The sequence below is a fragment of the Gammaproteobacteria bacterium genome (assembly GCA_016705365.1).
Classification (GTDB): domain Bacteria; phylum Pseudomonadota; class Gammaproteobacteria; order Pseudomonadales; family UBA5518; genus UBA5518.
Genome location: JADIYI010000002.1, coordinates 171790 through 229238, shown reverse-complemented (window position 1 = coordinate 229238; position 57449 = coordinate 171790). Strand labels below are relative to the sequence as shown.

Below are 57449 nucleotides of genomic sequence, written 5' to 3'. Positions count from 1 at the left end.
CCGATCCGCAAGCGATATTTTACCTGAGGCCAGTGTTCAGTTCCGAGGCCAGCCGCTCGGCGACGCTCAGCTGGAGCGTGCCGACCACCCGCGCCAACGGTTCGGCGCTGGCCTTCGGTGAGCTGGCCGGCTACGAGATATACATCACCACCGAAAAGTCCGGTACCAGCAAGGTGATCGAGATCAAGAACCCGCAGAAGATCAGCCACAAGGTCAGCGATCTCTCACCCGATACCTATCATTTTGCGGTCAGCGCTCTCGATACCAATGGTTTGGTCAGCGAGCTATCCGCGGTCGTCACCAAGACCATTCGCTGAGGCGCTCGTGTCGCGGCGCTTCAAGCGCTCGACAGCCCGCCCCTCATCCGCGCAAAGACCTCTGGACCGTTCAGCAAGTCTGTTCCTCGTCGTGATCGCGGCCGTCACCGACCGCGATCCAAAGAGCTTCGAAAGCAGGTATCATCTTCACATCCGAGTCGAATCGGCAGCCAAATCAACACGGATCCATCCGGAGAACCATCGATGAAACTCATTACAGGCCTTCTTGTATGCGCCCTGGCGTTTGCTTTCAACACGGCCAGCGCCGAGGACGCGCCGACCGCCCTGGCGGAACATAATCTGCAGATGCTCGGCAACAAGATCCGGGTGGACAAAAAGATGCTCGTCGCCGGCAATATGAAGCTCACGGATACCGAAGCGGCGGGGTTCTGGCCGCTCTACGATGTCTATCAGCAGGAGCTCAACCTGCTGAACAAGCGCACCCTGGCCGTCATCAAGACCTATGCAGGGCAATATGATGCAGGGGCCCTGGACGATGCGACTGCCGAGAAACTCGTGCGCGAAATGATCGCCATCGATGAGGACACCCTGAAACTGAACAAATCCTACCTTCCGAAATTATTGAAGGTCATGCCGGGAATGAAAGTCGTGCGCTATATGCAGATCGAACACAAGATTCGCGCGGTCGTGGATTACGAACTGTCTGACGCGGTACCGTTGGTACCCTAGCAGGAACACGTCGCGGAACAAAGGTTGGTGCTCGCAATCGGACAGTTTTCGGATCAGACGAAGGGGAGGCGCGGATGACAGACTGCCTTGCAGAGGTGGAGCGGATCAAACGGCTGAAGTACCGCTATTTCCGCCATGTGGATTGCAAGCAGTTCGGACCCTTGCTGGAGTTGTTCGTCGACGGGGCGAGCACCTCGTATGACAATGGCCGGCATGCCTGCCGGGGCAAGGATGCGATCCTGGATTTCTTCGAGAAGGGATTGGGCAATCCCAAAATACTCAGCCAGCACCACGGGCACCATCCGGAGATCGATATCCTGGACGGCGATTCGGCCACCGGCATCTGGTACATGGAAGACACGGTTTACGTGCTCGAGCACAACCTCAAGATCCGCGGCAACGGTATCTACTGGGACCGCTACCTGAAGCGCGACGGCGAGTGGAAGATCCTTCACACCGGTTACGAACGCATCTGGGAGTACACCGAGCAATTGCCGCCAGGGTGCGGACGCACGTTCCGGAGCATGTTCGAGGGCAAGGAGCGCCAGCGCAGCCGCGAGCGTGACTGGCAGGACGGCGAGCCGGATCTGTTTGTGTCGCCGTCGGCGCAGGACTGAGCGATTCCGGCACGCTTTGCCTGCGTGGTGCAGGATCGCGCTACGGCCGCGCACCTCCATCGATGCAAAGCAGGGTGCCGGTCGTGTAGCTGGATGCCGCGGAGGCGAAGTAGATACAGGCACCGACCACTTCCCGAGGCTCACCGACGCGCTTCATCGCAATGGGTTCTATCACCTGGGGCAGGGTGCTCTCGTTGCGCACGAAGCCCGCCGTCGAATCGGTATCGAATGTGCCGCAGACGATCCCATTGACCCGTACGTTGTGCGACGCGTACTCCTGGGCGCTGGCAACCGTAAGTGCATTGAGGCCGGCCTTGGCCGCGCTGTAGACCGTGGTGAGCGGAGAAGGCTTGAGGGCGGCAAGCGAGCTGATATTGATGATCGAGCCGCCACCGGATTGCGCCATGCGGGCTGCAGCCAGAGCGGTCAGTCGCAGCGGTCCCTTGAGGTTGACTCCGATGATCTTGTCGAACAGAAGTTCGCTGGTTTCGAGCAAGGAAGGTGCGAGCGGTGACATGCCGGCGTTGTTGATCAACACATCGATTCTGCCGAAGTGCTTGCATACCGTGTCGATCAGGCCGCTCAGCGAGTCCCAGTCACCGACATGGCATGCCAGGGGCAGGGCAGCGGCGCCGAGATCCCGGGCCTGGCGCGCGACCTTCTCGCATTCCGCGAGCTTGCGGCTGACGATGGCGAGCCGCGCGCCACGGCGTGCGAACTCCAGGCACATGGCCTTGCCCAGGCCGCGACTGCCGCCGGTGATCAACACGACCTTGCCGCTCACATCAAACAGATCGGTCATCGATTCCTCCTTACACGGCAAAACGTCGGGCACGCAGCATCAGCTGATCGGCCATGAAGCCAAAGAATTCATGCTTGGGGTTGCCGGATTCGCCGCGCAGGTGCTTGGCGTAGGAGCCTTCGAGCACGATACCCAGTTTCCACGCCGCGAATGCCTGGTACCAGTCGAACTCATCGAGCGAGCGACCCGTGGCCTGCGCGTATCGCTGTTGCAACTGCCGCGGCGTCTGACAGTATCCGGGGTCCATCCCGCCCGGCTCGTGAAATCCGGCAATGGCCAGCCGGTTATCCTGCTCGGGCCAGAAAATCATGGCCCAGGCAAGGTCGATGATCGGGTCGCCAATGGTGCTCATTTCGAAATCCAGCAGTGACAGCAGCTGCGGCGGCAACTCCGTGCTGAAGATGGCGTTGTCCAACTTGTAGTCACCGTGCATCAGGGTGATCGAGCCATGCCGTGGCCGGTTCTGATCCAGCCAACCCGCAAGCTGATCAACACCCTCGATGTTGCGGCAACGGTAGCTCTCGAGCTGGCTCATCCAGCGACCGACCTGCCGGCCAAGGAAGTTTTCCGGCTGCCCCAGATTCCTGAGTAGCGTCTGCTGCCAATCAACCGCGTGGAGTTGCACCAGCGCATCGATGAGTTCCGCACCGATACAGGGCTGGGTCGCGGGTGATCGCCGATAGCAATCGGGAAGCTTGCGCCGGATGACCTCGCCATCGATGAATTCCATCAGGTAGAACGGTGCGTTGGCCACGCCGGGATCTTCACAGGCACCGACAATGGTTGGCACGCGCACGTCCTGATCCTGCAACGCGGCAATGATGGTGTGTTCGCGAATCACGTTGTGGGCGGTGGCCGAGGAAGCGTTCGCCGGCGCACGGCGCATGACCCAATGGGCATCGCCGCGTCTGATCTCGAACAGGTCGCAGGAGCCGCCACCGCGCATGCGACTGATCACGGTATGAGCGGAATCACCGCGCAATGCATCCAGCCAGTCGCACAGCGCGCTGCTGTCAAAATCCAGATCCAGCATGGAAACCTCTCGACCCTGCCTCTGTAGATCCGTTGAACGCTTGCACGCCGGAAGATACTCGCCCGGTCAGCGCGCTGCGCAAGCTTAATGCTTCAATGCATCGTGCGGTGCACGGTCAGGCATGATGCATCGCGATAATTGTCATATTTAACATAATATACATTATGCGCACTTTAAGATGAGTCGGAGTTGCGCGGACCGATCTGGCCCCCCCGCATTCAAAAATGCAGCCTTTGCGTACAATTCAGGTGGCGGACCACAGACTTATTCATGCGATAAACGTCATCAGGATTGATCGTTAACGGCATGATTTATAGTGTTTTAGATATCGCGCTTTTGCGATAGATGGCATTCTGCATATCGCTATCGGGTGCCGTCCACGTCGGTTGATGAGCGAAATTCATCCAAGGTCCAGACCACGGCACCAACTCCGGCTCGAGCGTTTCAAGCCGTTGAGGACCTGCCCGGAGCAGCTCCGTTCAGCTCACCACATCGAAGGCGATCGGCATCTCCTTGATGCCGTGGATAAAATTTGAACGCAGCCAGCTGATTTCGCCGTTCAGACGCGGATTGCGCAGCCGAGCGCACAACTCCTCGAATACGATCTTCAGTTGCAGGCGCGCCAGGTGGCTGCCCAGGCAGAAGTGCTCGCCGATGCCGAATGCGCGATGCTGATTCCTGACATCCTCGCGCCGCGGACGGGTGATATCGAAGACATCAGGGTTTGCGAAATTTGCCTCGTCGCGGCTGGCGGACTGGTAAAACATCACCACCTTGTCACCGAGTTCGAGCGACTGTCCCGCCACCTCGACGGGCTCCGTTACGGTGCGCCTGAAATTGATCACCGCCGGATTGAATCGCAGGATCTCTTCCACCGCATCCGGTACCAGCGAAGGATCATCGACCAGCATCCGGAACTGCTCGGGGTGCTCCATCAACAGGCGCATTCCCTGGCTGGTCATGGTGCGCGTGGTCTCGTTCCCCGCGACGATCAGCAACAGGATGAAGCTGCGGAACTCGTCCTCGTTGAGATGCTCGCCGGCAACGGTCCCGCGCAGCAAGGCGCCCACGATGTCGTCACGCGGATTCTCGCGGTGCAGGGCCATGATCCTGTCGGCGTACATATAGAGTTCCGCCGCCGCCATCTGGCCATCGAACTCGCTGGTGTTCACATCTGGATCATCGGCGCCGATCATGGTATTGGTCCAGTCGAAGAACTTGCCCCGATCCTCGAGCGGCACGCCGAGAATTTCGCAGATCGCCGCCAGCGGCAGAATGCAGGCAATGTCCGTCACGAACTCGCACTCGCCGCGTGCGGCGATCGCATCCACTGCATCGCGCACCACTTTGCGGAAGCCGGGCTCGCAGGAGTCGACTTTCGACGGGGTAAACGCATTGCGCACGATACGTCGGTACTTTATGTGATCCGGCGGGTCCATGTTCAGGATCATGGTGCGCATCAGCGGCAGTTGTTCTTCGGCCACATCGTTCATGAAGGAACTCTTCAGTGCCGAGGAAAATTGCGCGGGGTGCTTTGAGATGCGATCGACATCCTCCTGGCGGAAGAATCCCCAGAAGCCCTCCCCGCCTCGCTCGGGGTTCTCCTGGCGCACAACGCGCGCCGCGCGCAACTCACGATAGAGTTTTGCCGGCACACCACCGCGGTGAACATCGGGACTGGTGAGATCGGCGAATGGGCAGCCGGACATGCGCGCTCCTTGATTGCTAACTGGTGTTAGTCTCGAATGCAGTTTCGGTGTACTCCGCAAAGCTGTCAATCCGGCGCGCCCGCTCGTGCACCGGCGGATGCGGGTCGCTACACTTCAGCCCTCAACCTCATTTTCGGGAGTCCTGAATGCATTATCTGCACACCATGGTTCGCGTCAGCGACCTCGAACGATCGCTCGATTTCTACTGCCGCAAACTGGGGCTGATTGAGGAGCGTCGTTTCGACAGCGAACAGGGACGGTTCACGCTGGTTTATCTGGCGGCGCCGGGCGACGCGGTTGTGGCAGCGGCCGCAGGCGCGCCGCAGCTCGAACTGACCTGGAACTGGGATCCCGAACAGTATTCCGGTGGCCGCAATTTCGGGCACGTGGCATTTTCGGTCGCGGACATATATGAACTGTGCCGGAAGTTGCTGGACCTGGGGGTCACGATCAATCGCCCGCCGCGTGACGGGCGCATGGCGTTCGTGCGCTCGCCCGATGGCATCTCGATCGAACTGCTGCAGGAAGGCGCCGCACTCGAACCCCGCGAGCCGTGGCTGTCGATGCCCAATACCGGCAGCTGGTGAGGGTTTCAGTACAACAGGAACTTCAGTACAAAGAAAATCACTATCGCGAGTAACGCGCCAGCGGGCAGCGTCACGATCCAGCTCAGCAGGATATTTCCGATCACCCTGAGGTCGAGCGCGCCGATACCACGCGCGAGCCCCACGCCGAGCACCGCGCCGACCAGCGTGTGGGTGGTCGAGATCGGCAATCCGGCGCCGGAGGCTATCACCACGGTGGTGGCGGCCCCGAGTTCCGCGGCGAAACCGCGGCTTGGCGTGAGCTCGGTGATCTTCTCGCCGATCGTGGCAATGACCTTGTAGCCGTAGGTCGCCAGACCGGCCACGATCCCGACCGCGCCCAGCAGCAGAATCCAGGACGGCAGCGCCGAGGTCTGCTCGATCAATCCGCCGGATGCAACCACCGATACCACGGCTGCCAGCGGCCCCACCGCGTTCGCCACATCGTTCGAGCCATGCGCAAACGCCATCGAACAGGCGGTGAAGACCATCAGGATGGCAAACACTCGCTCCACGTTGGCAAAACGAAAACCACTGCGCTGTTCGAGCGAGGTATCCTGCTTTACCCGCCGCAGCATCAGCATCCCGATCCCCATCACCACCCCACCGACGATCACCGATACGCCAAGGGACTGCACGAAGCCCAGATGGACACCGACATGCGTCAAACCCTTGGTCAGGGTGACCATCGAGATCATGGCACCGACATAGAACATGTAGACGGGCACGTAGCGCTTGGCCGCCGCAAACGGATCGGCTCGACCGAGAATCAGCTTCTGCACGCTGATGAACAGCCAATAGGAAACGAATCCGGCAAGGAACGGCGAGATCACCCAACTTGCGACTATCGACAACACCTTGTCCCACTGCACGGCGTCCACCGATACCCCGACCGCGGTGAACCCGACGATCGCCCCGACGATGGAATGCGTGGTCGAGACAGGCCATCCATGGTGGGTCGCGAAAAACAGCCAGATGCCGGCGGCCAGCAGCGAGGCCAGCATCCCGAGCACCAGCATATCCGCATGCGCGGCAAAGACCTCGGTATCGATGATGCCGTTGCGTATGGTGGCCGTTACCTCACCGCCGGCAAGCCAGGCGCCGCTGAACTCGAAAACAGCCGCGATCAGCACCGCCTGGCGAATGGTGATCGCCCTCGATCCGACCGATGTTCCCATGGCGTTGGAGACATCATTCGCGCCGACGCCCCAGGCCATGAAAAATCCGAACACGCAGGCAAGCAGGATGAGCAACTGGCCATTGGCCGCAATGAATTCCATGGGTTCAGCCCGCCATCATCAATTCGAGCCGACTGCCGACGCGCTGTGCAAGATCGGCGAGTTCTCCGGTCCAGTCGATCACCTTGTACAGAAACATCACGTTGACCGGCGGCAACTCCGCTTCGAGCGCGAACAGGTCCGCACGGATCTTCACCTCGATTTCGTCGGCCAGCATCTCGAGTTCGTCGAGCCTGGCGACCATGTCATGTATCAGGTTCGCCTCGCGCCCGATGAAGCCCGCCTCGAGCAACTCGTCGAGTTCCTCGATCGCGTTCAGCGCCTGGGCCGAGGTGTCTACCGCGGCGTACACGAATTCGCGCATCCGTGCCGCCATGCTCGGAGGAATCACCATGCGCCGCCCGATCATCAGTCCGGCGATATCGCGGGTGCGGTTCGGGATCTTGTCCTGCATCCGCAGAAGTTCCAGCACATCGGAGCGCTTGACGGGAATCAGCAGACCTCCCGGGAGGTTTGAGCGGATTTCCTTCTTGGTGACATCGGCGTGCTCCTCGAGCTGCTGGATGCGTTTCTGGATCACGAGGGCCGCATCCCAGTCCTCCGCGAGCACCGCATCGATAAACGGGATCACCTCCGCGGCACACTCGTGCGCTTTCTCCATATGCTGTTGCAGCGCCGCGAACGGCGAACGACCGAACAGCTTTCCGAGTGGATTCATGATCATGGCAGGCCATCCTTGAAAAACTGCGCGCAGGGTACAGGAGCGCCTGGCATGCCGCCACAATCCGCATCGATAAAACACTGGCGCATGGGTCCGTCTCGCAGGTTACACTTGGGCCTCGCAGGGTATGGGAGCGCATGGGCGATGACACCGGAATACTGGCACTGGCTGGCACTCGGCATGCTGCTGATGGGCCTGGAGATCTTCCTGCCGACCTTCGTCACGCTGTGGTTTGGCGTGGGGGCGCTGATCGTGGGCGTGCTGATGATGGTGTTCCCCGGGATGACGCTTGCCTGGCAGATGCTTGTCTGGAGCATTGGCTCCGCGGCGTTCACCTGGGCATGGTTTGGTTATTTCAAACGCCGCTCGCCCGATCGCACCCTGGCCGGCCTTTCGCGCGAAGCGATCCTCGGCGAGACCGGACACGTGATCTCCGCGCCGTTCGGTGACAAGCGTGGCGTCCTGCGTTTCGCGACGCCAAAGCTCGGTTCCGAGGAATGGCAGTTCATCTGCCAGCAGCCGGTAGTCGTCGGTGACCGCGTGGCGGTTGACGACGTGTCGGGAAATACCCTGATCGTCAGCAAGCGCTGAGATCCGCTGATTTCACTCGTTTGGGAGCGTTTGCCATGGATAGTCTGTTTCCGGTCTTCATCTTCTTCGCGCTGGTCGCGGTAACCATCGCCAAGGGCGCACGCATGGTCCCGCAGGGCAGCAAGTGGGTGGTCCAGCGCCTCGGCAAGTACCATTGCACGCTCAATCCGGGGCTCAACGTCATCATTCCGTACGTCGACAGCGTCGCTTACAAGGTGACCACCAAGGACATCGTCCTCGACATTCCCTCGCAGGAAGTGATCACCCGTGACAACGCGGTGATCATCGTGAACGCGGTCGCCTACATCAATATCGTACAGCCGGAAAAATCCGTGTATGGCATCGAGGATTTCCGCATGGCCATCCAGAACCTGGTGCAGACCTCGCTGCGCTCGATCACCGGCGAGATGGATCTCGACGATGCCTTGTGTTCACGCGACCAGATCAAGGCGCGCCTGAAGCAGGCAATCTCGGACGATATTTCCGATTGGGGCATCACCCTGAAGACCGTCGAGATCCAGGACATCCGCCCCTCCCCCGGCATGCAGGCAGCGATGGAGGAACAGGCGGCCGCGGAACGCCAGCGTCGCGCGACCGTGACGCGCGCCGAAGGCAGCAAAACGGCCGCCATACTCGAGGCCGACGGACGCCTGGAGGCCTCGCGTCGTGACGCCGAAGCACAGGTGGTGCTGGCGCAAGCCAGCCAGCGCTCGATCGAGATGGTCACGGCGGCGATCGTCGACAAGGAAATGCCGGTAATGTACCTGCTGGGCGAGCGCTACATAGACGCCGTCAAGCAAATGGCCTTGTCCGAGAACAGCAAGCTGGTGCTGATTCCGGCCGACCTGCCCGCTTCGATCCGCGGCATGCTGGGCAAGTAGTACTGTAAAAGCCCCCGGCCGGACCGCGGCTGGCCGATCGCTGTCCTGACGCGCGGACCGGGATTTCAGCGCAGCAGGTGATTGTCCCCGCGGCGCACACTCTCGGTTCGTGCCAGCAGGGCACGGGATCCGCTGTCGTCCGGGTGCTCCACGACATGCCAGCGCGCTTCCACCACATCGCGGCGCACGTCCAGGGTCATGAAGCCGCGGCTCTCCAAGTCCGAATAGCGCAGATGTGGCTGATTGGAGATGCCGTCGATGACTTTTTTCAGGCGTTGCGGATCCCGCTGGCGCAGGTATGCACCAAGCGGTTCCGAGCTGACTCCGGAGGTCACGAATTCCACTGCCAGCGCACCTTCGCCCGTGCTTCCGTCGTAGGCCTCGGGATCATAGGGATCGGGCACCACATCGAGCGCCCAGGAACTGTGGATATCACCGGTGAGAATCACTACATCCCTGATTCCGGCCTGTACGATGTGCGCAAGAACCCGTTCTCGCGCCTGCGGGTAACCGTCCCATTGATCGGGATTGAAATTCCCCAGCGGCGAGAAGATCACCTGCTGTCCGATCAGGCGCCAGCGCGACCCACGTGCCATCGATGCATCCAGTTGTTCGAAAAGCCACTGCTCCTGGGTCGCACCGAGCATCTGGCGCTCGGGTGTATCCGCAATCCGACGCGCCGATCGCGCCGGTTCGTCGCGCGCCTCGATGCGTGTGTCGAGCATCACCAGATCGGCGAGGTCCCCAAAACGGAATGCGCGGTGAATGAACTCACTGGTGCCCGCATCGCGCACCGGCATCCACTCATGCCAGGCGCGGACCGCCACTGCTCGCCTTGCCTCCCATCTGCCCTCGCTTGCGGGGTCATGGTTGCGTGCTCCGCCAGACCAGGAATTGTTGGCGGTTTCGTGGTCATCCCATACCGCTATGAACGGATGACTGGCGTGGCAGGATTGCAACGAAGGATCACTGCGGTAAAACGCGTAACGACGCCGGTAATCCTCGAGGCTGACGATTTCGTGTGCTGGATCGATCGCAATCGTCCCGCCACTGATGTCGCCGTACTCGTAGATATAGTCACCGAGATGGATCACCGCATCGAGATCGCGCTGCGCGGCAATACGGGCGTATGCGGCGTAGCGTCCCTGCTGATAGTGCGCACACGACACCACCGCCAGGCGCGCCTGCGCAAGGTATGCTTCGGCCAGCGTACGCGTATGCCCCACCGTGGATTGCGCACCGTTCGCCCGGAATGCATAAAAATAATCGTGTCCGGACTCGAGCTGATCGACATCGATCTTGCAGCAGAAATCGTGTTCCGGCGAGGCCACGACCGTGCCACGACGCACGATATGACGCAGCTTGCGGTCGCGCGCAACCAGCCATTCGACCGTCGCAGCCTCCTCGCTCCCGCTCAGCCGCGTCCATATCACCACCGCATGCTGCAACGGATCGCCGCTGGCAACGCCGTGCAGAAACAGCGTTGCCCCGGAGTGGCTCGCGTTGCTGCTGCATCCAGCGGCTCCCAACAGCGCACCGGCACCGGCCACTGCCACGAATCCACGCCGATTCAACCCCGCCATCCTTTCGCCGTCCTGTTTTGAGTGACGGGCCACGGAACCCGCGCTACGGTGACGCTGTCACCCCGAATCCACAGACACCGCCCCCGCAGTACGCTGTCCGGCGACGACAATCGTTCTCAGCCAACCACGGCGCTATCACGCAACTCCTTGCGCTGTGCCTCATCGCAACCCAGTTCGGCCAGGATTGCATCGGTGTCGGCTCCGCTTTTCCGCGGCTCCGCCGGCAGCGTCGCGACGCTGCGGCTGAAGCGCGGGGCGGGAGCCGGTTGCCACACACCCTCGGTCTCGACGAAGGTGCCACGAGCCTTCATATGGGGATGCGAAGTGAGTTCGTCCATACCGAGCACCGGTGCGAAACAGATATCGCTACCCTCCATCAGCGCACACCATTGCGCGCGGGTACGGGTACGGAACAGCGCCGTAAACCGCTCCCTGAGTGCATCCCAATGGCGCGCGTCCATCTGGTGCGGCAACTCGCCGGCATCGATTTCCAGCTTCTCCAGCAACAGCGCGTAGAACTGCGGCTCGATCGAACCGATGGAGACATACTTGTTGTCGGCGGTCTCGTAGACCCCGTAGAAATGGGCGCCGCCATCGAGCATGTTATTGCCTCGCTGATTGCTCCAGAAACCCGACTGGAAGCCCGCGTACACCATGCTCATCAGGATCGAGGCGCCATCGACCATCGCGGCATCGACGACCTGCCCTCGCCCGGATCGGGCGGCCTCCAGCATCGCGCAGACCATTCCGAATGCGAGCAACATGCCACCACCGCCAAAATCACCGACCAGGTTCAGCGGCACCACCGGTTTGCCGCCTTTTTCTCCGATCGCATGAAGCGCGCCAGTCAGCGCGATGTAGTTGATGTCGTGTCCGGCTACCTGTGCCAGCGGCCCATCCTGCCCCCAGCCGGTCATCCGACCAAAAACCAGGCGTGGATTGCGCGCGAGGCAGATCTCGGGTCCAAGCCCGAGTTTCTCCATGACTCCGGGGCGATACCCTTCCACCAGGCCGTCGGCGCCTTCAATCATTTTAAGGACCAACTCGATCGCGCGCGGATCCTTCAGATTCAACGCGATGCTGCGCTTGCCGCGGTTGAAGAAATCGAGCTTCTCGTTTTCCGCCAGGCTCAGCATCGTGGTGCCGGGACGGGAAACGCGGATGACCTGCGCGCCCATATCGGCCAGCATCATCGCCGCAAACGGTCCCGGGCCGATCCCGGCAATCTCGACAATCTTCATTCCGCTCAATGGACCCATGGTGTATTCCTTGAAGGTTTGTAGCAGCTACGAGTTTAGCCCGGCGCGCGGCCGGGCCTAATGACAGTTCGGACGTATTGTACCGGGGTCACCCGGATGATACGGCTTGCGCCACCAGGCTCTCGCCGCTGTACAGTATGCGTGGCGCCCCGCGCCATACTGCGTTCACGCCAAACACCGGTTTCCCGGGTCTGCCCGGTGCGGTGTTCAACCCGGCGAGCGTGCGGAACGGTTCATTGCTCTGACGGTCCCGCACCCCGACGAGTTGGTCGATCGTGATCACCACACAACGTTCGCACGGGTAGCATAAGTCAAAAGAGCCTTCACGCGTATGCAACGCGGTGAGCGAGTGCTCGGCGAATGCGGCCGGTCCCCGCACCACGATATTGGGCCGGAAGCGCTCGATACCCACTGGCGCACGCCCGTTTTCCCGCAGCTTGTCATTCAGCGCGGCCAGCGAGGCAAGGTTGACGACAAGCAGCGGGGCTGCATCGGCAAAAAAGGTACTGCTACCCTCCCCCAGCAAGGTTTCCTTCGCGAGTCGGCGCGTGAAGCCCCGGCGCATGCGCACCAGGCGGCACGGCCAGGGCGGATCGAGCGCTGCATCGAGCCAGCGTGTGGCCTCGGGTCCGGCATCGACGACCTCGCAACGATCGTCCCACACCGCCGAGTCGAAGGAAGAGTCTCCCGGGCAGGCCAGCGCCACATGCAACGGAGCCTGGGCGTCGGCGTCGATACGCAACATGTCATCCTCGACGGCTGCGCCAAGAGTGGCCAGGCGAGGAAGTTCACGCTGGGTCACGAAGCGACCATCGGCTCGCACGATCATCCATTCACGATCACCTGCCAGCCCCGTCGCCCGCACCTCGCGCCGTGTTACGGCACTGCCACGCAGTGACTTCACCGGATATACGAACATCTGCTCGATGGCCGCCGGTTCCGCCGCCGCGCAGGCGCTCCCTGAACCCTCCTCGCTCATGCTCCCTCCTGCGCCGCGGCCAACGCCCTTTCGGCCCGCGCCAGATCATCCGGCGTGTTGATGTTGAAAAACGGATCATGCGGCTCGCAGCGCCATTCGACCAGTACCCGCCGGTAGCGTGCCTGGAAGGCATCCACCTTGCGCTGCCCCTCGACTTCGAGCGCAGCACGCAAGTGCGCGGCGATGCCAAGCGGCCACAGGGCGAATACCGGATGTGTGCGTCCGCCAGACGCGGCAATGGCTATCTCTGCATCATCGGCGCGGCGTTGGGCCACCAGGCGTTGCACCAGGTCGAGGGGGAACCACGGTGTGTCCACCGCCATCGTCACCAGCCATTGCGCCTGCGGGAATCTCGACGCTGCATGTTCCATTCCTGCCAGCACCCCGGCCAGTGGCCCGACAAAACCGGGCACGCTGTCGGGAACCACCTGCATGCCGTGAGAACGCAACGTTGCCGGCGCCGAGGCGCTGTTGATCAACAGCGTGTCCACCTGGGGCCGGGCCCGCGCCAGCGCACGCTCGAGCAAGGTCCGCGAACCCAGGGTGCGCAGATACTTCAGGTTTCCCTCGCCCATGCGCCGACCGCGCCCGCCGGCAAGAATCAATCCGATGATCGTCGCATCACTGTCCAAGAACTGGTCTCCACCTGGATCGCGCCACAGGCAGCATCGCCGGGCAAGCCCGCGCATTATTGCAGACGCACCGCCGCTGCGCCGGATCCTTGACACGACCCCGTCCGAGGGTATTTGATAAGCGCGTTTTCCAGGGAGGGAAGCGCCATGAAACGGATTTTTCTCGTCTGCATCCTGCTCCAGTCGATTTCACTCACCCCCGCCGTCGCACAGGCCGCCGATCAATGCGCGCGCTGGGAGCAGGCACGTGAACGGATCTACCAGCAACTGCGCAAGGGTTACAGCGTGAGTCGGGGGAACCAGTTGCGCGCGCGTCTGCGCGAACTGGACTCGTTGATCGCTCACAATTGCCGCTGAGGAATAATTGGCGCGAGCGACGGCGGCCCGGCGCCTCGAGCCGGTCAGGGGAATTCGCGGGAAAACGCGCTAACTTGTTGGCATTCAACGGAAAAGAGCTATTCTTAGGCTGTGTCCCGCAACCTGCGGTGCATGGTATCGGAATTGCTTGCATATCCGCTTGCCTCCAAGGAGCCAGGGCCCCGCATGCGTCGTCGCGTAAGCCGCCGAAAGCCAAGTCGTTCCCGCCGCATCGTTGCCGCGCTGCTCGTGGGGCTGGTTGCGCTCGGATCGAGCGCGGATGAGCGCATCACCCTGAACATGCGCGATGCCGAGATCCACGCAGTGCTGCAATGGATCGCGGAGGCAACCGGCAAGCGCGTCGTGGTCGATCCCCGGGTGCGGGGCAATGTGACGATACTCGCGCGCGATCCCATGAGCGCCGAAGAAGCGTTTCGCGTGGTGATCACCGCGCTCAACGTGTACGGCTATACCGCCATCGAACAGGATGGCGTATTGCAGATCGTGCCTGCCGCCAACCTCAAGACCGGCGCAACCCAGGCACTCGACGCGCTGGCCGACCCGCAGGCGGATATGGCGGTCAACGAGGTCCTGCGTCTGAACAACCTCCCGGCGGAGCAGTTGGCCAATGTATTGCGCCCGCTGGTACCCGCCCATTCCAACCTGGCGGCCGTGCCCGGCGGCAACAGCCTGCTGATAACCGATACCGCCAACAACGTGCAGCGCATCATTCGCCTGGCACGCGAACTCGACCGCATGGCAACGCTGGAACTCGATGTGGTGCCGCTGAAACACGCCACGGCCGCGCCGCTTCTCGAACTGATGAAGCAATTGCTCGGGGCCGAAGAGAACAGTGCGCTGCAAATGACAGTGGACGAGCGCGTCAATGCGATCGTCATCGCCGGCGCCGCGCCGATGCGTGCGCAGGCGCGCGAACTGATCGGCCGGCTCGACCAGCCGGCCATTGTCGAAGGCAGCTTGCAGGTCGTGTACCTGCACTACATCAAGGCCGCCGAAATGGCCACGGTGCTGCGCGGAATGCTCGACAAGACCCGGAGTGAAGGGGCACCGGGCCAGCAAATCGCGATAGAGGCCAGCGAGTCGACCAACGCGCTGGTGATCAGCGCGCCAGCGGATCGCATGGACCTGATGCTCGGCGTGGTGAAGAAGCTCGACATCCGCCGGGCACAGGTGCTGGTAGAGGCAATCATCGCCGAGGTGGGAGAGCGCGACGCGCGCGAACTCGGGGTCGAGTGGAAGACCTCCTTCGATGGCGAAGGCGTGGAGGCCATCAGCCGCTTTAGCAACGGCGCGGTGGATATTGCGGACAATCCCCTGAGCACGATAGGACGTGGCCTGACGCTCGGCTATTTCCGCAACGGTTCGCTGCGCGCACTGGTCAGGGCGCTCGAACTGAACCAGGACAACAATATTCTCTCGACACCCTCTGTCGTCACGCTGGACAACCAGGAAGCAGAGATACTGGTCGGGTCGAATGTGCCTTTCATCACCGGACAGTCCACCGGTGCGGGCTCGCCCACCAGCGATCCGTTCACCACCATCGAGCGCCAGGATATCGGTATCACCCTGAAGGTCACGCCCCAGATCAACCAGGGCGATGCGATCACGCTTGATATCCTGCAGACCGTTGAAACACTGAGCGATTCGCAGGTTGCCGAGGATGTGGTGACCGACAAGCGCAGCATCCATACCACCGTTCTGCTCAAGGACAACGATATTCTGGTGCTCGGCGGACTGATTCAGGACCAGCGGACCGAGTCGGTGCAGAAAGTGCCGCTGCTCGGCGACATACCGCTGCTCGGCGCGCTGTTCCGTTCCACCAGCGACGTGGTGGAGAAAAAGAATCTGATGGTGTTCGTGCGCACCCGTATCCTGACCGATTTTGCCGACGCCGAACAGGAAACCCGCGAGCGCTACAACCGCATCCGCGATGTGCAGCAACAAATGAGCGATCCCGACCACGATCGCAAACTGCTGAAGAGTTCCCCGGACCTGCCCCCGCTGGAAGAACCGGCAGGCACCTAAAGACTTTCCACCGTTGCCAGATGTACCCGCTGGTTCTGGAAATCGACGATGATTCCGTCGGCCGTGATCTCGACCAGCGACAGATCCTGTCCCAGGGGCTGACCCTCGCGCACCCGAAAACCGTTGATGATCACGGTGCGCTGCAGCGGCTCGCTCGAATACACGTGCAGCGACACTTTCAACTCGTGCAGGAAGCGTTGTTCGGCTTCGCTGAGCTGCCAGATTTCGAGCAGTGCTGCCGGCAGTGGCGGAGCGGGCTCGACGACCGCTGGCTGTACCGGTTGCGCCACCGCAACCGGTACCTGTGCCACCTCGGGCGGCACATTCCCGGCGCTGGCCGCCGGTGGCGTTTCGATCGGGGCCGCAAACCAGCCCCGGAGTTGCCCGCCGCCGAGCCAGGCGCCAACGCCGATGCCCGCGAGCACCAGCGCCGCGACCGCGACCCAGCGCAGGTGCCGGGCGCGGTGCTGTCCCGCGCTGTTGAATTGCGCATGGACCGAACGCAATGCGGGGGCGACCTCCCGCTGGCGCTCCTGGTCGGATTTGCGCAGCGCATCCAGGATATACGACATATCAGCCCTCGCTTGCGGATGTGATGGCGGGACGAATGAGTTCGTGCCACACCGGCGTGCCCCGCAGGTACACCACCAGGGCAAGCAGCAATGCGACCGTCAGACCGGCCCAGAGCCAACGGTGTGAACCGCCCGTGGATTCCGTCTGCCCCGGCGGCAGAACCTCGCGGATCGCCCCGGCCAGGTGTCGTTTCTCCACGGCCTTGGCGTTTTCCGCGTAAACACCGAGCATCACCCGATCGCAGAGAATATTGATCAGCCGCGGAACGCCCCCGCTCACCCGGTACAATTTGCGTACCGACCACTCGGGAAACAGCGGCTCGTAGAGACCCACTACCGCCAGGCGGTGATTGATATAGGCGCGGGTATCACGCAGATCCAGTTCGCGCAGGTGGTAGCGGGCGGTGACGCGCTGCGCGAATTGACGCAGCCCGGGCTGGGCGAGCTTGTCGTTCAATTCGGGCTGGCCGATCAGGACCAGTTGCAACAGTTTGCAGTCATCGGTTTCCAGGTTGGTCAGCAGGCGAATCTGTTCCAGCACGTCGGCATCGAGATTCTGTGCTTCATCGATCAGCGCCACGGTGCGGAAACCGCGGCCATGCGCTTCCAGCAGATGCCGCATCAGGCGATCGGTCTGGTACTTGATGCTGGTATTGCCGGGTTCGCCGGGCACGCCCAGTTCGTCGCAGATCGTGGACAGCAGCTCGACCGGCGATTGACAGGGATTGACGATATAGGCGACCTCGGTCTTCTCGGGCAACTGCTGCAGCAGGCAGCGACATACCGTGGTCTTGCCGGTGCCGACCTCTCCGGTCAACAGCACAAAGCCGCCCCCGCTACCCACTCCGTACAGCAGGTGAGCCAGTGCTTCACGGTGCTGGCTGCTGAGATACAGATAATGGGGGTCAGGCGCGATGGAGAACGGCAGCGCCCGCAAACCGAAATATTGCTGATACATGCGCCCGGCTTATCCTTCGAGCGTCAGGCGCGCACTTACCCGACCGGGTTCGGACTCACGCTCGACGGAGAATTCCGCGGCATGTATCCCGTGCACGCTTTGCAACTGGTAAAGCCACTTCACGACGCTGTTGAATTGCGCTCCCTCGAGCCAGACGCGAATACTGCCGTCGCCGGCCGGTTCGTAACGACGAATGGTCAGCTCGTTGGCCTTGGCGCTGCTGTTGACCAACGAAGCAACCGACTGGTCGCGGCCTGCCATGCTGGCCGCGGCAGCCGCCTTCGCCACAGGTTCATTGGCGCGCAGCCATGCGATCAGTTCTTGCTCCTCCAGCAGCCGTCGTTGTGCCCGGCTGCTGTAATCGATCAGCGGTTGCAGCAGCAGCGAATACAGCACTACCAGCGCGGCAAAGCCGCACAGTCCCCGCAACGCCAGGCGATCACGCCTGCTCAGTTGCTCGTACCACGCAATCAGGCGCTGCCCTTGATCGGAGGCCATGAATTGGCTGACGGAGTCCTCGAGCCTGCGCCGCAGCGTCTCGAGCGAGTTTCGCAGATCGATCATTCAGCGAGTCCTCAATTCGAGCCGTGCATTGGCAAGTCCGCTTTCCTCGCTGGCCGAGAGTACCCTGGAACCGAGCCCGGCTGCGCCGAGCAGTTCGCCAAGCCTGTCGATCTGCGACAGCGACGGCGCACTCAGATCAGCACTCAGCGCGCCATCGTCCTCGTCGAAGCGCAAGGCCTGCACGGAGATTCCGTCGAGCTCGGCGTTGCCGAGCGTACCGGCAAGTGCGGCGACTCCACGCAGCGATCCACCGCTGGTGGACTTGGCCGCGGTGATGCGGCCCTCGGCCTGGCGACGCAGATTGACGATCCGTCGCTCATCGGGAAACATGCTGCGAAACAGTGCAATCGCCTCCTCGTGGGTGTTGCGGGCTTGGCGCTCCATCAACGCGCCGCTGACCAGGCAGCAGAGCACGAACACCAGCACGCTGGCCGCAGCCGCGATCCACGTGATGCGCCATGGCGTGCCGGTCTCGCCGCCACGTGCATCGACACGATAGCCACCCTGGCACAGGTTGAGGACTGCATGCGGCCCGCGCGCCGCGAAAGCCAGCAATTCGACCAGCGATTCCGTGTAATTGGTGCGCCGAACCGGTCGATCGAGACGCTTCGCGATCGCCGCGCCCAGCACGTCGGCCTGTTCTTCGTCGGCGACCACGCCGGCACAAGTGCTGATCTCGATCCGCGAACATGGCATCGCGCGATGCGTTACCGAGACCTCGAGAATCGTTATCAGGTTCTCGAGTTCGAGCACGACTCCCCGGCAGTCCCCCAGCCGCACCAGCGCCCGGTCTCCGTGGATATGGACAAAAATGGAGCCGGGTTCGCGGGGCAGCAGCAATTGCTCGGGGATCACTGCTACCGGTGACAGGTTGGCCGCGTGCAGCGCTTCGAGCCAGGAAATCATCTGCCCGTGTGACACCACCGCGACCGGTACCCCGTCACCATGACGCTGGGGGGCTACCGCAAGATGTGTCTGGCGCAGGTCGCCGGCCAGTTGTTCTTCGATCATGAAGGGCAATGCCTTGCGCAAATGCGCGGCGTCACGCGACGGAATATTGACTTCGGTCAGCATGACCGCGGTGCCCGGAACAAAGACATGGACCTCGGCCTTCTCCGCATCCGGACCCCCCGCGTTGCGGACCTCACCCAGCGCATCGCAGCCGTGCGCCAGCAGGCGCTCCCCGCCGTACAGCACCCATGAAACCGGCGTGGCGCTGTCGGGCTGGTTGCTCTCGAGATGGATTCCGAGCCAGTTTTTCATGGTTTTCTACAGTCTCGCTGCATCATTGCGCCCAATAACGTGGATTTTTCCGCTGCGCGCATCGCGTTGCATCAGGGTATCCAGGCGCGCGTGTCGCCCGCGATATCGGGCATGCGCGCGCACCAGGTAGAAATTGCTTTTCACATCCACGCGATCGAGAACGTTGGCGAACAACGTGGCGAGAAGCGGATCCTGCAGCGATTTCATCGGTTGCACCAATCGGACAAGCAGGAAACGTTCCATTTCGGCAGGCGACACCATGCCCGCATAGGCACGCAGCACCGGTTCGGGCGCGGTATTGAGGTTGAGCAGAGTGTCGCCAGGCAGCGCGCTCACCTGCTCGCGCAGCACGTGCCAGACCTCGGCATCGAAGCCGGGAATGCCCAGCAGTTCGCTCGTCTCGACGAAAGGCCGGTTGGCAATGGACTCCACGCCGTAGGCGGTTTCCTCGACCCCTCCCCGCGAGGTCCGACCATCGGCGTCGATCCAGTCCGCCACGCGCTCGGCCAGCGACTCATCGAGCCCCGATCCGGCGAGCAGACGCGCAAATCTAGCCACGGCCTGCGGGTCGCTCCTGGCAGCGGAATCGACCAGCGAATTGAGATTGAACAGTCCCGCCTGGTCGACAACCTGCAACTCGAGCACACCGTCCTCGATCTCGAAGGACTGGTTTTCCCGTGCCCATTCCTGCCCCAGGTAATCGGAGCGCTGTGTCCCCGCCTGCGCCGCGAAATCCGCCGCCAGCATCTGGCCCCCCAACTCCTCGGCACCCAGGGCATAGTAGCGGGCCTGGGTGCTGTCGATGAGGTTGCCGGTGCGATGCATTGCCAGGTAGCTGGTGCGCAGCATATGTGTTGCCATCATCGCGACCAGCACGAAAACCAGCAATACCGTTATCAGCGCGACGCCGCGCTGCGATTGCCGCCCGCGATGCTCAGCGCAACGATACAAGACGCAACACCTCGCCAATGCGCTGGTGAACCAGACGAATCTCGACCGCACGCGGCAGCCACGCGGCGGTATCGTCCTCGGGCTTGTCCGAAACCGGTGGCGGTGGCCATTGCTCCTGCCATTCGCCCTGCTCGTCGAGATAACGCAACTCCAGTGCCTCTATCCCGTCGCTGACCATGCGCACCACCGGCTCCACGTTTTCAGGCTGATCGATGCGGCCGCGATATCGACGTAACAAGCGACCGTCCGGGTCGATATCCCAGACCACTCGCTGTAGCGTGCTGCGCGCCGCGCCAAGCGGGTTGCGCCAGCCGCTGCGGGTGAACTCGACGATGCCCTCGGCGGGTGCCGCATCGAGCGCAGGCGACTGCTTCCCGTTCGCCGCGGCGACCGGACGCGGACTCAGCTGGGTGAAATCCTCCTCGAGCAGACGCAATGCGGTCTGGGTAGCGCTCAGCGCGGCAAAACGCTGTTCGCCACCCGTCATCAGGGTGGCGGTCGAGTCGAGCAACTGATAGGCACCAACGCCCAGAAACGAAAAGATTGCCAGCGCGATCAGTGCCTCGATCAGCGTGAACCCACTCGTCCTGCGCCCGGTCATGGTCGGGCCACGAATCCGGACAGGCTCACCAGCGCGTCCGTCTCGCCCTCGCGCGCCACCGTTACATCGATGCGATGAAATCCCTTGCGACTGGTGTCGGAGATTTTCTCGTGCACGATCCAGGTGCGTTCGCCCATTTCCACCTTGCGGCTGCTCCCCGCCGCCCGCTCTTGCGGGAAGTCGAGGCGTAGCGCGTCGAGTGCATTCTGCGCCACCCACAACGCCAGGGTTTTTTCCTCGAGCCGGAACAGTTGCAAGCCGTAGGCTCCACTTTGGAACACGATGGTGCTGGCCAGCACCGCGAAAATCGCCAACGCGACCAGGACCTCGATCAGGCTGAATCCGGACCCGGCGCATGCGCGCCTATTCCCGGACCAGTGAACCACTGCCATCGCTGCTGATGCTCGCCGCCGGATCGGAATCTTTGCCGGAGACAAAATCCATATGAAACGACGAAATCTCGCCGCTCGAGAGAATCACCACCTCGGGGCTGCGCAGCGCGTCGTTGCGGCGTGCCGCAGCCAGTACAGGCGTGTCTTCCACGCTGATTTCCATGCGTAACCCGACAGGCAGTTCATGATCCGCGAACGCCCGTGCCGGCGCCGGCAGCCACTGCTCCTCGCCAGGATCGAAACGGACGAAGCCGTAGCCATCGTCATCCACCAGCAATCCGTATTCCTCGCCCGCCAGGGTGGCCTCCTCGCTGGCGTAGCCGAGGATCTGATACAGGCGTTGCGCTTCATCGTTCGCCTGGCGCTGTGCCTGCCCGCCCACCGCGAGTGTTGCCAGGCCGGCCAGCACGCCCATGATGAGCAGCGTGACCAGCATCTCGATCAGCGTGAAGCCGCGCGGCTCAGATATCCTTCTGATAGATATCGGCATCATTATCCTCTCCGCCCTCCCGGCCGTCGGCGCCATAGCTCATCAGCTCGTAGCTTCCATCCGGGTAGCGCAGGTACTGGTACTCGTTCTCCCAGGGATCGCGCGGCAGTTCCTTCTTCTTCATGTAGCCGCTGGAATTCCATTTTTTCGGCTCCGGCGCAACGCTCGGCTTGGTCACCAGTGCCTGCAGCCCCTGTTCGGTGGTCGGATAATTGCCGTTGTCGATACGGTACAGGTCGAGCGCCTGTCCTATGGTCGCGATATCGGCGCGCGCCGCAGTGACCCTGGCCTCGTCCACCCGACCCATGATGTTGGGCGCGATCAGGCCGATGAGCACGCTGATGATCACCACCACCACCATGATCTCGATCAGCGTGAAGCCAAGATTCCTGCGCGCTGTCTGTTGCACATTGACCGCCTAAATCATCTGGTTGAGCGAAAAAATGGGTTGCAGTATCGCCACCACGATAAACAGGACCGCAACCCCCATGAACAGCAGCACCGCCGGCTCGAACAATCCGATCATGGTGGCAATCCGGTTATCCAGTTCCACCTGCTGGCTTTCGGCAACGCGTCCCAGCATGCGCTCGAGATCGCCGCTCACCTCGCCGCTGGCAATCATGTGAATCATCATCGGCGGAAAACGCCCGCTGCGTTCCAGCGCCGCCTTCAGGCTGCTGCCCTCACGCACCTGGCCCGCAGTATCGCCGATGATGCGTTTCAGATGAGTATTGGTCAGCACCGCGGCAGCGATATCGAGTGCATCCACCAGCGGCACACCGCTGCTCACGAGGGTACTCAGCGTACCGGTAAAGCGCGCGGTGTTCGATGTCAGGCTCAAGCGACCGGCGAGCGGCACCCCGAGCAGGACCTTGTGAACCCACTCGAGCCGCGCCGCGTCTTTCAGCGACGCGCGCACCGCGAATACGCCCGCCACGATACCGAACAACAGCCAGACACCATAGCCAACCAGGAAATCGCTGATAGCGAGCAGTGCCTGGGTGAGTGGAGGAAGCGCCTGCCCTTCCCTGGCAAACACCCCTACCACATCGGGCACGATGTAGGTGAGCAACCCGGCAACCACCACCACCGCCAATCCCAGCAGCACGCAGGGATAGATCAACGCCAGCTGGACCTTTTGCCGCGCGCGGTGGCTCGCTTCGGTGTGGTCGGCCAGCCGGTTCAGCACCAGGTCGAGTCGTCCGGTGTGCTCGCCCGCGGCAACCGTCGCACGGTACATCGATGGAAATGCCCGCGGATGCAGCGACATCGCGGCGGCCAAGCCACGCCCCTCGAGCACCTGGGTGCGCAAGCTCGAGATCAGGCCCTTGGTCGCGGCCTTTTCGCTCTGCTGGGCAATGGCGGCCAGGGCATCGGCGATCGGCAGCGCGGACTGGATCAGGGTGGCGAGCTGGCGCGTGAAGAGCGCGGACCCGGCCACGGAAAGCGATGCACGCGAGGACGCATTGCGATCGTTGCCGGCGCGCCGGTCCGCGGTGACTTCCGCCACATCGAGCGGAACCATGCCGCGATCACGCAACAGCTGGCGCGCATGGCGCACGTTGTCGGCCTCCAGCGAGCCTCGGTGCTGCTTGCCGGCGCTGTCGAGTACCGCATAGCTGAAAGCACCCATTCGCTCAGTCCTCCTGACTGACGCGCATGACTTCTTCCACCGTGGTCAGCCCGGCCAGCACCTTGGCGCGGCCATCGGCACGCAGCGACTGCTGGCTCTTGCGCGAATGCGCCGCGAGGAGGCCTTCGCTTGCATGGCTATGGATCAGGCCGCGCATCGTGTCATCGACCACCAGCAATTCATACAGGCCCATGCGCCCGCGATAGCCACGGTTGTTGCATGCCGGACAGCCGAGCGGACGAAACAGCGCATGGTCATCGACCCGGCGAATCTGCAGCAGATCCTGCTCGGCGGCATCGGGCACATGCGGCTGCTTGCACTCGCGGCACAACACCCGCACCAGGCGCTGGGCGATCACGCCATTGAGGCTCGAGGCCAGCATGAACGGTTCGACGCCCATGTCGGCAAGGCGCGTCACCGCTCCTGCAGCGGTATTGGTATGCACGGTGGACAGGACCAGGTGTCCGGTCAGGCTGGCCTGTACCGCGATGCCCGCTGTTTCACCGTCGCGTATCTCGCCGACCATCACCACGTCGGGATCCTGGCGCAACATGGCCCGCAATCCCCCTGCGAACGTCATACCCGCCTTGACGTTGACCTGGGTCTGACCAATGCCCTCGATGTTGTATTCGATCGGATCCTCGACCGTCAGGATATTGCAGCTGCCGTCATTCAGGTGGTTCAGGCAGCCGTAGAGCGTGGTGCTCTTGCCGGAGCCCGTGGGCCCGGTGATCAGGATGATTCCGTGCGGGCGGGCCAGCAACCCTAGCAACGAATCGAGTGCATTGCCATGCATCCCGATTGCGGCAAGATCGAGCCGCTGCGCGCTCTTGTCGAGAATCCGCATCACCACGCGCTCCCCGTTCGCCGAGGGCAGCGTCGAGACCCGCATATCGACCTCGCGCCCCCCGACGCGTATCGAAATGCGTCCGTCCTGCGGCAACCGCTTCTCGGCGATGTCCAGCCGTGACATCACCTTGATCCGCGAAACCAGCAGCGGTGCCAGCTCGCGCTTTGGCTCGACGATCTCGCGCAGCATGCCATCGACGCGAAAACGCACCAGCAAGCGCTTTTCATAAGGCTCGACGTGAATATCGGACGCCCCCTCCTTGATCGCCTGCGACAGGATCGCATTGATCAGGCGAATGATCGGTGCATCTTCCTGCTGCTCGAGCAGATCCTCGGTTTCGGGAACGAATTCGGCCAGGCTGCCGAGGTCGAGCTGCTCCTCCAGCCCCTCGGCGAGTTGCTGGGCAGCGCCACTCTTCTGTTCATAGACTTCTGCAAGCGCCCGGCTGAACTCATCCTCGCCGACCGGCTCGCAGCTGAATGCCAGGCCGGTCGTACGCGCGACTTCGGCAACCGCGTGGACGGTCACATTGTGACGGTGGATCAGGCGCGGCTTCCCGGGATCGCCGGGAGCCGGAATCTTCAGCAACGCGCCATGCCGCTTGGCAAATGCGTAAGGTAGAAGCTGACTCATCAACGTTGTCCAGCTGGCAGTTGTTGTACTGCGCTAAATGTAGCATCGCTTGGGCGCCATCGCGCCCCATAACCACCGCGGGTCGTGATCCGGGCGTTTGGGCGCACGATGGCGCGCATTTTGCAATGCCAGCGTTTGCCGTCAGGGTTGCGTCGGGTAACGGTGCCGGACGTCTATACTTGCGGCGTTACCGAAAACCTGATCGGCGGAGCGACATGCTTGAAGACCTGGCTGAACGCTGGCCATTCAGCCTGCCGTTGACGACGGCCGGCGCGATCGTCGCGATCACCCTTGCCGGGGTCGCCTGGCAGACATGGCAATGGCAATCCGCCCTGCGCCAGGGGGCGGTCGTGGCCCACGGCAGCGAACTGGATCGGGAACCGGAAAATACCCTGCCGATGATTCTCGGTGCAGACCTGTTTGGCGAAGCAACCCGGCAGCCACCGGCTTCCGCGGGTGCGCTCCCGATGACCCCGAGCGCGGGCTTCACGCTGCGGGCAGCGATTGCCGGCAGCCGCGCCGGCGCCGTGATCGAAGGCGCCGACGGTCAGGCGCGCTGGTTTCCGCTGAACGCGGCGGTCGCGGCCGGTGTGCGCCTGCACCAGGTTCATGTCGATCACGTGGTGCTCGAGCGTGGCGGCCGGCTTGAAACACTGGCTTTTCCCGCGCCCGCCGAACTCGCGTCGAATGCGGTTTCCGCCACCGAATCGGGCATCGGTGGCGAAAGCATGACGAGTCCGGCCGCGGGCACTCCCGCAAAGGCGACACCGATCCCGGCCAACGCATCACCCGAAGACAAGGCGCGCATCGTCCACGAACGACTCGAAGAACTCCGCAACCGGTCACGCTCATGAAAATTGCCGTATCCCGATTCCGCGTTGCCGCGTCCACGCGGCAACTGCTTGCCACCGCAGCCCTGCTGCTGGGTATCGCATGGCAACCTGGCGGCTTCACCGCCGACGACAAACTGGTCATGAACATGCGCGACGCTGACATCCGCTCGCTGATCCAGTGGGTTGCCGACATCACCGGCAAGAACCTCGTTGTCCACAAGGATGTGCAGGGCAAGGTGACGGTGCTGTCGGCAGAGCCGCTGACACCGGCTGAAGCCTACCAGGTTTTCCTGGCCACGCTGGAGGTCCACGGCTTTGCCGCGATCGATGCGGACGGTGCGGTGAAAATCGTGCCCCAGAGCATGGCCAGCGCGAGCAGTCCGCCGCTCGGGCGCAGCGGCGGCGGGGAAACGGTGGTCAGCATAATTCGCGCCCACAACGTGCCGGTGGCGCAACTCGCGAACAACCTGCGCCCGCTGGTTCCGGCCAGCGGGATGCTCACCGCCTATCCCGAAACCAACAGCCTCATTATTTCCTCCAGCGCGCATAACGTGCAGCGTATCAATGACATTGTGCATACGCTCGACCAGGGCGCCAAATTGCAGTTCGAAACCATTCGCCTGGAGCACGCCAATGCCCAGGATGTCGAGAAGAGTCTCGCCCAGTTGATCCCGGGCCTCGCGGGTTCCGAGGGTTATCGCTTCGTGAACATTTCCGTCGATACCCGCACCAACACCATCCTGCTCGGCGGTGAGCCCGAAAACAGGCGCCAGGTACGCAACCTGATCGACAGCCTCGACCAGGAAGTCATGGGCGGCAATACCGATGTGATCTATCTGCAGTATGTGCAGGCCGACGAGATGCTGGCCATTCTCAAAGGGATCGGCGACGCCTTGCAGACCGGCTCCGGCGAGCAGGCGGCGGGCGGAGGTGAATCGAAAATCAGCATCGAGGCCAGCAAGAGCACCAACGCCCTGGTCGTGAACGCCCCTCCGGCGATCGTCAGCAAGATGCGCAGCATCGTCGAACAAGTCGATATCCGCCGCGCCCAGGTCATGATCGAGGCGCTGGTGGTCGAGGTCACCGACGATGACGTGCGCGATCTCGGGGTGTCCTGGATTTACAGCGGGGGCGACCATTTCGGTGATGATGGCACCAACGTGGCGGTCAATACGCTCGGGCCCAACCTCAAGCTCGGCGATGTCGTGGACTCCGATGGCCGCATAATACGAGCCGGCGGCGGGTTGACGCTGGGATACTTCGACAACGGCGATCTGAAAGCCGCAATCCGGGCGCTCGCCACGAGCACCAAGGCCAATATTCTCTCCACCCCGACCATCGTCGCACTGGATAACGAGGAAGCCGAATTGCTGGTCGGGCAGAATGTGCCGTTCAAGACCGGGGAGTCAACCGGCTCGGCGTCGAGCACAGAGAACCCATTTACCACCATCGAGCGCCAGGACATCGGCACCAGCCTGACCATCAAGGCGCAGATCAATCGCGGTGACTCGATCACCCTGGATCTGAAACAGAGCACCGAGAGCATCGCACCCTCGGTCGATGTGGCATCGGATATCGTCACCAACAAACGCCTGATCAAGACCAAGGCCTTGATAAAGGACGGTCAGACGCTGGTGGTTGGCGGGCTGCTGCGAGATGACGAATCCGAGCAGCGGACCAAGGTGCCGATCCTCGGAGATATTCCGCTGCTAGGCAAACTGTTCGGCAGCACCAGCAAATCGCATGGCAAGACCAACCTGATGGTGTTCATCCACCCGACGATTCTCAAGGACGATCTGCAGGTGGCCGAGATCACCCGCCAGCGCTACGACTTCATGCGCGGGCAGCAGGCGAGCGCGCGAAAACCCACCATGCCCTTCGAGAAAACGGAACCGCCGAGCCTGCCGGATTTCGAGACCATCACTCCGCGGCAGTAGGCGTGCGCGCGACTCAGCGCAACCAGTCCTCGCGCGCGCCGATCCGCGCCACCGCCCGCGTCACGCCGCGCTCGATGGCCGTCTCCAGCGTCAGCCCGAGGCGCTCACCAAGCCGCTTGCGCTCGATATAGCGGATTTCCAGTACATCGCTGTGCAATACCGCCGCCTGCAACCAGCCATCGCTGGTTCCCAGTTCGTCGGCCAGCCCCAGACCCAAAGCACGCTCGCCGAACCACACTTCCCCCGTCGCTGCGGTATCGATATCGAGACCGGGGCGATAACGGGTCACGAACTCCTTGAACAGCGCATGGGTATCCTCGAGTTCCTCGGAGAACTTCTGCCGACCCGCCTCGGTATTGCGTCCGAAAACCGTCAGCGTGCGCTTGTACTGGCCTGCCGTGAACAACTCGTAATCCACATCGTGCTTGCGCAGCAGACGATTGAAGTTGGGGATCTGGGCAACCACGCCGATCGAGCCGAGCATCGCGAACGGTGCCGCAACGATGTGTTGCGCCACGCAGGCCATCAGGTAGCCGCCGCTCGCCGCCACCTTGTCGACACACACCGTCAGGGGAATGCCCCGATCGCGGATTCGTGCCAGTTGCGCCGCCGCAAGGCCGTACGAGTGCACCAGTCCACCGCCACTCTCGATCCGCACCATCACGCTGTCGGCGGGTTCGGCGCGGGTGAGCACGGCGGTGATCTCCTCGCGCAGTGCATGCACCGCATGGGCGCGAATATCACCGTGAAAATTCAGCACGTAGATCGTGCGTGGATGCGCGGGAGCCGGTTCCGGTGCTGCGGACTGTTTCTTGCGTCTGGCCTTGTCGGCCTTGCGCTCGGCTTTTCGCTCCGCCTTCATCTCGCGTTTGAATTCGCGTGCATCGAGAGTGGCTTCACGCAACGCATCGCGCATGCCGTCGAGGCGTTCATTGAGCTTGCGCACTTCGATGTGACCGTCTTCGCTGCTGCGCACACGACTGCCCGCGACAGAAATCGCGCTGATCACGATCACCAGCAAGGCAATAACCACCGTGACGGCTTTGGCCAGAAACAGCCCGTACTCACCGATAAACTCCCCCACTTCCCAGCCCTCCGGTCATTCGCGGGGGAGCGAGACTAGCACACTTCGGGAAATCAGCAGTTGGCCCGGGATGGCCGCCCCAGCGTGCCAAGACTCTCGTCGGCGAGCTTGAGCATCAGCGGGTCGGGATCCTCGGCGTTCTCGAGTGCCGCGAGATAGTACTCGAGGCAGATCAGCAGGTCGGCCAGCAATTCCGCGAAGGCACCACCGGCCAGGGTGCAGCCATTGGCAATCGAGTCGAGAATCGATTGCGCGGTCTGGCCGGCAACCGCCGCGGCGCGCGGGTGTTCGAGAATCTGCAGCGCACCACGTACCGCGTGCAGTTGCGCCACCGATGGTGCCAGCACCATCGCGTCAAAATTCGATTCCGCATAGCTGCTCACATCACGCTTCACGCTTTCTACGGCTTCGCGTGCGCTTTGCAGCAGGGTGTGCCTGGCCTCGTCGAGCGCCTCGCGCGCCACGCCCGGCCCGGAAGCCCCCTGCTGCTGCGCGCGCAGCCCGCGCGCCATTCCCTGCGCGCGGGCCAGTCCGCTGAGCGTGGTTTCGACATAGACCACGGCGTCCGCGATCGAAACCAGATCCTGTCTCTGGAGTTCGGTGCCGCCACCGAGCGCGGCACCGATTTTCTGCAATTGCTTGTCCAGGGTGTCCGCCGAACTGCGCAGACCGCCCTCGCGCAAGGCGGCGGCAACGCGCTCGAGGGTTTCGTGCACGCCGGCCAGTGTCGCCGGGCGCGGCTCGGTGGCGCTGGCCGCCTGCTCGAGTTCGTCCTTGATCCGGTGCATATCGCCTTTGAGGAGCCGCACCATGGAATCGATCGAATCGACCGAGGTGCCCATCAACAGCTTGCGTTCCTCGACGAGTTGCTGATCCGGGGGCGCAGCATCGACCACCTCGCACAGCGACTGGATCTCCCGTATCCGTTTGCCATCGCGACACTTGGCCACCAGGTACAACAACTCGCCTCTCAGATCGTCGCCGAGCCGAGCGCTGGCGCGCGTATCGGGTTTCTGCAAAAAATCGCGGAACTGTCGATCGGCACGGCTGAGCAGTCGCGCGCGTGCCGGATTGCTGCGCAACTGACCGAGTACCATGCCCTCGAGCACCCCCGTCAATAGCCACCAGAAGTCGGCCGCGGCTCCGCCACCACTCAACCGGCACATGCGCTCGGCGGCACGCTGCATCAGGCGCAGGTGAACCGGATCGCTGCGCCCCTTGATCACGCCGATCAAGCCCACCTGGTAATGGTGACGCAGCCTGCGCAACAGGGCATCCGTCACCTCCTCTCCGCCCGCCGCCGGTGGCGGGCAATGCCGGTCGGGGAGAATCACGAGTTGCGAGAAAGAGGCTTCGCCCAGGGCATCGCGACCGAGCAGGCCGCGCAGGGCATTGATGTGCTCGAGCAACAGTTCCGGTGCGGCCTGGCGCCGGCCTCCGAGGTAATCGAGATAGCGCGCCAGCACGAAGAAGGCCCGGGTGATCGCCTCCATTGCGCGCGGATTGTCGAGCGGAAGTGCCTTCAGAAGCTCACCCAGTTCACGGGTCAGCAGGGCTGCATCACCGAGCTCGATCATCCGCAGCACGCCATCGGCCTGCGCCAGCATCTCACGGCACGGGCCCAGATCATGAGCTCCCGGATCCTGTTGCACGGCGCTGTCGAATTCGGTCTGTGCCTGCCTGATCAGACGCGCAAGCTCCGGTCTCACGAGGTTTAGCGAGGCCGGGTTCAGCAGCAATCGGGGGGGCACGCTGATACCTCTCTGACTAGCGCGGGCATGTTGGCCAATCATTATAGACCGCCGGCCGCGATGCGCTCCCCGCGCTACTCCTCACCGGCAGCGAGCCACACGCATTTGCCCCCGCTGGTCCTGTCGATTGCGCGCAGGCGCTCGCGATGATTTTCGAGTTCCGCGGGACTGGCGCGCGGCACCGCGAGCGGCTCGCGCGGGCCCGCGACACGGCGCACATCGATATCGGCGGAGTAGCCCCCCGGTCCGCGCTCGGGCTGGCCATCCAGCGCCAGCGCGGTCTGTCCCCCGGTCATCTGCAGGTAGACGTCGGCGAGAATTTCCGCATCGAGCAGCGCACCGTGCAACTCGCGCTGCGAATTGTCGACGAAATAGCGCTTGCAGAGCGTATCGAGATTGTTCTTCATGCCGGGATGAAGGGAGCGGGCCAGCGCCAGGGTATCGATCACCGACCACTGTTCGCCGATCCGGCCCCGCTGCCCGCCGATCAACTGCAGTTCATTGTCGAGAAATCCGATATCGAAGGGCGCATTGTGGATGATGAGTTGTGCGTCCTGGATGAAGTCCATGAACTCATCGACGATCTGTGCAAACAGCGGCTTGTCGGCGAGAAATCCGCTCGCTATGCCGTGCACCTCGAACGCGCCCTCGTCGACCTCGCGTTGCGGATTGATGTAACGGTGGAAGTGACGCCCGGTCAGGCGACGATCCACGAGCTCCACGCATCCGATCTCGATCACCCGGTGTCCCTGGGTATGCTCGAGTCCGGTGGTTTCGGTATCCAGCACGATCTGTCGCATCAGTCCCCCATGCCTGATTGCGCGCGACGGCGCAGCATTTCGTCGATTCCGCGGTTGGCCAGCTGATCCGCGCGATCGTTTCCGCAATGGCCGCTGTGGCCCTTGACCCAGTGCCAGCTTATCCGGTGACGCGCCGCCTCGCGGTCAAGCATTTCCCACAGATCGGCGTTCTTGACCGGCTTCTTGTCGGCGGTCCGCCAGCCACGACGCTTCCAGTTCGCCAGCCACTCGGTGATGCCGCGACGCACGTACTCCGAATCCGTATACAACTCGACGCTGCAGGGCTCGCGCAGTGCAGCCAGGGCGCGGATCGCAGCGGTGAGTTCCATGCGGTTGTTGGTCGTCAGCTCTTCGCCGCCATGGAGCTCGCGCTCGCGATCCGCGTAGCCGAGCAATGCGCCCCAGCCGCCGGGTCCCGGATTGCCCCGGCAAGCGCCGTCGGTGTGGATAACGACCTGCTTCATGTCCTGGTCCCGCTCAGTGCAGCGTGGTGCCGCGGGTGCGCGGCGTGGCAAGCGGAATCACGGACATGCGCCGTGGCGCCAGTCGGCGCGGCGCGCGGATCAGGGTCAGCGGGCTGATTTGCTTGCGCGCATGCACGAGATAAACCGAGCCGCAGGGCAGCGCGCAGTTTTCGCCCCAGCGGTCCAGCGGCGCGAGCCTTGCCAACGTTGCGGCATGATTCACCGGCAGTGCATGACAGCGGTATTGCACGTCGTCGACTGCAAAATCGAGCAATCCCAGCCAGTCCGTCAGCCGTCGCGCACCGAGCAGGTGGCTGTGCCAGATCGGTTGGGCGAAGCGTCTGCCCAGCACGCAGCGCAGTCCGAACGGGCTCCACGGGTTGAAGCCGACGATCAGCAGGTGCCCGTGGGGAACCACCACCCGGGTCGCCTCGCGCAGCATCTGGTGCGGATTCTGGCTGTACTCGAGCACGTGGTGCAGCAGCACGACGTCGACGCTGTCGGACTCGATCGGCAGTTGCTCGGGTTCGGCAAGCGCGCTGATGCCCTGCCCCCCTGGCAGTTGCGCCAGCGAAAACTTGTGGCGGATCATGCTGCTCTCGAACAGGCTCACCTCCGTGCTGATACTCATCTGCATCAGGTGAAAGCCATATAATTGCGCCAGCTTGGCATCGACCAGGGCACGTTCCGCTCCCAGCATATGGCGCCCGAGGTCGGTCTCGAACCAGCGCTCGCGGGCCCGCAGCCGGGATGCCGGATCAGATTTCATGGCAGATTTCCTGTTGTCTGTGCGGCCGGCGCAAACGGGTCCGGACCATGGCCATACCGGGAGCGGCAATATATCATGCAGGGCCAGACACAGGATTCATCAACGCCCATGCTTGAAGCCTATCCGGTACCGGCGTTCAGCGACAACTACATCTGGCTGCTCCAGGCTGGAGCGGATGAAGCTTTCGTGGTTGACCCCGGTGACGCCGCACCGGTCATGCGCGCATTGGCAGGGAGTGCGCTGCGTCTGTGCGGAATTCTCGTCACCCATCACCACCCGGATCATGTCGGCGGTGTCGATGATCTGCTGTGCGCATTCGGTCCGCTCCCGGTCTACGGGCCACGCACCAGCCCCGCCGCCTGTATCGATCGAGTGCTCGATGACGGTGATTGCATCGAGGTGCTGGGCCAGCAGGCGCGCGTATTTGCCGTGCCCGGACACACCCTGGATCACATCGCGTATTTTTTTGCCGCCGACGGGCAATCCCCACCACAGCTGTTTTGCGGGGACACGCTGTTTGCCGGTGGCTGCGGTCGCGTATTCGAAGGCAACCCGCAAATGATGCATGACTCGCTGTCGCGGCTCGCCGCGCTGCCCGGGGAAACCCGTGTTTACTGCGCCCACGAGTACACCCTGTCCAACCTGCGCTTCGCCCGCGCGGTCGAGCCGGACAACCTCGCGTTGCGCGATCGGCAGCTGGCCGACGAGGCGCGGCGCGAGCGCGGCGAGCCCACGGTCCCCTCGACCATCGCCCTCGAGCGGGAAACAAACCCGTTCCTGCGCTGTGCCACACCTGCGGTACGCCGCAGTGCCGCAAATCACGGCGGCACGGAACCAAACGGCGACCACGGGGTCTTTGCGGAGATCCGTTCCTGGAAGGATACTTTCCGCTGATGCCACCGCAGCACTCGCACCACCCATACTCAGGGCCCGCCCGGCGGAGGCTGGTAACATGGATGGTGGTGCTCCTGGTGCTGGTGCTGGGGGGTTGTGCCGTGGATCAGGGACCACGCCATGCTGCCCTGCCAGCGCAGGACTCCGCAATCTACGATCAGTTGCTGTACTGGCCCGTCAACGAAGATGGCGAGGACGACGGCCAGAGCTGCATGCCGGTATCGCTGCTCGGAATCACCGGTGGTGCGGCGGACGAAGAGAGTGATCTGTGGCAGCGCGTGCGTTCGGGCTATGGTCTCGAAGGTGGCGTCGACGAGCAGCGCATCGACCGTCAGATGCGCATCTACAGCGACAAACAGCGCTTGTTCGATACCGTGGGGACGCGCGCGTCCTGGTATCTGTACTACGTGGTCGAGCAACTCGAGGAGCGCAACATGCCGCTCGAAATCGCGCTGCTGCCCATACTCGAAAGCGGTTATAACCCGCAAGCGGTCAGTTCCAGTCGCGCGGCGGGCGTCTGGCAGATCGTTCCCGGCACTGGCACACACATGGGGCTGGAGCAGAACGGCTGGTACGATGGACGCAAGGACCTGGTTGCCTCGACCGAAGCCGCACTGGACTACCTCAGCGATCTGCACAAGCGCTTCGATGGTGACTGGTATCTGGCGCTCGCGGCATACAACGCCGGCGAAGGCAGCGTGCAGCGTGCCATCGACCGCAACCGGCGTCTCGGCAAGCCAACGGATTACTGGTCCCTGCCATTGTCGAAGCAGGCCTGCAATTACGTGCCCCGCCTGATTGCCTTGTCGCGCGTGCTCGAGGATCCGCAGGATCACGGCTTGCAGATCTCGCCGATCCCGAATCAACCCTCGGTCGTGACGGTGGAGGTCAACGAGCAGATCAATCTGCAACAGGCTGCCACGCGCGCCGGCATCGACACCGAGGAGTTTGCCAGCCTGAACGCCGGCTTCAAGCGCGGCTACACGGCACCGAACACCAGCACCACGGTGCTGGTGCCGGCTGCCGATCGCGAGGGCTTTCTGGCCGCGCTGAGCGAAATTCCAGCCACCGCCCCAGCGCTCAGCGAACGTTACCGCGTGCGTCGCGGCGACACCCTGGGCGGCATTGCGCGCCTGCACGAGACCACCCCCGAAAATCTGCGGGCACTGAACGGCCTCAAAGACGACAGCATCGTCGCCGGTGAATACCTGCGGTTGCCGGCCGATGCGGTGCTGCCGCCGCGCGCCTATCCGACATCCGAGTCGGTTGCGCTGAAGAATCGCGGTCTCTACACGGTGAAGTCCGGGGACAGCCTGTGGCGTATCGCCCGCCAGTTCGGTCTCGGTAGCGCGCAACTCGCCGCGCTCAATGGGCTTTCGCCCGAATCCAGTCTGCGCATCGGCCAGCAACTGAAAATCCGCGCCGGGGACGGCAGACAGCTCGCGCTCGCAAACCCCGGTGTGAGCAAGCGCAAGATCGACTACCAGGTAAAGCGGGGCGATTCGCTGTCGCGTATCGCGGGGCGCTTCAGCGTGGGGGTGAAACAACTCATCGACTGGAACGGCATCGACGCGGGACTCCCGGTGATTCACCCGGGACAATCGCTGGTGCTCTACGTCGACGAATCCCGGGAGGGCGCGATCTGATGGCCTGGCGAACGATTTGCGGCGTCACCCTGCTGGCGTTGCTCGTGGCCTGCGGTGGCAAGGGGCCGGCGGCACAGCGCGTGATACCGGCCCAGTTACCGGAACCCGAGCGTGACGCGGCGCGCCTGCTGCCCTTCGATGGCGCGCACAATTTCCGCGAACTGGGCGGCTACCGGACTGCGGACGGGCGCTCCACCCGCTGGGGAGTTCTCTACCGCTCGGACACCCTTGCCGATCTGAGCGAACAGGACCAGCTTTACCTGAAGCTCCTTGGCATCAACAGCGTCGTCGATCTGCGCTCCGACGACGAGCGCGCGGCGGAACCGGACCACCTGCCACCGGACCTGACGCTGCGCTACGTGATCGATCCGGTGACCGTGGACGGCACCGCGATCGAGGAGATATCGCAGCGCCTGCGCAGCGGCGAACTCGAGGGTGTGGATTTCCGCGCCATGCTGATCGAAGGCAACCGCCGTTTCGTTAGCGATTTCGGTGGCGCCTATGCCCGCTTCCTGCGCGAACTGGCGCAGGCAGACAACCTGCCGCTGGTGTTTCATTGCACCGGCGGCAAGGATCGCGCCGGATTCGCCGCCGCGCTGGCGCTGCTGGCGGTCGGCGTGCCGCGTGAAACCGTGATCGAGGATTTCCTCAAGACCAACACCTACACCGCCGACCGGATCGAGCGCAACCTGCTGATCCTGCGCGTGGTGTCACTGTTTCGCACCGATCCCGAACTGGCACGGCCACTGCTCGGCGTCGAACCCGCCTACATCGAATCCGCGCTCGACACCATCGAGCGCGAATACGGAGGATTGCAGGCGTACCTCAGGGACGAACTGGGCATCGATGACGATACGTTGAGCAAGCTGCGCGAAAACCTGCTCGAATCCTGAGCAGTACACCGGAGACTCGCTACCATGACCGAGCGAAAAAAACGCAAGACCTCCCCTACCTCGAAAGGGCGCAGTAACCCCAAGCGCCCCGATCGGGCGAGTGACGAAGCACCATCCACGCCACGCGGGCACGATTCGCCCCTTAGCTCGTTCATCGACAGTATTTCGGGCATCACCACGGACCTGACCAGTACCGCGCTGAAAATCGCCTCGCGCACCCGCGAAACTGCCGCGCGGGCGGTGGCCCGCTCGCCCGAGCAATTGCGCATGATGGCCTCCGCCGGCGAGTCCCTGCGCGATATGCGCGAAGTGGCCGGAATGACTGTCATCGAAGTCTCCGACGCCCTCAACCTGCGCGACAAGAGCATCCTGGAGGCAGTGGAGGACGGACGTGAAGTGCTGTCTTTCGAACTCATCCTGCGCCTCGCGTCACTGGTCGCGCGCAATGATCCGCTGCCCTTCGTGCTCAGATACACCCGGACCTACCACCCTCGCCTCTGGCAGGTCCTGCACGACCTTAAAATAGACCAGCTGCCGATCCAGTTCGAACGGGAGCGCAATTTCATCAACATCTACCGCCGGCACGATACCGCCCGCAAACTTTCCGATGCCGGTTTTCAGAGGGTGCTGCAATTTACCCAGGACGCATTCGACATGGCCATCCATTTCGTGGCCGAACAGGAGCGGATTGGAGAGCCGCCAACCGAGCAAGACGAGGAGCCGAAGCCTGGTGCCCGTCGTGTCAAGCGCCGCTCGTGATGAGCTGGGCGCGGCGGAAACACCCGAGCGCATGATCGTTGACCAGGCCGCTGGCCTGCATGTGCGCATACATGATGGTTGAACCGACAAAGCGGAATCCACGCCGCTTGAGATCCATGCTGAGCGCATCAGACTCCGCACTGCGGGCGGGATAGTCCGCCTGCGAGCGCAACCGGTTGAGTTTCACCTTGCCGCCGACGAAGCTCCACAGGTAATCCGCGAAGGAGCCACGCTCGGCGACGAGCTCGAGGTAGCGTCTGGCGTTGTTTACCGCGGATTCGACCTTCAACCGGTTGCGGATGATCCCGGCATCGCCGAGCAGAGCCTCGATCTTGGTTGCGTCATACGCGGCGATCCGCTGCGGATCGAAGTCATCGAAGAGCCGCCGGTAGTTCTCGCGCTTGCCGAGCACCGTATACCAGCTCAACCCCGCCTGCGCCGACTCGAGCAGCAGCAGCTCGAACATCTTGCGATCATCGTGTACCGGCACTCCCCACTCCTGATCGTGATAGCTGACATAGAGCGGCTTGCCGAGATCCACCCAGGGGCAGCGCTGCGGTGATTTCATCAAGCTCTCCCGGGGACGATCGCGCTACACTGTAGCAGTGCCTGTCGGACCAGCCAATCACCGGAGACTGCCCGATGCTACGCCGCCTGCTGCTGTGTATCGCTTTGCTGCTGTGCCCGGCACGGCTGCTGGCCGAATTGCAGGTATTCGAACTCCAGCACGCCGACGCCGAGGCACTGCTGCCGATCGTGCAGCCGCTGCTCGGACCCTATGAGTCGGTCTCGGTCTATCGCAACTCGCTGGTGGTGAGCGCGGACGCCGGAGCGATGAGCAGGATCAGCGAGTTGCTGGAGCAACTCGACACCCCCCAACGCAACCTCCTGATCAGCGTGCGGCGCAACGGCACCGCCGACAGCAGCCAGCAGGGGGGCGCGATTTCCGGCACCCTGCAGCAGGGAAACACCAGCATCTCGACCGGTCGGCCCGCCGCAGGGTCCGGCAGCAGCGTGACCGTGAGCGGCACCCGGCGCATCAGTACCGGCGAGCGCACGGGCTCCCAGAACATCCGCGCACTCGAAGGCAAGCCGGTGCTCATCAGCAATGGTCAGCTGCTGCCTGTGCCCGCCGGTGGACGCTGGGGAATGGGTATCGATTACCAGGAGATACAGCAGGGTTTCCTGGTCAGCGCCCGCGTCAGCGGCGAGCAGGTCACGCTCGAAATCGACGAGCAGGGCGATCGTCTCGATGGCGCCACCGTGCGCACCGGCAGCCTGCAGAGCAAGGTAACCGGACGCCTCGGCGAATGGATCTATCTCGGCGGTATCGAACAGAGCAGCCAGGGCGGGAGCAGCAACCTGGGCGGCAGACTGCAAACCGGCACGCGGTCCAGCGAGCAGGTCGAGGTACGGGTCGAATTGCTCGAATGATCGCCCGCCTCGGTCGCGTCCGCCGCTCGCGCCGTCGGGAGTCGGCAAACGCGGCGAGCGCGGCAACCGCCCCGCGTCTCGGCGCAGCCCCATCCGGTCACGCCATCCTCAATGTTCCGGCGCTTGCGGCTTGCTCAGCATCATCCAGGTATCGACGATGACATCCGGACTGAGCGACATGCTCTGGATGCCCTTGCTCATCAGCCATGCCGCCAGATCAGGGTGGTCGGAAGGGCCCTGGCCACAGATTCCGACATAACGGCCCATGCGATTGCAGGCATCGATCGCCAGCGACAGCAGGGCTTTCACTGCCTCGTCACGCTCATCGAACAGTGTTGCAACCAGCCCCGAATCGCGATCGAGCCCCAGAGTGAGTTGGGTGAGATCGTTGGAGCCGATCGAGTAGCCGTCGAAGTATTCGAGAAACTGCTCCGCCAGCAGCGCATTGCTCGGCACCTCGCACATCATGATCACGCGCAAGCCGTTTTCGCCGCGTCGCAGTCCGTTTTCCGCCAGCAGCTCGACCACCCGCCGGCCCTCGCTGACAGTGCGCACGAACGGGACCATCACCTGCACGTTGTCGAGCCCCATCTGCTCGCGAACGTACTTGAGCGCACGACACTCGAGCTCGAAACAGTCGCGGAAACCCTCGTCCACATACCGCGAGGCGCCGCGAAAGCCGAGCATCGGGTTCTCCTCGACCGGCTCGTACTGCTGGCCGCCAACCAGGTGCGCATACTCGTTGGACTTGAAATCCGACAGCCTCACGATCACCGGCTTCGGGTAGAACGCCGCGGCTATCGTCGCCACGCCCTCGCTCAGCTTGCTGACGAAATAACCGGTCGGCGAATCATAACCGTGGAGGCGGCGTTCGACTGCCTGGCGCACTTCCCCGCCCAGGGTGGCGAAATTCAGCAGCGCCTTCGGATGGACCCCGATCATGCGGTTGATGATGAACTCGAGCCGCGCCAATCCCACGCCCTCGTTCGGGAGCTGGCAAAAATCGAAGGCCCGGTCGGGGTTGCCGACGTTCATCATCAGCTTGATCGGCAGCGCGGGCATCGTCTGCAGATCGTCCGCGCTGACCTGATAGTCGAGGTGCCCGGCGTAGACATTGCCGGTGTCTCCCTCGGCGCAGGAAACAGTCACCAGCGCATCATCGGCGAGCACTTCGGTCGCGTTGCCGCAACCGACCACGGCGGGGATGCCGAGTTCACGCGCAATGATCGCCGCATGACAGGTACGTCCCCCGCGATTGGTCACCACCGCGGCGGCGCGCTTCATGATCGGCTCCCAGTCGGGGTCGGTCATGTCGGTGACCAGCACATCCCCCTCGCGCACTCGCTCCATGCCGGAGGCATCGCGGATAACCCGCACCTGCCCCGCGCCGATCTTGTGGCCGATGCTGCGTCCCTCGCACAACAGCTCGCCGCGCTCCTTCAGCAGGTAGCGCTCGATGGCGCCGCCGCCCTGCTGGCTGCGCACGGTCTCGGGGCGCGCCTGCAGTACATAGAGCAGTCCGTCCTCGCCATCGCGGCCCCACTCGATATCCATCGCGCGGCCGTAATGCTGCTCGATGCTGAGCGCTATCCGCCCGAGCTCCATCACCTCCGCATCGCTCACGCAGAATTTTTGCTGCAGTTCGAGCGGCACGTCCTCGGTAACGGTTCCCGCGCTGCCGTACACCATGCGCAGCTTCTTGTCGCCGAGGCTGCGACGCAGGATCGCGTCCTTGCCGGCCTCGAGCGCGTGCTTGAACACATAGAATTCATCGGGGTTTACCGCGCCCTGCACCACGGTTTCACCCAAGCCCCATGCCGCGGTGATGAACACCACCCCGGAGAAACCCGATTCGGTATCGAGCGTGAACATCACTCCGCTCGCGCCCGTGCCGCAGCGCACCATGCGCTGGATCCCGGCCGACAGCGCCACCGAGGCATGGTCGAAACCCTTGTGCACGCGATAGGAAATGGCGCGATCGTTGTACAGCGAGGCGAACACCTCGTGCACCCCCGTGATCACCCCGTCGAGACCGCTGACATTCAGATAGGTTTCCTGCTGACCCGCAAACGAGGCATCCGGCAAATCCTCGGCGGTCGCCGAGGAACGCACCGCCACCGCGATCGGCTGGCCATCGCCGAGCTGCGCATACTCCGCGGCGATGGCCTGCTGCAGAGGCTCCGGCAGCGGCGTGGCACGAATCCACTCGCGGATCTCGCTGCCGGCAAGCGCCAGGGCGTTCACGTCGTCGACATCGAGAGACGCAAGCCGCCCATCGATGCGTGCCGCCAGCCCCTCGTGCGCAAGAAACTCGCGATAGGCATCGGCGGTGGTGGCGAAACCGTCGGGCACCCGCACATGGGCGCTGGCCAGCCCCTGGATCATCTCTCCCAGCGAGGCATTCTTGCCACCAACCCGCCCAACATCGTGCATCCCGAGATGCTCGAAGCGAACCGTCCGTTCGATCACTGTGTGTTCCTCCTGCCCTGTGCGAAACAACCGTCGGGCTACATACTACCCGAGGGCTATGCCAAAATCCGCTGACCGAGATCAGGATTCAGTTCATGAAACGCACCGCGTTCTTCGTGTCGGACGGCACCGGCATCACCGCTGAAACCCTCGGCGAGGCATTGCTCTCCCAGTTCGAGGGCATCGAGTTCGAGTTCGTGCGCCTGCCCTATGTCGACACCGGACAGAAAGCCGAGCGCGCGGTTGCGCGAATCGACGAGGCGGCGCTCGGGGACGGCTTTCCACCACTGATTTTCGACACCATCATCGACCGTAACCTGCGCCAGATACTCGCCTCATCGCAGGGTTGCATGTTCGATATCTTCTCGACCTTTCTCGCGCCCCTGGAATCCGCTCTCGGCAGGCCTTCCAGTTTCAGCGTCGGCCGCTACCACGGCAAGCACCATGACCTGTACCACGCGCGTATCGACGCCGTGCACTACGCAATGTCGAACGATGACGGTGCCAGCGGCAGTAATTATGCCAAGGCCGACGTGATCCTGACCGGTGTCTCGCGCTGCGGCAAGACGCCGTCATGCATCTACCTTGCGATGCAGTTCGGGGTCTACGCCGCGAATTACCCGATCACCGAGGACGATCTCGAGAGCACACGCCTGCCGCCGCAACTCCTGCCCCATCAGCACAAGCTGTTCGGGCTCAGCATCGACCCGCAGCGCCTCGCGGCGATCCGCAACGAGCGCCGCCCGCAAAGCCGCTACGCCTCGTTGCGCCAGTGCGAGGATGAGGTGCGCCAGGTCGAGGGCCTGCTGAGCCGCTACCACGTGCCCTTTCTGAACGCGACTCACCTGTCCGTCGAGGAAATCGCGACCCGCATCATGATGGAAAAAGGAATTCGCGGGCGCAAGAATTGAGACCATGCGCCGCGGGGCGCGCCTAGCGGCGGAACGTCAGCCGACCACTGCTCTCGCCACGCTGCCAGCCGAGTACCAGACGACCCTGCAGAAAGGTATAGCGATTGATCGCGGACAGATCCGCCAGGTAGCCCGATTCGAGTGCCGATCGGGACTCCTCGCAAGCCATCCGGGTGGAGATCATCGTGGTCGGTTCGAGGCGAATCTCGCCCGCCGCAGGCTCCTGCAAGCGAGCATGGAAATTATTGCATCCGGAGAACCCGGCGGCCTGGCCCTCGCTGATCCGCAGGGTCGGGGCCCTGATGCCTTCGGCCAGCGCCTCTGCGTTGTGCTCGACCAGCGTCCATTCGATACCGGAAATCGCCGCGAGAGACAGCCGCCCCCGGGTTTCGTTGCCCACCAGTTGCAGTGTCGCATCCTCGAGCCGATAACTGCGCCGCGCCAGCCGGGTCCCGCAACAGGCAGCCTCGCCGGGCGCGGTCTCGACCACATCGAGCACCAGCAGCGGGGAATCGATTGCCAGCGCTCGCAGTTTGACGCGATCCCCGACCAGAACCGAAGCGATGTTGCGGATCTGCCCGTCCGCGCCACGACCGAACGCCGCGAGGTAGATGCGCTCGCCGCTACCGCCCGTAGTGGAACTCAGGAGCAGCGCACGCTCCTCCCCCGCAGCGCCATCGAGATCGCCGTGCACGCTGAGCTCGCGCAACAAGCTCACCATCGGTCGCGCGGCGCCGCCGGCCACATATGGCGCGCCTTCGTACACGCCATCGCGCAACTGCACGAAGCCGAGCTCGCCGATGCCGTTGATACCGGTATTGGCGATCTCGTCCAGCGAAGGCGCTTGCGCTGGCGGTCCGGCTCCCGCCAACGTCGCAAGCAGCAGCGCCGCGATACCCACCAATGATCTGCGTCCCCTCATCGCTGTCTCTCCTCGTGTATCGATGCGCCGACTGCCGTGCATTGAAGCCGCGCAACATGACCCCTATCATGATATTCCAATACCTTCCCGGGAGCGCGCATGAGCGCCTGCATCATCCATTACGGCATGCCGAAAACCGGTAGCTCGTCGATCCAGACCTATCTGCTGCGCTCTCTCGCCGATCCTCGATTCTTCAATCTCGACCTCGGCCGCCGCGGTTCGGGGAATATCATTGCCGCCGCTTTCCTTGCCCATCCGGAACAACATCACCGCAACATCAAGCTCGGGCTCACTCCCGCCGAGGTGAAGAAGGAAATTCAGGCCACCCGCGCCGCGCTGGCACGTGAACTCGAGCGTGCCGACGGTCGCACCGCGCTGCTTTCCGCCGAGCTGCTGGCCAATTTCAGCGCGCTGGAATTCGCCGCGTTGTGCGATTTCATCCGTCCGCATGCCGCCGGGATCAGTGCGGTCGGATATGTTCGCTCACCGCTCGCCTTCATGGAAAGCGTGTTCCAGCAGCGAGTCAAGAGCGGCCTCGGCTCCTTCAGGCTCGAACAGAATTATCCGCGCTACCGCGAACGCTTTGAAAAATTCGAAACGGTACTCGGGCGCGAGCGCGTGGCTTACTGGTCGTTCGCGCCCGCCAGCTTTCCCGGGAACTGCGTGGTGCAGGATTTCTGCGCGCGCCTCGGCATCCGCTGCGATGGTGCCGCGGTGCAACGCATCAATGACAGTCTCTCGCTGCCCGCGATCCGCCTGCTCTACGCATATCGCAAGTACGGCCCCGGATTCGGCGCGGGCGAGCGGGCCTTGCGTGAAAACGCATTGCTGAAGACCCGCCTTCGCGAACTCGGCGGGCCACCACTGCGCTTTCACGCCGCACTGGTGCGCCCCGTACTGGACGCCCGGCGCGCGGACATCGCCTGGATGGAGGAGCGGCTGCAACACCCGTTCGCGGAAAGCCCGGTCGCCGATCACAGCGCCGTGCAGGGCGAAGCGGATCTGTTGCGTTATTGCCCCGAGTCCATCGCCTGGCTCGCGTGTCAACTGGGGCGCTCCCCACTCGATGCGGCCACCATCGAGCCACCCGAGCTTGCCAAGCTGGTGCATGAATTGCGGGTCCGGCTCGCCGCCGCAGCGCCGCCCGCGCCCGTCAGGCAGGCGCGAGGCGCCCTGGCTCGCCTGCTGCGGCTGTTGCGGCAAGCGCGCTGAAACGCGTTATCCGAGCTCGGCAAACAGGCGCATCGCTGCGGCATAAGGCGTGATCTCGCCGCGCAGCACCTGCTGCTCGAGCACCGGCAAGCGAGCGCGCACAACCGGTTCGGCGCGAAAACGCTGCTCGAGAATCTCCCCGATCAGGTGGCGCAACCAGCCGGCATTTTGCTGCGCCCGCTTGCGCTCGAAATCACCGCTGGCCGCGCCCTGCTCGCGATAGCCGCAGATCATCGTCCACACCTCGGCAATGCCCCGGCGCTCGGTTGCCGAGCAGGTCGTGACCCGCGGCACCCAGGCACCCGCATGCGTGAGCAGATTCATCGCGTTCTGGTAGTGCTGCCTGGTACGGTTTGCCAGCGCAAGGCTTTCGCCATCGGACTTGTTGATCACCAGCGCGTCGGCGAGTTCCATGATCCCGCGCTTGATCCCCTGCAACTCGTCACCCGCATTCGGCAGCATCAACACGAGGAAGAAATCGACCATGCTTGCGACTTCGTACTCGGACTGGCCGACACCGACCGTCTCGACCAGGATCACATCAAAACCGGCAGCCTCGCACAGCAACATGGTTTCGCGGGTCTTGTGCGCCACTCCGCCGAGCGCGCCCTTCGATGGCGAGGGCCGGATGAATGCCGCCGGTTCGCGCGAGAGCGCCTCCATGCGGGTCTTGTCGCCGAGGATGCTGCCACCGGCAACCGGCGAGCTGGGATCCACCGCCAGCACCGCAAGCCGGCGACCCTGGCCCAGCACATACAGACCGAATGCCTCGATGAAAGTGGATTTCCCGACGCCCGGCACCCCGCTTATGCCGATGCGGATGCTGCGACCGGTGTGCGGCAACAGCGCATCGAGCAAGGACTGGGCGGCACGCGCATGCGCCGCGAGCGAACTCTCGACCAGCGTTATCGCCTTGGCCAGGGCACGACGATTGCCGGAGAGCAGCGCTTCGGCATCCGGTCCGGCCACGGCTTGGCTCTCAGCCCGCGGCATCGATGGCGGCGAGTACCATGCGGGCAGCACTCGGGATCCGCGTGCCCGGGCCAAAGATGCATTTGACGCCGGATTCGAGCAGGAATTCGTAGTCCTGCCGCGGAATCACGCCGCCCGCGACCACCACGATGTCCGCCGCACCCTGCTTGTCCAATTCGGTGATCAGCTCGGGAATGAGGGTTTTGTGGCCGGCGGCCAGCGAGGACGCGCCGATCACGTGCACATCGTTCTCGATCGCCTGCCGCGCGACTTCCTCCGGGGTCGAGAACATCGGTGACAGATCGATGTCGAAGCCGACATCGGCAAACGCCGTGGCCACCACCTTGGCGCCCCGGTCGTGTCCATCCTGCCCCATCTTGCACACCAGCATCCGCGGACGGCGACCATGTTGCGCGACGAACTGTTCGATCTCGGCACGCAGCGCCTGCCAGTCCTCGTCTTTTTCGTAGGCACTTCCGTAGACACCGGAAATGGTATTGGAACTGGCGCTGTAACGGCCCCACACGCGCTCCAGCGCCAGGGAGATCTCGCCCACCGTCGCGCGCAGACGGGATGCCTGAACCGCCAGTTCGAGGAGGTTGCCGTCACCGCTGCGCGCGGACTCCGACAGCGCCTCCAGGGCCGCTTCGACCGCCGCCGGGTCGCGTCCGGCGCGCAATTGCGCCAGCCTGCTCAGCTGCGACTCGCGCACCGCGTGGTTGTTGATATCGAGAATCTCGACCGGCTCCTCGTTTTCGAGGCGATACTTGTTCACCCCGACGATCACGTCCTCGCCGCGATCGATGCGCGCCTGCTTGCGCGCCGCCGACTCCTCGATGCGCATCTTGGGCATGCCGGTCTCGATCGCCCGCGCCATCCCGCCCTGCTCCTCGACCTCCTCGATCAGTTCCCAGGCGCGATCGGTTATCTGTTGCGTCAGCGTTTCCATCAGGTAGGAACCACCCCACGGATCGATGACCTGGGTGATGCCGGTTTCCTCCTGGATGATCAGCTGGGTATTGCGGGCCGTACGTGCGGCCGAATCCGTCGGCAGCGACACCGCTTCGTCGAGAGCATTGGTGTGCAACGACTGGGTGCCGCCGAATACTGCCGCCATCGCCTCGATCGTGGTACGCACCACGTTGTTGTACGGATCCTGCTCGGTGAGCGACCAGCCCGAGGTCTGGCAATGGGTGCGCAGCATTTTCGACTTGATGTTCCTTGGCTCGAACTCGTCGACGATGCGCGCCCACAACAGGCGCGCGGCCCGCAACTTGGCGATCTCCATGTAGAAGTTCATGCCGATGCCGAAGAAAAAACTCAGCCGCGGTGCAAACTCGTCGATGTCGAGCCCGGCGGCGATTGCGGTGCGCACATATTCCTTGCCGTCGGCCAGGGTGTAGGCGAGCTCGAGTGCCGCATCCGCGCCGGCTTCCTGGATGTGATAGCCGGATATCGAGATCGAATTGAAGCGCGGCATGTTGCGCGTGCAGTACGCAATGATGTCACCGATGATGCGCATCGAGGGCGCCGGAGGATAGATATAGGTATTGCGTACCATGAACTCCTTGAGGATATCGTTCTGGATGGTGCCGGACAGCTGCGCGGGCGCCACACCCTGCTCCTCGGCCGCAACGATATACCCGGCAAGCACCGGCAGCACCGCGCCATTCATGGTCATCGACACCGAGACCGTGTCGAGCGGAATGCCGTCGAACAGGATCTTCATGTCCTCGACGCTGTCTACCGCCACTCCGGCCTTGCCCACGTCACCGCTCACCCTCGGGTGGTCCGAATCGTAGCCACGATGGGTCGCGAGATCGAAGGCGACCGAAACGCCCTGCCCACCCGCGGCGAGAGCCTTGCGATAAAAGGCGTTGGATTCCTCGGCGGTCGAAAAGCCGGCGTATTGGCGGATCGTCCACGGGCGTCCGACGTACATGGTGGCCTGTGGACCGCGCACAAAGGGCTCGAAACCCGGCATGGTGTCGGCATGAGCAAGACTGGCCGTGTCCGCCGCCGTGTAGAGCGGTTTCAGCGAGATACCTTCCGGCGTTTCACGACGCAGCGTATCGGATCCGGCTCCGCCGAGTTGTGTGCTGACCAGTTTCTCCCAGTCGGCGAGGGTGCGCGCCGGCGGTCGGTAATCGGAATCACTCATGAGCCTGTTCCTCTCGCTGATTCTCGGGTGGTTGACTGAGCTCGATCAGCACCCCGTCGCAACTCTTCGGATGGATGAAAATCACCCGGCAACCGTGCGCGCCCGGTGCCGGCGTATCGCTCAGGAACTGGTATCCCCTGGCGCGCAGACGGGCAACATCGGCATCGATGTCGTCGCTGCGAAAACACAGGTGATGAATACCGCCGCCGCGCTTCTCCAGATATTTCGCAATCGGTCCGCCACCGCGCAACGGATGCACGAGTTCGATACTGGTCGCGGGAAGCGGGAAAAACGCGGTGGAAGTCTGCGCCGATTCGACATCCTCCGTGCCCTCGAAACGCAGACCGAAATCGTCGAGAAAACGCCGGATCGCTCGTTCCAGATCGGGAACCGCTATGGCGATGTGATCAAGCGCGGTGATCATGAGGCCACCTGCAGCATCGCGAGGAATTCGGCAGTCGCGGCGATGCGCCTGGCACGGATCTGCTCGGGGGTCTGCACGACGATCCGTTCATCGGGCACCACCTTGAACAGCGGTTGTCCCTTCTTGATGATCACCCCGTCGCCGTCGATCAGCACCTTGGCGATCGTGCCGCTGAACGGAGCATAGATCTTGTTGAACATCTTCATGACCTCGACGATGTACAGTGGATCGCCCTGTTCGAAATGGGCACCTTCGGCCACGAATACCTGTGCACCAGGCGCTTCCCTTGCGTAGAACATGCCACCGCTCGCGGCGAGTATCTCATCCGAACGCGCAAGCGGCGGCGGCACCAGCACCTTGGCCATCTCGGCCTGGTGAGCGGCGTCGAGCAGCACCTCGGGGATATGTATGCCGAGATCCTCGTTGACCTTCAATGCGTGGAAATCCGTGCCCGCGGCGACGAACGCCAGCACCAGCAATATCTCGGTCCCCGCCTGGTAGCCGGCGTGCGCCGCACGCGCCGCCTGCCAGGTTGCGGAGTCGACTCCCGCCGGCGCCCGCTCGGCGCCGAGGAATGCCTGCACGGCGCTCCACTCGGACGAGCCGGCCAATTCGCTGACTCTTGCATAGAACGCTGCGGCCGACTCCAGCAGTTCGTGATCGTGGTCCCAGATCATGTAGGCCGGCGGACAGCCTGCGCGGTAGTCCATGTTGAGGTAGTGATAGGTGTCGCGCAGCAGCTCGATCGGGTTGCGCCTGAAGCTCGTCCGCTTGCCTTCAAACGAGAAGCACCCGCGCCACAGGCTGAGCCAGCCGGAATACAGGTGTGGTTCCGCAAACAGCTTCTGGATCGGGCGCAACAGCAGGGTCTGCTTGCGCTCGATGCACTCGCCGAGTGCCTTGCGCGCACCCGCATCCGCGGTGCGTGCCAGCAGGTGACGGCGAATCTGCGCCTGCGCGTAATCGAGATCGATGCGGTTGGCGCGTTCCTTCAGCCGACCCACCGCGGTCAGGTACGGAACGATGAAGCGCGTGGTCGGACGCGCATTGATATTCGCGCCGATGAACCAGTTCACCAGTCCATAATGAAACTCGAGGTTGGTTGCCAGATCCCTGCCACTCAACTGCGTTACCCGCAGGATCTCCGCGAGCCTCCGATAGCCGTCCAGCCGATCTTCCCCGACGGTCAGCAGCAGCGCGATATTGCTGTCGTAGGCACCAGCCAGCGTGTAGGCCATGAACACATCGGTATCGGGGTTGTGCAGACTGATGCCCTGATCGTCGCGGATCTCGCCCTCGACCGCATTCGACCAGTTGCGGATCACGCCTCCCGCATGCGGTTGCAGCGCCTGGTTCGTGGCGTTCAGGCGCGCCTCGACCGCGGCATTGTTGCGGTGCACGCGGGTCGGCCTCGGCAGTTGCTCCTTGTGCCGCGCAAGCAGGACCATCGCCTCGACCAGCGACTCGACCACAAAGCTGTCCGCGGAATCGTCGGGATTGGAAAATTCCAGTCCGTAACACAGTTCGGTGACCCGGTGCTCGACCTGGATGCGGGTGTTCATCTCCATGAAGAAGTGATTGTCACGTTCCACGATGCACTCGAACGTGGACACCGAATCCAGCCCGACCGCCTCGCCGAAGCGTGCCGCCTCGGCTTCCATGCGCTGCAGGATCGCGAGGTCCGTTTCCAGCACCCGCAGTTCCCCGGAGCGACCGGCGGCGCGGGCGCCGGCGATCGCCAGGCGGAGTTCCTCTTCGGTGACCGACACCTCGAGCAGCTTCTGTTCGTGCATCTGCAGCGAGCAATCGCGACCACCCAGGGTCGTGGCCCACACCCCATTACCGATTACCTGGATCTCCTGGTGTCGCGTGGACTCGATATTGAGCTCGATCAGGATGTTCTTGTTGTCACCGACGCCGGTGGTTTTTACTTCCGCCAGGATCTCGCGCGCCCGTTCCGGTGCCCGCGCAGCCGCCCTCGCGATGCGCTCCTCGAGCGTCTTGTCCTCGAAGGCCTCCAGCGAGCCGAGAATGCGCTGACCCTTGCCGCCACCGCCGCCGATCGCCTTCAGCCGAATCCGGTTGTGCGGATACTTGCGGTACATCTGCGCGACACGGGTTTGCAACTCGGCGCACATCTCCTCGACACTGAACAGGTCGATGCCCTTGCGATAACCGGCATTGAGCACCGCATCAGCCTGCATCTCGAGAGCGATGTCATCGCCGAAAACCGTGTCGTCCACCGCAAGCTTCTCGGCGCGCACCAATGCGCGCAACGCGGCAGTGTCCGGATACTTGGCAAGCAAGGTGAGAATGGTCAGGTTGTCGATACCCGGCGTGACACTGACGCCAACTGCCAGCGCAGTGCGCTTGGCCTCGTCCTTGAAACCGGCGCCGCGCACGGTACGGCTGCAGGGTCCGATGAAGCGCAACCCCGCCTGCTCGATCGCCTTGACCAGTTCCTCGTCCTCGGACATGAAACCGTATCCGGCAAAAATGGAATCGTAGCCATTGTCGTGGGCGATGGTGATGATCTGGCGGATGCGCTGCGAGCGCTCCTCCCTGCTCGCACCGGTGTAATCGGGAACGCGGTGCACGCGCCGCGGATCGGTCAGGGTACGCAGCTCGGGCGCCAGTGCGTTGGCATAGACGATCGAATCCTTTTCCGAGAGCAGGATACCGAAGCCGGTGATGCCCATCTCCTCGAACACATCCATCGCCTCGCGACGGATCGGGCCGCGACAGATGATCAGCGGACGCATGTCCTCGCAGCCGAAGCCGCGTACCCAGGCGCTCCCCTGCGAACCGAGGCGGCGGTTGCGGTGAACCAGGGGATTGTTGAGATAGTAATTGTTGCTGCTTCGCACGGGATATGATCTCGCGATGGATTGCCGGTGGTGATTCAGTGGAACTCGCGCTGCACGCCAGCGAACGGTTCCGCCCGGTAGTGCCCGATATGAAACAGCAGGTTTTCGGTGATCACCTTGCGCAGCTCCGAGGGCATCACGATCTGCGAGATCGAGCCCAGGCTCAGCGCCTCGTTGGGATTCATCAATTCGGCTTCGTAGCGCGCCGCGAGCCGCGCTTCGCTCTCCTTGACCCATGCATCGACCCGCTGTTTGGCCAGCTCCGCAGCTTGCGCCTCGGAGGCGGCGGCACCGCGCAGCTTCTTCTGCTCATCCGCGACACGCGTCTGGCGCGCACCGCGGATCGCGCGCAACTCGTCCTTGTAGACGAACTCCATGCCGGCCGGTCCCATCACCGCGGCGCGCGTGGTCGGCAATGCGATCACGAAGTCCGCACCGGTGGGGTAATTGTTGTAGGACGCGTAGGCGCCGCCGAACGCATTGCGCAGAATCACCAGGAAGCGCGGCGTGCGCAGGTCGATGATCGCATCGAGCATCGCACGCCCGGCGTGCACGATACCGCCGGCCTCCTGCTCGCGACCGGGCAGGAAGCCGGTCGTGTCTTCCATGAACACCACCGGGATATTGTAGAGATTGCAGAAGCGGATAAAGCGCGCGTTCTTGAATGCCGCCGCGATATCGATCTGCCCCGAGGCAACCGCGCTGTTGTTGGCCACGAAGCCGACAACCTGTCCACCCATGCGGCCGAACGCGGTGAGGGTGTTGCGTGCGCGATCGGCCTGCACTTCCATGAAATCGCCGTGATCGCAGATCTGCTGGATGATGATGCTGACGTCGAACGGCGTGTTGAAGCCGGTCGGCGAATTGAATGCTTTTTTCAGCAGGATATCGACGTCCCAGGTCTTGCGATCGATCGGATCCGAGGTGGGCTGGTAGCGCGCCAGCTCGGCATTATTGTTGGGAATATAGTTGAGGATCTCGCGCACTTTGCGCAGCGCACTGACTTCATCCTCGACCACGAAATCGGTGACCCCGGACTGCGAATGTACATCCGGCCCGCCGAGTTCCTCCGGAGTCACGTCTTCGCCAAGCACCGACTTCACCACGCCCGGCCCGGTAAGACCGAAAAAGGTCCCGCGTGGCTGGATCACGAAACTGCCCTGGCGTGGCAGGTAGGAGCCGCCGCCGGCATTGAAACCGAACATGCACATGATGCTCGGAACCACGCCGCTGATCTTGCGCAGCGCGGTAAAGGCCTCGGCGTACCCGTCCAGCCCACCCACTCCGGCAGGCACGTAGGCGCCGGCGCTGTCATTGAGCCCCACCAGCGGGATGCGGCGCTTGCCCGCCAGCTCGAACAGCCGCGCAAGCTTGCGCCCATTGGTGGCATCCATCGAGCCTGCGCGCACCGTGAAATCGTGCCCGTAGATGGCAACATCGCGGCCATTGACCTTGATCAGCGCGGTCACCAGCGAGGCCCCGTCGAGATTCTCGCCCCAGTTCTGGAAAAGAACCGTGGGCTCGCCATCGGCCAGCACCTTGATTCGCTCCCAGATCGTCATCCGCTCCTTGTGGTGCTGACGCTGGATGTTGACCACCCCGGCAGCCAGCCGCGGCCGCTGCTGCAGCGCATAGCCAGCCGCGAGGGCCTGCTCGTACAGACCGGGCTGGTAGCCAATCTGCCCCGGCACCATGAACTCCACATCCGTTGTTTCGCCAAACGGATTGTCGAGTGAAAAATCGGCTACGCTACGCTCGCTCATCTGGGGCGGGTCCTCGTTTCGAATTTCGCGTCGTCTACCGGCTTCGCCGGTCCGGAACAATGGCACACCGCGTTGCAGATTGCCAAGCAAAAGGCAATTCCCGCCGTGCCAATGGATGTCCTGCAGACAGCTTGGGAGTGCGCCCTCGAGCAGGCGGTCCACGAACAGAAAAACCGCGACACATTAATAAGTTAGGCTTATGATATCAAGAGATATGGGATCATGTATGCCGGTACCTCCGACCAGGGTTGGATGCAGTTCGCGCCGGCCGGGCCCGAGTTGCGATACCGCGGGAACGCAATGCTTGTCCACCCCCTGCCTTACCTGAGCGACAGCTGCGAGTATTTCGCGCGTCTGCGGCATCTGCCGGGCGCGGTCTTTCTCGACAGCGCGCGCCCCCATTGCAGCGCCGGTCGCTTCGACCTGATGGCGGCAAGCCCGCTGTGCGAGTTGCGCACGCGCGGCTTGCTCACGCATATCGCTAGCGCCTGCGGCGTCGAAGCAAGCGCGCGCGACCCTTTCGAACTGCTCGATGCCGCACTCGACACCTATCTGCCGCGCCGACGGCCGCTCGTCGGCGAGTGGCCGTTCAGCGGTGGCGCGATAGGTTTTTTCGGTTACGAACTCGGCCGGCGCATGGCCCGCCTGCCGGTAGCGGATGAACCCGGGTTCACGCCGCAGATGCAGATCGGCATCTATCCATGGGCACTGATGCAGGATCACGACCGGGGCCAGTGCGCGCTGATTTTCAGCGACTCGATCGGGGCCGGGCAACGCCAGGAACTGATCGGCCTGAGCAGTGTGCCAGCGGTGGAGGAAAGCACGGCATTTCGCCTCGAGTCGAACTTCGATTCGAACCTCGATCGCGAGGCCTATGCGCGCGCCTTTGCGCAAATCCAGCGCTACATCCTCGATGGCGACTGCTACCAGGTCAACCTTGCGCAGCGGCTCACGGCACGCTGCAGCGGTGATCCCTGGCATGCCTACCGCAGGCTGCGCGCACGCATGGCGTCGCCGTTCTCCGCATTCATGACCGCCGGGGAGGCCACGGTCCTCAGCTTCTCGCCCGAACGCTTTCTCCACATCAGGGACGGACGTGTCGAGACGCGCCCGATCAAGGGCACCATGCGCCGCGCCACCCGCTCCGATGCCGACCAACACCAGGTGGAACGTCTGCTGGCTTCCGCGAAGGATCGCGCCGAGAACATCATGATCGTCGACCTGATGCGCAACGATCTGGGCAGGACCTGCCGCACCGGCAGTGTGCGGGTGGAGAAGCTCTGCGGACTGGAAAGCTATGCCAATGTGCACCACCTGGTCAGCGTGGTAACCGGGCAGATCGCACCGGGGCGCACCCCGCTCGAGGTGCTCGCGAACTGTTTTCCCGGCGGCTCGATCACCGGCGCTCCGAAAATCCGCGCGATGCAGATCATCGATGAACTCGAACCCGATGCCCGCAGCGTCTACTGCGGCTCGATCGGTTACGTGTCCGCGAGCGGCACCATGGACACCAGCATCGCGATCCGCACCCTGGTGCACGCGGCGGGGCATATCCACAGTTGGGGCGGCGGCGGCATCGTCGCCGACTCGGACTGCGAAACCGAATACCGCGAGTCACTGCTCAAGATAGAGCCTCTGCTGAACGGCTTGCTCGAATGTGCCGTGCAGCCCGCACTCAGAGATCGCGCAGGCTCGCTCGCCTGAATTCCTCGCGCAGCAGATCGTAACCCTCGACCGCCGGGAATTGCGGAAATTCGGCGATCACATTGGCCGGCGCATTGAACAGGATGCCCGCATCCGCCTCGCTCAGCATGGTGATGTCGTTGTAGGAATCGCCGGCCGCTATGACCCGGAAATTCAGCGATTTGATCGCCTTGACCGAATGGCGCTTGGGATCCTTCTGGCGCAGCACATAGTCCGTGACCCGCCCGCTTTCATCAACCTCGAGGCGGTGGCAGAACAGCGCCGGCCAGCCGAGCTGGCGCATCAGCGGCGCGGAAAACTGGTAGTAGGTATCCGAGAGGATCAGCACCTGGAAGCGCTCGCGCAGCCAGTCGAGGAATTCAAGCGCTCCGGGCAACGGCTCCATGGTGTCGATCACCGCCTGGATATCGGGCAGGCGCAAGCCATGCTCGTCGAGCAAGCGCAGGCGCTGCTTCATCAGCACGTCGTAATCGGGAATATCGCGGGTCGTGGCGCGCAATTCGCTGATGCCGGTGCGCTCGGCGAATTCGATCCATATTTCCGGAATCAGCACTCCTTCAAGGTCGAGACAGGCTATCTCCACTGGGTTCTCCACTGTGTGAATAAATCTGCCCGCAGGCAGATACCCAAGAATTCCGTCGTGCACGACTGGCGCCGCGCGCACTGCCGGGCCAATCAATAAACCGGAAGTTCGAAACCCGCAAACAGGTTTTCGACCTCCGCATTGCTGTGCCGATGCCAGGCTTCGTCGACCACGCTACGGGTGAGGTGCGGAGCAAACAACTCGATGAACTCGTACATGTAGCCGCGCAGGAACGTGCCGCGGCGAAAACCGATCTTGGTCACGCTCGGACGGAACAGCTTGCTGGCATCGAGCGCTACCAGATCGCGGTCCAGCGTCTCGTCAACCGCCATGTGCGCGATGATCCCGATGCCGAGACCGAGGCGCACATAGGTCTTGATCACATCGGCGTCGGTGGCGGTGAATACCACGCGCGGCGTGAGCCCCCGCGAGTGGAATGCCTCGTCGAGGCGCGAGCGGCCGGTGAACCCGAATACATAGGTGACCAGCGGGTACTTCGCGACCTCCTCGATGCTCAGCGTCCCGAGCGCGGCGAGTGGATGTCCGCGTGGCACGATCACGCAGCGGTTCCATTCATAACAGGGCATCATCACCAGGTCGGAAAACAACTCCAGAGCTTCGGTGGCAATCGCAAAATCCACGGTGCCGTCAGCGGCCATTTCCGAGATCTGGACCGGCGTACCCTGGTGCATATGCAGCGACACCTCGGGGTAGCGCTCCATGAACGCCTTGATGGTCGGGGGCAAGGCATAACGCGCCTGCGTGTGGGTGGTCGCGATCGAGAGCGTGCCCTTGTGGTCGTTACGAAACTCCTGCGCGACTTTCTTTATCGACTCGACCGTGCGCAGGATCTCGCCCGCCTTCGCGAGAATGATCTCGCCGGCCGGCGTGACCCGTGTCAGATGCTTGCCGCTACGCTCGAAGATCTCGACGCCGAGTTCATCCTCGAGCAGGCGGACCTGCTTGCTGATCCCGGGCTGCGAGGTGAACAGGCCCTGCGCGGTGGCGGAGACATTGAGGTCGTGGCGCGCGACCTCCCAGATATAGCGGAGTTGCTGGAGCTTCATGCAGTCAACGCTCGTTCGGTTGCCACGGCCGGGGTGGCGCGCAGATCATCCAGCGTGCCCTGCAGCGCTGCGGATTCGGCGTTGGCGGAGATCCAGCCGCTCTCCCCGGTCGCGCGGGCCATATCCTGGTAGTCCTGATAGCCGCCCAAACCCGGATTCAGTGCAAAACGCATTGGACAGTACTCCCGTAAGTACTCCCGCTGTTCATGAAAACCGGCTTGCAATCAACTGCCCGCGCAGCGTTGTCTGGCGCACCGCAACCGGCAATCAGTCCTCGCTCGCAGCGATATGGTTGACGGCGAGATAAGCAAACGTCATGGCCGGACCCAGCGTACAGCCGGCGCCGGGATACTTGGTGCCCATGATCGAGGCGGAACTGTTACCGATGGCATAGAGTCCCCGGATGACATTACCCGCCTGGTCCAGCACCTGCGCATTGGTATTGGTCACCAAGCCACCCTTGGTGCCGATATCCCCGGGATAAATTCTCGCGCCATAAAAGGGCGGCTCATCGATCGCGGCCAGGCAGGGATTGGGGGTTACCGATGGATCGCCGTAATAGCGATCGTGATCGTTGTCGCCACGGTGAAACTCCTCGTCACTACCCTGCTGTGCATAACCCTTCATGCGTGCGGCCGAGGCCTCCAGCCCCGCCGGATCGATATCGAGCTTCAGCGCCAGTTCCCGCAGCGTGTCGGCCTTCACCATCAGTCCGCGCTGGAACAACCGGCGATGCACCCAGTCCGGCGTATACGAGCGCTGCAGCAGGGGACCGAACATGTAATTCTTGCGGTAGCGACTGTCGAAGATGGCGAAGGCGGGAATGCAGTCATGGCCCTGGCTGCGAGCGCCGTAGAACTCCTCCCCGTAACTGTTGTAGGTGATGGCCTCGTTCATGAACCGCTTGCCAGCCTGGTCGACCAGTATCAATCCCGGTTTGGATTTTTCCGAAAACAGCACAAAATTCTGTTCGAAGCCATCCACCTTGAATACCGGCGCCCACCAGGCTTCATCCATCAGTTTCACTGCGGCGCCCAGATCCATCGCCTGGCGAATCAGGTCGCCAGTGTTGTGCGGATTGCCAGCGCTCCACTGTGCGCTGGTGGGTTGCGGCAGGTACTGTTCGCGCATGGCCTGATTGGCTTCGAACCCACCGGCGGCGATCACCACGCCGGAGCGGGCCAGGACACGCACGGCTTGCTGCCCGTCGCGCTCCACCATCAATCCCGTGACGCGATCGCCCTCGCGAATCAGTTCCTTCACCGGCGCATTGAGCCACAGGGGCACGCCGCGCTCGCGCAGCGCCATCCACAGGCCACCTATCAGCGCATTGCCCTGGGTGAGTCGCCGGTCCCTGGCGCCGCGCAGTCGCCCCGGAATATCCAGGAAATACTTCAGGAATATCCTGGCGAGAATTTTTTTCCAGCCCGGAACGGTCGCCAGAATCGCCGACCCCTCGACAATACTCATCGCCACCATGCCCATGGCCTTGGACTGGCGCGGCGTCTCCACCATATCGTAAAGCGACTTTCCCATGGGGCGGCCATCTATCGGCAATGCATCCAGTGCGCGCCCACCCGACTTCCAGCCCGGCAAATCCGGGTAGTAATCGGCGTATCCCTCAACCGCGATGAATTGCACGGGGGACGCCTCGGCCAGGAAACGGAGCATTTGCGGCGCGTTATCGATGTAGGTGTGGATCTGCTGATCACTGATCTGATCGTCGATCAGGGTACGCAGGTATTCGAACGCCTCTTCGCGGGAATCGGTGGTACCCACTGCTGCCATGAGATCATTGTTGGGAATCCACAGGCTCGCTCCTGATTTGGCCGACGTGCCGCCAAATTGGGCTCCTTTCTCCAGCACCAATACCGACTTCCCCAGGCAAGCGGCGCGCAGTGCAGCAAACAACCCACCTGCACCGGTGCCGACCACTACCACATCGTAGGTTTCTTCCCGAACCATCATGCCTCCCTTAACGTGCGTCCCGTGCGTGCCAATGTATGCGCACTCCACTGTTCAACCCCGTTGCGCCGCGCTGAGCCTGCGCCCGGGGGCGCCAATTGACGCCCTGATTGAGGTTGATGTCAATATCAATTTTAGCTGCTCCACGATGCGGAGCGGCACAATCATGCCCCGGTCTCTCTGATCAAATTCCATATCCGGCCGGGTGAAGCCGGTGTC

55 protein-coding genes (1 of these 55 running past the window's edge) are annotated in these 57449 nt (G+C 63.1%); 18 read left to right on the top strand and 37 right to left on the bottom strand.

The window, feature by feature from the left end:
- From IPF49_01265 to IPF49_01255, 3 genes are all read left to right on the top strand, one after another.
- Positions 1-317: the final stretch of a fibronectin type III domain-containing protein gene (locus IPF49_01265; GenBank protein MBK6286274.1), read on the top strand. It extends 352 nt beyond the left edge of the window; the window shows 317 of its 669 coding nt (coding positions 353-669); its start codon lies off the left edge, out of view; the stop codon is at positions 315-317.
- A gap of 204 nt (positions 318-521) precedes the next feature.
- Positions 522-1007, top strand: a complete 486-nt coding sequence (locus tag IPF49_01260) for a hypothetical protein (GenBank protein MBK6286273.1) — start codon at positions 522-524, stop codon at positions 1005-1007.
- A gap of 74 nt (positions 1008-1081) precedes the next feature.
- The gene (locus tag IPF49_01255) at positions 1082-1624 is read left to right on the top strand and encodes a nuclear transport factor 2 family protein (protein ID MBK6286272.1); all 543 of its coding nucleotides are present in this window, start codon (positions 1082-1084) and stop codon (positions 1622-1624) included.
- A 40-nt stretch (positions 1625-1664) separates the two neighbouring features.
- Here IPF49_01255 and IPF49_01250 read toward each other — a convergent pair whose 3' ends face one another.
- The 3 genes from IPF49_01250 to IPF49_01240 all read right to left on the bottom strand — a co-directional run bounded on the left by IPF49_01250 (position 1665) and on the right by IPF49_01240 (position 5168).
- Positions 1665-2426, bottom strand: coding sequence for a glucose 1-dehydrogenase (locus IPF49_01250; protein MBK6286271.1), 762 nt, complete (start codon positions 2424-2426; stop codon positions 1665-1667).
- 10 nt (positions 2427-2436) lie between these two features.
- Positions 2437-3459, bottom strand: coding sequence for a phosphotransferase family protein (locus IPF49_01245; GenBank protein ID MBK6286270.1), 1023 nt, complete (start codon positions 3457-3459; stop codon positions 2437-2439).
- A 479-nt stretch (positions 3460-3938) separates the two neighbouring features.
- On the bottom strand, positions 3939-5168 hold the full coding sequence (locus IPF49_01240) for a cytochrome P450 (protein MBK6286269.1): 1230 nt from the start codon (positions 5166-5168) through the stop codon (positions 3939-3941).
- A gap of 146 nt (positions 5169-5314) precedes the next feature.
- Between IPF49_01240 and IPF49_01235 the strand changes: the two genes are divergently transcribed.
- Positions 5315-5755: a VOC family protein gene (locus IPF49_01235; protein MBK6286268.1), complete on the top strand. Its 441-nt coding sequence runs from the start codon at positions 5315-5317 to the stop codon at positions 5753-5755.
- A gap of 5 nt (positions 5756-5760) precedes the next feature.
- Here the strand turns inward: IPF49_01235 and IPF49_01230 are convergent, their stop codons facing one another.
- Together IPF49_01230 and IPF49_01225 are read right to left on the bottom strand one after the other, a co-directional pair.
- Complete coding sequence (locus tag IPF49_01230) at positions 5761-7032, bottom strand: inorganic phosphate transporter (protein MBK6286267.1); 1272 nt, start codon at positions 7030-7032, stop codon at positions 5761-5763.
- Between the two features lie 4 nt (positions 7033-7036).
- Positions 7037-7714, bottom strand: coding sequence for a TIGR00153 family protein (locus IPF49_01225; GenBank protein MBK6286266.1), 678 nt, complete (start codon positions 7712-7714; stop codon positions 7037-7039).
- Positions 7715-7855: 141 nt separating this feature from the next.
- Here IPF49_01225 and IPF49_01220 point away from each other — a divergent pair, with 141 nt between their 5' ends.
- Together IPF49_01220 and IPF49_01215 are read left to right on the top strand one after the other, a co-directional pair.
- The gene (locus IPF49_01220; GenBank protein MBK6286265.1) at positions 7856-8302 is read left to right on the top strand and encodes an NfeD family protein; all 447 of its coding nucleotides are present in this window, start codon (positions 7856-7858) and stop codon (positions 8300-8302) included.
- A 35-nt stretch (positions 8303-8337) separates the two neighbouring features.
- The gene (locus IPF49_01215) at positions 8338-9183 is read left to right on the top strand and encodes a paraslipin (protein MBK6286264.1); all 846 of its coding nucleotides are present in this window, start codon (positions 8338-8340) and stop codon (positions 9181-9183) included.
- Positions 9184-9248: 65 nt separating this feature from the next.
- On the opposite strand, the gene IPF49_01210 is transcribed toward IPF49_01215, so the two are convergent.
- The 4 genes from IPF49_01210 to mobA all read right to left on the bottom strand — a co-directional run bounded on the left by IPF49_01210 (position 9249) and on the right by mobA (position 13693).
- A complete protein-coding gene (locus IPF49_01210; GenBank protein MBK6286263.1) occupies positions 9249-10766 on the bottom strand; it encodes an alkaline phosphatase D family protein in 1518 nt (505 codons plus the stop codon).
- Positions 10767-10882: 116 nt separating this feature from the next.
- A complete protein-coding gene (locus tag IPF49_01205; GenBank protein MBK6286262.1) occupies positions 10883-12025 on the bottom strand; it encodes a CoA transferase in 1143 nt (380 codons plus the stop codon).
- 88 nt (positions 12026-12113) lie between these two features.
- Positions 12114-13004: an MOSC N-terminal beta barrel domain-containing protein gene (locus tag IPF49_01200; protein ID MBK6286261.1), complete on the bottom strand. Its 891-nt coding sequence runs from the start codon at positions 13002-13004 to the stop codon at positions 12114-12116.
- A complete protein-coding gene (mobA, locus tag IPF49_01195) occupies positions 13001-13693 on the bottom strand; it encodes a molybdenum cofactor guanylyltransferase MobA (protein MBK6286260.1) in 693 nt (230 codons plus the stop codon). The genes IPF49_01200 and mobA overlap by 4 nt, the downstream gene beginning before the upstream one ends.
- A 90-nt stretch (positions 13694-13783) precedes the next feature.
- Between mobA and IPF49_01190 the strand changes: the two genes are divergently transcribed.
- Positions 13784-13993: a hypothetical protein gene (locus tag IPF49_01190; protein MBK6286259.1), complete on the top strand. Its 210-nt coding sequence runs from the start codon at positions 13784-13786 to the stop codon at positions 13991-13993.
- 186 nt (positions 13994-14179) lie between these two features.
- Positions 14180-16039 (top strand): type II secretion system protein GspD, encoded by a 1860-nt coding sequence (locus IPF49_01185; protein ID MBK6286258.1) that lies wholly within the window; start codon positions 14180-14182, stop codon positions 16037-16039.
- Here IPF49_01185 and IPF49_01180 read toward each other — a convergent pair.
- The 11 genes from IPF49_01180 to gspE are packed head-to-tail and all read right to left on the bottom strand — an operon-like array spanning position 16036 to position 24946.
- Complete coding sequence (locus tag IPF49_01180; GenBank protein ID MBK6286257.1) at positions 16036-16611, bottom strand: general secretion pathway protein GspB; 576 nt, start codon at positions 16609-16611, stop codon at positions 16036-16038. The two genes, IPF49_01185 and IPF49_01180, sit on opposite strands and share 4 nt — an antisense overlap.
- Before the next feature lies 1 nt (position 16612).
- Positions 16613-17569, bottom strand: coding sequence for an AAA family ATPase (locus IPF49_01175; protein ID MBK6286256.1), 957 nt, complete (start codon positions 17567-17569; stop codon positions 16613-16615).
- A 9-nt stretch (positions 17570-17578) separates the two neighbouring features.
- On the bottom strand, positions 17579-18133 hold the full coding sequence (locus tag IPF49_01170; GenBank protein MBK6286255.1) for a type II secretion system protein M: 555 nt from the start codon (positions 18131-18133) through the stop codon (positions 17579-17581).
- Positions 18134-19396 (bottom strand): hypothetical protein, encoded by a 1263-nt coding sequence (locus IPF49_01165; GenBank protein ID MBK6286254.1) that lies wholly within the window; start codon positions 19394-19396, stop codon positions 18134-18136. It lies immediately after the preceding gene.
- Between the two features lie 6 nt (positions 19397-19402).
- On the bottom strand, positions 19403-20347 hold the full coding sequence (gene gspK / locus IPF49_01160; GenBank protein ID MBK6286253.1) for a type II secretion system minor pseudopilin GspK: 945 nt from the start codon (positions 20345-20347) through the stop codon (positions 19403-19405).
- The gene (gspJ, locus tag IPF49_01155; protein MBK6286252.1) at positions 20331-20948 is read right to left on the bottom strand and encodes a type II secretion system minor pseudopilin GspJ; all 618 of its coding nucleotides are present in this window, start codon (positions 20946-20948) and stop codon (positions 20331-20333) included. The genes gspK and gspJ overlap by 17 nt, the downstream gene beginning before the upstream one ends.
- The gene (gene gspI / locus IPF49_01150) at positions 20945-21334 is read right to left on the bottom strand and encodes a type II secretion system minor pseudopilin GspI (protein MBK6286251.1); all 390 of its coding nucleotides are present in this window, start codon (positions 21332-21334) and stop codon (positions 20945-20947) included. Before gspI ends, gspJ begins: the two co-directional genes overlap by 4 nt.
- Positions 21312-21833 carry a type II secretion system minor pseudopilin GspH gene (gene gspH, locus IPF49_01145; protein ID MBK6286250.1) on the bottom strand — a complete coding sequence of 174 codons (522 nt, stop codon included), beginning with the start codon at positions 21831-21833 and terminating at the stop codon, positions 21312-21314. The genes gspI and gspH overlap by 23 nt, the downstream gene beginning before the upstream one ends.
- Entirely contained in the window at positions 21802-22191 is a 390-nt protein-coding gene (gspG, locus tag IPF49_01140; GenBank protein MBK6286249.1) for a type II secretion system major pseudopilin GspG, read from the bottom strand. Before gspG ends, gspH begins: the two co-directional genes overlap by 32 nt.
- A 57-nt stretch (positions 22192-22248) precedes the next feature.
- Positions 22249-23463, bottom strand: coding sequence for a type II secretion system inner membrane protein GspF (gspF, locus tag IPF49_01135; protein ID MBK6286248.1), 1215 nt, complete (start codon positions 23461-23463; stop codon positions 22249-22251).
- Between the two features lie 4 nt (positions 23464-23467).
- The gene (gspE, locus tag IPF49_01130) at positions 23468-24946 is read right to left on the bottom strand and encodes a type II secretion system ATPase GspE (GenBank protein MBK6286247.1); all 1479 of its coding nucleotides are present in this window, start codon (positions 24944-24946) and stop codon (positions 23468-23470) included.
- Between the two features lie 215 nt (positions 24947-25161).
- On the opposite strand from gspE, the gene IPF49_01125 reads away from it, so the two are divergent.
- Both IPF49_01125 and gspD read left to right on the top strand, forming a co-directional pair.
- Entirely contained in the window at positions 25162-25800 is a 639-nt protein-coding gene (locus IPF49_01125) for a hypothetical protein (GenBank protein MBK6286246.1), read from the top strand.
- Entirely contained in the window at positions 25797-27716 is a 1920-nt protein-coding gene (gene gspD, locus IPF49_01120) for a type II secretion system secretin GspD (GenBank protein ID MBK6286245.1), read from the top strand. The genes IPF49_01125 and gspD overlap by 4 nt, the downstream gene beginning before the upstream one ends.
- Positions 27717-27729: 13 nt before the next feature.
- Here the strand turns inward: gspD and sohB are convergent, their stop codons facing one another.
- From sohB to IPF49_01095, 5 genes are all read right to left on the bottom strand, one after another.
- The gene (gene sohB / locus IPF49_01115) at positions 27730-28788 is read right to left on the bottom strand and encodes a protease SohB (GenBank protein MBK6286244.1); all 1059 of its coding nucleotides are present in this window, start codon (positions 28786-28788) and stop codon (positions 27730-27732) included.
- A gap of 65 nt (positions 28789-28853) precedes the next feature.
- A complete protein-coding gene (locus IPF49_01110; GenBank protein MBK6286243.1) occupies positions 28854-30551 on the bottom strand; it encodes a hypothetical protein in 1698 nt (565 codons plus the stop codon).
- 74 nt (positions 30552-30625) lie between these two features.
- Positions 30626-31351: a DNA polymerase III subunit epsilon gene (gene dnaQ / locus IPF49_01105; protein MBK6286242.1), complete on the bottom strand. Its 726-nt coding sequence runs from the start codon at positions 31349-31351 to the stop codon at positions 30626-30628.
- On the bottom strand, positions 31351-31815 hold the full coding sequence (gene rnhA, locus IPF49_01100) for a ribonuclease HI (protein ID MBK6286241.1): 465 nt from the start codon (positions 31813-31815) through the stop codon (positions 31351-31353). The genes dnaQ and rnhA overlap by 1 nt, the downstream gene beginning before the upstream one ends.
- 13 nt (positions 31816-31828) lie before the next feature.
- Entirely contained in the window at positions 31829-32584 is a 756-nt protein-coding gene (locus tag IPF49_01095; GenBank protein MBK6286240.1) for a methyltransferase domain-containing protein, read from the bottom strand.
- 108 nt (positions 32585-32692) lie between these two features.
- On the opposite strand from IPF49_01095, the gene gloB reads away from it, so the two are divergent.
- The 4 genes from gloB to IPF49_01075 all read left to right on the top strand — a co-directional run bounded on the left by gloB (position 32693) and on the right by IPF49_01075 (position 36776).
- Positions 32693-33478 (top strand): hydroxyacylglutathione hydrolase, encoded by a 786-nt coding sequence (gene gloB, locus IPF49_01090; GenBank protein MBK6286239.1) that lies wholly within the window; start codon positions 32693-32695, stop codon positions 33476-33478.
- A 62-nt stretch (positions 33479-33540) separates the two neighbouring features.
- Positions 33541-35124, top strand: coding sequence for a LysM peptidoglycan-binding domain-containing protein (locus IPF49_01085; protein ID MBK6286238.1), 1584 nt, complete (start codon positions 33541-33543; stop codon positions 35122-35124).
- Positions 35124-36017, top strand: coding sequence for a tyrosine-protein phosphatase (locus IPF49_01080; GenBank protein MBK6286237.1), 894 nt, complete (start codon positions 35124-35126; stop codon positions 36015-36017). Before IPF49_01085 ends, IPF49_01080 begins: the two co-directional genes overlap by 1 nt.
- A gap of 24 nt (positions 36018-36041) precedes the next feature.
- Complete coding sequence (locus tag IPF49_01075) at positions 36042-36776, top strand: XRE family transcriptional regulator (protein ID MBK6286236.1); 735 nt, start codon at positions 36042-36044, stop codon at positions 36774-36776.
- Here the strand turns inward: IPF49_01075 and IPF49_01070 are convergent.
- A complete protein-coding gene (locus tag IPF49_01070; GenBank protein ID MBK6286235.1) occupies positions 36760-37344 on the bottom strand; it encodes a DNA-3-methyladenine glycosylase I in 585 nt (194 codons plus the stop codon). The two genes, IPF49_01075 and IPF49_01070, sit on opposite strands and share 17 nt — an antisense overlap.
- A 74-nt stretch (positions 37345-37418) precedes the next feature.
- Between IPF49_01070 and IPF49_01065 the strand changes: the two genes are divergently transcribed.
- Positions 37419-38210 carry a hypothetical protein gene (locus IPF49_01065; protein ID MBK6286234.1) on the top strand — a complete coding sequence of 264 codons (792 nt, stop codon included), beginning with the start codon at positions 37419-37421 and terminating at the stop codon, positions 38208-38210.
- A 108-nt stretch (positions 38211-38318) separates the two neighbouring features.
- Here the strand turns inward: IPF49_01065 and ppsA are convergent, their stop codons facing one another.
- Entirely contained in the window at positions 38319-40679 is a 2361-nt protein-coding gene (ppsA, locus tag IPF49_01060) for a phosphoenolpyruvate synthase (GenBank protein MBK6286233.1), read from the bottom strand.
- A gap of 95 nt (positions 40680-40774) precedes the next feature.
- Between ppsA and IPF49_01055 the strand changes: the two genes are divergently transcribed.
- Complete coding sequence (locus IPF49_01055) at positions 40775-41590, top strand: kinase/pyrophosphorylase (GenBank protein ID MBK6286232.1); 816 nt, start codon at positions 40775-40777, stop codon at positions 41588-41590.
- A 22-nt stretch (positions 41591-41612) separates the two neighbouring features.
- Here IPF49_01055 and IPF49_01050 read toward each other — a convergent pair whose 3' ends face one another.
- Positions 41613-42512 (bottom strand): META domain-containing protein, encoded by a 900-nt coding sequence (locus tag IPF49_01050; protein ID MBK6286231.1) that lies wholly within the window; start codon positions 42510-42512, stop codon positions 41613-41615.
- Between the two features lie 99 nt (positions 42513-42611).
- Between IPF49_01050 and IPF49_01045 the strand changes: the two genes are divergently transcribed.
- Positions 42612-43724 carry a hypothetical protein gene (locus IPF49_01045; protein MBK6286230.1) on the top strand — a complete coding sequence of 371 codons (1113 nt, stop codon included), beginning with the start codon at positions 42612-42614 and terminating at the stop codon, positions 43722-43724.
- Positions 43725-43730: 6 nt separating this feature from the next.
- On the opposite strand, the gene meaB is transcribed toward IPF49_01045, so the two are convergent.
- The 5 genes from meaB to IPF49_01020 are packed head-to-tail and all read right to left on the bottom strand — an operon-like array spanning position 43731 to position 51911.
- Positions 43731-44717, bottom strand: coding sequence for a methylmalonyl Co-A mutase-associated GTPase MeaB (gene meaB / locus IPF49_01040; GenBank protein ID MBK6286229.1), 987 nt, complete (start codon positions 44715-44717; stop codon positions 43731-43733).
- Entirely contained in the window at positions 44704-46857 is a 2154-nt protein-coding gene (scpA, locus tag IPF49_01035) for a methylmalonyl-CoA mutase (protein MBK6286228.1), read from the bottom strand. Before scpA ends, meaB begins: the two co-directional genes overlap by 14 nt.
- Complete coding sequence (mce, locus tag IPF49_01030) at positions 46850-47281, bottom strand: methylmalonyl-CoA epimerase (protein ID MBK6286227.1); 432 nt, start codon at positions 47279-47281, stop codon at positions 46850-46852. Before mce ends, scpA begins: the two co-directional genes overlap by 8 nt.
- Positions 47278-50148: a biotin carboxylase gene (locus IPF49_01025; protein MBK6286226.1), complete on the bottom strand. Its 2871-nt coding sequence runs from the start codon at positions 50146-50148 to the stop codon at positions 47278-47280. The genes mce and IPF49_01025 overlap by 4 nt, the downstream gene beginning before the upstream one ends.
- Positions 50149-50183: 35 nt before the next feature.
- Positions 50184-51911, bottom strand: a complete 1728-nt coding sequence (locus tag IPF49_01020) for an acetyl-CoA carboxylase carboxyltransferase subunit (protein ID MBK6286225.1) — start codon at positions 51909-51911, stop codon at positions 50184-50186.
- Positions 51912-52211: 300 nt separating this feature from the next.
- On the opposite strand from IPF49_01020, the gene pabB reads away from it, so the two are divergent.
- Positions 52212-53615, top strand: a complete 1404-nt coding sequence (gene pabB / locus IPF49_01015; protein MBK6286224.1) for an aminodeoxychorismate synthase component I — start codon at positions 52212-52214, stop codon at positions 53613-53615.
- Here pabB and thrH read toward each other — a convergent pair.
- From thrH to IPF49_00995, 4 genes are all read right to left on the bottom strand, one after another.
- Positions 53587-54198 carry a bifunctional phosphoserine phosphatase/homoserine phosphotransferase ThrH gene (thrH, locus tag IPF49_01010; GenBank protein MBK6286223.1) on the bottom strand — a complete coding sequence of 204 codons (612 nt, stop codon included), beginning with the start codon at positions 54196-54198 and terminating at the stop codon, positions 53587-53589. The two genes, pabB and thrH, sit on opposite strands and share 29 nt — an antisense overlap.
- Before the next feature lie 92 nt (positions 54199-54290).
- Positions 54291-55265, bottom strand: a complete 975-nt coding sequence (gene cysB, locus IPF49_01005) for an HTH-type transcriptional regulator CysB (GenBank protein ID MBK6286222.1) — start codon at positions 55263-55265, stop codon at positions 54291-54293.
- Positions 55262-55438 carry a hypothetical protein gene (locus tag IPF49_01000; protein ID MBK6286221.1) on the bottom strand — a complete coding sequence of 59 codons (177 nt, stop codon included), beginning with the start codon at positions 55436-55438 and terminating at the stop codon, positions 55262-55264. Before IPF49_01000 ends, cysB begins: the two co-directional genes overlap by 4 nt.
- 94 nt (positions 55439-55532) lie before the next feature.
- Positions 55533-57233 carry an FAD-dependent oxidoreductase gene (locus IPF49_00995; protein ID MBK6286220.1) on the bottom strand — a complete coding sequence of 567 codons (1701 nt, stop codon included), beginning with the start codon at positions 57231-57233 and terminating at the stop codon, positions 55533-55535.
- Between the last annotated feature and the right edge of the window lie 216 nt (positions 57234-57449).

Coding starts and splice junctions, on each gene's coding strand:
- IPF49_01260 (MBK6286273.1), top strand. CDS start 522: ATGAAACTCATTACAGGCCTTCTTGTATGCGCCCTGGCGTTTGCTTTC.
- IPF49_01255 (MBK6286272.1), top strand. CDS start 1,082: ATGACAGACTGCCTTGCAGAGGTGGAGCGGATCAAACGGCTGAAGTAC.
- IPF49_01250 (MBK6286271.1), bottom strand. CDS start 2,426: ATGACCGATCTGTTTGATGTGAGCGGCAAGGTCGTGTTGATCACCGGC.
- IPF49_01245 (MBK6286270.1), bottom strand. CDS start 3,459: ATGCTGGATCTGGATTTTGACAGCAGCGCGCTGTGCGACTGGCTGGAT.
- IPF49_01240 (MBK6286269.1), bottom strand. CDS start 5,168: ATGTCCGGCTGCCCATTCGCCGATCTCACCAGTCCCGATGTTCACCGC.
- IPF49_01235 (MBK6286268.1), top strand. CDS start 5,315: ATGCATTATCTGCACACCATGGTTCGCGTCAGCGACCTCGAACGATCG.
- IPF49_01230 (MBK6286267.1), bottom strand. CDS start 7,032: ATGGAATTCATTGCGGCCAATGGCCAGTTGCTCATCCTGCTTGCCTGC.
- IPF49_01225 (MBK6286266.1), bottom strand. CDS start 7,714: ATGATCATGAATCCACTCGGAAAGCTGTTCGGTCGTTCGCCGTTCGCG.
- IPF49_01220 (MBK6286265.1), top strand. CDS start 7,856: ATGACACCGGAATACTGGCACTGGCTGGCACTCGGCATGCTGCTGATG.
- IPF49_01215 (MBK6286264.1), top strand. CDS start 8,338: ATGGATAGTCTGTTTCCGGTCTTCATCTTCTTCGCGCTGGTCGCGGTA.
- IPF49_01210 (MBK6286263.1), bottom strand. CDS start 10,766: ATGGCGGGGTTGAATCGGCGTGGATTCGTGGCAGTGGCCGGTGCCGGT.
- IPF49_01205 (MBK6286262.1), bottom strand. CDS start 12,025: ATGGGTCCATTGAGCGGAATGAAGATTGTCGAGATTGCCGGGATCGGC.
- IPF49_01200 (MBK6286261.1), bottom strand. CDS start 13,004: ATGAGCGAGGAGGGTTCAGGGAGCGCCTGCGCGGCGGCGGAACCGGCG.
- mobA (MBK6286260.1), bottom strand. CDS start 13,693: ATGCGCGGGCTTGCCCGGCGATGCTGCCTGTGGCGCGATCCAGGTGGA.
- IPF49_01190 (MBK6286259.1), top strand. CDS start 13,784: ATGAAACGGATTTTTCTCGTCTGCATCCTGCTCCAGTCGATTTCACTC.
- IPF49_01185 (MBK6286258.1), top strand. CDS start 14,180: ATGCGTCGTCGCGTAAGCCGCCGAAAGCCAAGTCGTTCCCGCCGCATC.
- IPF49_01180 (MBK6286257.1), bottom strand. CDS start 16,611: ATGTCGTATATCCTGGATGCGCTGCGCAAATCCGACCAGGAGCGCCAG.
- IPF49_01175 (MBK6286256.1), bottom strand. CDS start 17,569: ATGTATCAGCAATATTTCGGTTTGCGGGCGCTGCCGTTCTCCATCGCG.
- IPF49_01170 (MBK6286255.1), bottom strand. CDS start 18,133: ATGATCGATCTGCGAAACTCGCTCGAGACGCTGCGGCGCAGGCTCGAG.
- IPF49_01165 (MBK6286254.1), bottom strand. CDS start 19,396: ATGAAAAACTGGCTCGGAATCCATCTCGAGAGCAACCAGCCCGACAGC.
- gspJ (MBK6286252.1), bottom strand. CDS start 20,948: ATGACCGGGCGCAGGACGAGTGGGTTCACGCTGATCGAGGCACTGATC.
- gspH (MBK6286250.1), bottom strand. CDS start 21,833: ATGATGCCGATATCTATCAGAAGGATATCTGAGCCGCGCGGCTTCACG.
- gspG (MBK6286249.1), bottom strand. CDS start 22,191: ATGGTGGTGGTGGTGATCATCAGCGTGCTCATCGGCCTGATCGCGCCC.
- gspF (MBK6286248.1), bottom strand. CDS start 23,463: ATGGGTGCTTTCAGCTATGCGGTACTCGACAGCGCCGGCAAGCAGCAC.
- gspE (MBK6286247.1), bottom strand. CDS start 24,946: ATGAGTCAGCTTCTACCTTACGCATTTGCCAAGCGGCATGGCGCGTTG.
- IPF49_01125 (MBK6286246.1), top strand. CDS start 25,162: ATGCTTGAAGACCTGGCTGAACGCTGGCCATTCAGCCTGCCGTTGACG.
- gspD (MBK6286245.1), top strand. CDS start 25,797: ATGAAAATTGCCGTATCCCGATTCCGCGTTGCCGCGTCCACGCGGCAA.
- dnaQ (MBK6286242.1), bottom strand. CDS start 31,351: ATGCGACAGATCGTGCTGGATACCGAAACCACCGGACTCGAGCATACC.
- rnhA (MBK6286241.1), bottom strand. CDS start 31,815: ATGAAGCAGGTCGTTATCCACACCGACGGCGCTTGCCGGGGCAATCCG.
- IPF49_01095 (MBK6286240.1), bottom strand. CDS start 32,584: ATGAAATCTGATCCGGCATCCCGGCTGCGGGCCCGCGAGCGCTGGTTC.
- gloB (MBK6286239.1), top strand. CDS start 32,693: ATGCTTGAAGCCTATCCGGTACCGGCGTTCAGCGACAACTACATCTGG.
- IPF49_01085 (MBK6286238.1), top strand. CDS start 33,541: ATGGTGGTGCTCCTGGTGCTGGTGCTGGGGGGTTGTGCCGTGGATCAG.
- IPF49_01080 (MBK6286237.1), top strand. CDS start 35,124: ATGGCCTGGCGAACGATTTGCGGCGTCACCCTGCTGGCGTTGCTCGTG.
- IPF49_01075 (MBK6286236.1), top strand. CDS start 36,042: ATGACCGAGCGAAAAAAACGCAAGACCTCCCCTACCTCGAAAGGGCGC.
- IPF49_01070 (MBK6286235.1), bottom strand. CDS start 37,344: ATGAAATCACCGCAGCGCTGCCCCTGGGTGGATCTCGGCAAGCCGCTC.
- IPF49_01065 (MBK6286234.1), top strand. CDS start 37,419: ATGCTACGCCGCCTGCTGCTGTGTATCGCTTTGCTGCTGTGCCCGGCA.
- IPF49_01055 (MBK6286232.1), top strand. CDS start 40,775: ATGAAACGCACCGCGTTCTTCGTGTCGGACGGCACCGGCATCACCGCT.
- IPF49_01050 (MBK6286231.1), bottom strand. CDS start 42,512: ATGAGGGGACGCAGATCATTGGTGGGTATCGCGGCGCTGCTGCTTGCG.
- IPF49_01045 (MBK6286230.1), top strand. CDS start 42,612: ATGAGCGCCTGCATCATCCATTACGGCATGCCGAAAACCGGTAGCTCG.
- meaB (MBK6286229.1), bottom strand. CDS start 44,717: ATGCCGCGGGCTGAGAGCCAAGCCGTGGCCGGACCGGATGCCGAAGCG.
- scpA (MBK6286228.1), bottom strand. CDS start 46,857: ATGAGTGATTCCGATTACCGACCGCCGGCGCGCACCCTCGCCGACTGG.
- mce (MBK6286227.1), bottom strand. CDS start 47,281: ATGATCACCGCGCTTGATCACATCGCCATAGCGGTTCCCGATCTGGAA.
- IPF49_01020 (MBK6286225.1), bottom strand. CDS start 51,911: ATGAGCGAGCGTAGCGTAGCCGATTTTTCACTCGACAATCCGTTTGGC.
- pabB (MBK6286224.1), top strand. CDS start 52,212: ATGCTTGTCCACCCCCTGCCTTACCTGAGCGACAGCTGCGAGTATTTC.
- cysB (MBK6286222.1), bottom strand. CDS start 55,265: ATGAAGCTCCAGCAACTCCGCTATATCTGGGAGGTCGCGCGCCACGAC.
- IPF49_01000 (MBK6286221.1), bottom strand. CDS start 55,438: ATGCGTTTTGCACTGAATCCGGGTTTGGGCGGCTATCAGGACTACCAG.
- IPF49_00995 (MBK6286220.1), bottom strand. CDS start 57,233: ATGATGGTTCGGGAAGAAACCTACGATGTGGTAGTGGTCGGCACCGGT.